Raw genomic sequence first — 56,874 nt, forward strand, 5'->3', positions numbered from 1 at the left:
TCGCGATCCCGCTGAACGGCTCCGCCGAACGGGTGCTCGTGGAGGGGCACCGGTTCTTCACCGCGCCGCAGCTGTCGCCGGACGGTGCGCACGCCGCGTGGCTCGCGTGGGACCACCCGGCGATGCCGTGGGACGGGACCGAGCTGTTCGTCGCGCCGGTGGCGGCGGACGGGTCGTTCGGGGAGGCGCGCGTGCTGGCGGGCGGGCCGGAGGTCGCGGTGTGCCAGGTGGCGTGGGAGTCCGCGGACCAGCTGCTCGTGCTCGCCGACCCGGACGGCTGGTGGAACCTGCACCGGGTCGGGCTCGACGGTTCGGTGGCGAACCTGGCGCCGGCGGAACGCGAACTGGGCGGGCCGATGTGGAAGCTCGGCACGAGCTGGTTCGCCCCGCTGGGCGGCGGGAAGCACGCGGTCCTCGATTCCGGCAAGCTCGCGATTCTGGACGAGAGCGACGGTTCGGTGACGCGCGTCGACACCGAGCTGACCGTGTGGTCGTCGAGCGGGCTGGCCGCGACGCCGGACGGGATCGCCGGGATCGCGGGCGGGCCTCGGCACGAGAGCGCGGTCGTGGTGCTGGACCCGGACACCGGGAAGTGGCGCGCCCTCACGCCGCAGCCGGCCTCGCTGCCGCCCGCGGAGTACCTGCCGGTGCCGCAGGAGCGCGTGTTCACCGGACCGGACGGCGCGGAGATCCCGGCGTACGTGTTCCCGCCGACGAACCCGGACTTCGCCGCGCCGGAAGGCGAACTGCCGCCGTACGTGGTGCATGTGCACGGCGGGCCGACCGGGCACAGCGACGAATCGCTCGACCTGGACTTCGCGTACTTCACCAGCCGCGGCATCGGCGTGGTCGCGGTGAACTACGGCGGCTCCACCGGATACGGGCGGGCGTTCCGCGAGCGGCTGCGGGAGCAGTGGGGCGTGGTGGACGTGCGCGACTGCGCGGCGGTCGCCGAAGCGCTTGTCGCGGAAGGGATCGCCGACCGGGCCCGGCTGGGCATCCGGGGCGGCAGCGCGGGCGGGTTCACCTCGGCCGCGTCGATCACGATGACCCGCACCTACGCGGCGGCGACGGTGAAGTTCCCGATCCTCGACTTCACCGGATGGACCGGCGAGGGCGGGGAAACGCACGACTTCGAATCGCAGTACCTGGTGAGCATGGTCGGCCCGTATCCGGAGGCCGCCGACCGGTACCGGGAGCGCTCGCCGATGACGCACGTGGGCGCGCTGGCCGGGCCGGTGCTGTTCCTGCAGGGGCTGGAGGACCAGATCTGCCCGCCGGAGCAGGCGGACCGGTTCGTCTCCGAGATCGACGGCAGCGGGATCCCGCACGCGTACCTGCGGTTCGAGGGCGAGCAGCACGGGTTCCGGAAGGCGGAGACGATCGTCGCCGCGCTGGAGGCCGAACTTTCCTTCTACGGCCAGGTGTTCGGCTTCGAAACGCCGGACGTGCCGCGGCTGGAGCTGTCCCGATGAGGCCCGCGAGACTTTCCGCCGGGGACACGGTCGCGCTCGTCGCGCCGTCCGGGCCGGTGCCGCAGGATCTGCTGGACGCCGCGTTGCCGGTGCTGGGCAGCTGGGGCGTGAAGGTGCGGGTCGGCGCCGGGGTGCGGGCTTCGGGCGGGTCGTATCTGTCCGCGCCGGACCAGGCGCGGGCGGCGGAGTTCGCCGAGGCGTGGCTGGACCCGGAGGTCCGGTGCGTGCTGGCGGCGCGCGGCGGGTACGGGACGCAGCGGATGATCGATCTGGTGGACTGGGCGGCGCTGCGGGCCGCCGGTCCGAAGGTGCTGGCCGGGTCGAGCGACGTGACCGCGCTGCACCGGGCCGTGCACACGCATCTGGGCCTCGCGTCGCTGCTTTCGCCGATGCCCGCGAGCGTGCTGTTCGACGAGCCCGCGGCGGAGCACCTGCGGCGGACGTTGTTCGAGCCGGACCACGCGCGGGTGCTGCGGGCGCGGGAGCCGGACGTCGTGGTGCCCGGCCGTGCGCTGGGCGTGCTGGTGGGCGGGAACCTGTCGCTGCTCGCGTCCGGGATCGGCACGGCCGAGCAGGGGTCCGCGCGCGGCGGGATCGTGCTGCTGGAGGACGTGACCGAGAGCCCGTACCGGATCGACCGGATGGTGACGCAGCTGCTGCGCTCGGGCTGGTTCGACGGCGTGCGCGGCATCGTGCTGGGCTCGTGGGCCGCGTGCGGCGACCCGGCGGAGGTCCGCGAACTGCTGGCGGAACGGTTGTCGCCGCTCGGGGTCCCGGTGCTGAGCGGGTTCGGCTTCGGGCACGTGGCGGGGTCGCCGACGGTGCCGCTCGGCGTTTCGGCCTCGCTCGACACCGAACTGGGCACGCTGACCCTCGACTCCCCCGCGCTGGACTGAGCATGCGACTGTCCACTGTGGAAACCCGGGCCCGGTTCGCGGCGGCACGGGTGGCCCGGCTGGCCACAGTGGACAGTCGCGGGGTCCCGCATCTGGTGCCGGTGACGTTCGCGGTGCGCGAGGACACGGTGGTGTTCGCGGTCGACCACAAGCCGAAGACCACGACGTCGTTGCGGCGGCTGGCGAATATCGCGGAGAACCCGGTGGTGTCGTTCCTGGTCGACGAGTACGACGAGGACTGGTCGCGCTTGTGGTGGGCGCGCGCGGACGGGGTGGCGCGGGTGGTCGCCGATGCTTCGCGGGACTCGTACGTCGAATGGCTGGCCGCGAAGTATCCGCAGTACGCGGAACGGCCGCCGGAGCATGCGGTGGTGGTGACCGAGGTGCGGGCCTGGCGGGGCTGGGCGGGGTCGTAACGCTGGACCGGAGTCCGGCGATCTTTCTCCCGAATGGGGAGGATCATGCGTATTTCCGTCGCGGTGACCGGTCTTGTCCTGCTGGTCGCGGGCTGTGCCGCGGAAACCCCGGCAGCGCCTTCGGCGCCGAGTGCGGGCCCGCCGTCCAGTTCGGCGACCAGTTCTGCGCCGGTGTCCGCTTCGGCTTCGGCTGCTCCGGTCGCGAAAGACCTCACGAAGTATCTGCCGAGCGATGAGCAATTGTCCGCGGCCCGGGTCCGCATCCAGCAGCACCGGACGCGCGTCTCCCCCGGCACTTCGCTGCGCATCGTGCGGGCGTGCGGCGCGGACCAGCCGTGGGATTCCGCCGCGCAGAACGGGGTGCGGGCGGTGTCCGTGACCGACCAGATGCAGATCGACGAACTGCTCGCGGAGTACCGGGGTTTCTCCGGCGAGCAGGTCGTTTCCGGTCTCCGTACCGCGCTGGACTGCGGGAGCGCGGTGGTCGAAGGACGGCGGCTGGCGGTGAAGTCGCGGTTCTCGGTCGCCGGGGTCGCCGACCCGCACCTCGGTTTCTGCGGTCAGTTGAACGCGCGGGTGGCCGGGTGCGTCCTGGTGTTCGCGCACGGCAACCGCGTGCTCGCGCTCACCGCCGCCGGCTGGCTCGCGAGCGCCGAGGAACAGCAAGCCGAACTGAAGCGGCTGGCTCCGACCTTCACCGCCGCGTTCGACCAGGATTGACATGCGAAGACTCATCACGCTGCTGGGGCTCGTCCTGCTCGCCGGAGGCTGCGCGAGCACCCCTCCCCCGGCGTCGTCTTCCGCGGACGAGCTCACCCGATACCTGCCGGACGAGAAGCAGTTGAGCGAGGCGGGGGCCAAGCAGAAGCAGGCTCCGTCTTCCTTTGCCGTCAAGTGGATCACGCCGCTGCACGTCGTGGCGGCGTGCGAGGGCAAGCAGCCGTGGGAGTCCGCCTTGCGCAGCAACGTGCAGGCGACTGCCAGCGCCGGGGAGCTGGAGGTCTGGCAGCTGGCGGCGCAGTACGAGGGGTATTCCGGCGAGCAGATGGTCACCGTCCTCGAGGAGTCGCTGAGCTGCAGCAAGTACCCCGACCTGGCCACGCGGTTCTCCGTTTCCGGTCTCGCCGACCGGCACCTGGCGTTCTGCCGCCGGTTCCGGGAGCCGAGGCTGACCAGTTGCGTGCTGGTGCTCGGCCGCGGAGACCGGCTGCTCGCCGTCCGGACCGGCAGCAGCAGCGTCGCAGCGCCGGTGCTGCAGGCCAAGCTGAAGCAACTGGCCCCGATGTTCGCCGCGGCGTTCGACCGGGACTGACGATGGCGAAACGGCGCTACGTGGCGCGGGGCGTGCCCGGCGGGTACCAGGTCTGGGACAACCGGGCCCGCCGCTGGTGGGGCGAGGCGTTCCAGCGGTGCCCGGACGATCTGGTGGCCGCGCTCAACCGCCATGCGGACCACGCGACCGTCGCCGCGCTGGTCAACCGGTACCGGGCGCTCAAGCGCTGACCGGTGCTCGCGGGGTCGTCACGCGGAGCCGGGAGCTGGCGATCTTTCTTGGGACGCGGCCGCGCGGGACGGCGCGCAGGCGTACTCCACAAAGGACACTCTGTGGATCCGGCAGCGGCTCGCCGAGTACGCGGGCGATACCGGCGAGCAGGTCGTCTCCGCGCTGGACAAGGCGCTCGGCTGCGGGAAAACGGTGTCCGGGGACCACGATCTCGCGGTCGTGACCCGGTTCTCCTCGCACGGCAAAGGCCTGCCCGACGACGCCGAGCTCACGGTGAAGGCCCGGTCCCCGGCGCCGCTGATCCGCAGCTCGGGTTCTGCGGCCAGTTCGCGGACGCCGTCAGCGGGTCTGCGCCAGGTCGCCGAAATAGCCGGTCCGCCACAGGATCCTGGTGCGGACTTCGGTGATGCGCCAGCCTTTCCCGGTTTCTCGCAGGTCCGCGGTGACGACGCCGCCCGCGGTGAACGCGCGGTCCCCCATCCGCACGGTGACCGGGCGGTCTTTCCACAGGTGGATCGCCACGAGATTCGCCCGCACCTCGGCGGTGGCGCCGTCGAGGTCGACGTCGTGGCCGGTGAGCAGGTGCTGGCTCGCCTCGAAGCGGGCGAAGCTGCGGGCGTGGCTGTCCGCGATGTCGGCCGGTCCGGCGATTTCGGCGCCGCCCGGGCGCACGATCTTGCCGTCCGGCGCGAAGATGCGCTGGAAGCGCGGGGCGTCGAACTGCCGCTCGTCGACCGCGCGGTAGTAGCTGTTGAAGGTGCGGATGATGCGGGACGTGGCGAGCAAGGCGTCGAGTTCGTGTTCCTGCACCGGCTTCTCCCCTCGGGGTTCCGCTGTCATCGTCCCGCGCCGGCCGGTCGTGGCATCATGCTGTGACGGCGGTCGCACTCCCGGTGCGGGCCGGGCGGGGGGGCGTTTTGGGGTGTGCGATCGCGGTCGTCATCGTCGTGGTGCTGATCGCCGCGGCGGTCAACAGCGACGTCGACCACGCGGTGACCGGCGGGTTCAACGTCGTCGTCTGGATCGCGTTGATCGGCGGCGGGCTGTGGCTGGCGTCGAAGGCGTATGAAAAGAACAAGACGACGGTCGCGGCGAACGCCAAGTCCGCCAAGGACAAGACCCGCAGCGAGCGGTATTCGCGGGCGACCGAATGGCAGCGCGCGACCCGGGCGGCCAAGCTGCCCGACGCCCGGCCTCCGGGTCCGCTGAAGCTGTCGCTGGACGGCACGGTGCGCGAAGCCGTGTCCGATGCCGACAGTGCCCGGCGGGCGATCCGCGACGTGCTCGCGGCGATCCCGGTCCGCATCGCCGAGGAAGCCCGCGCCCGCGCGAAGGCGCTGCGCCCGCCGGTCGAGCGGCTGTGCGAACCGGGGCGCTATTTCCAGGAAGAGGAAGACTGGGGCCGCTACAACGTCTGGTGGGGGCCGGAGCGCACCGGCACCCGTCCGACCCGCGAGGTGGTCGCCCAGGTCAAGGACCTGCTCGGGTGGGCGGCCGCCCGGCGGAATCTGGTGTCGGACATCCATCCCGGAGCCGAGCGTCTGCTGGCGACGCTCACCGGCGCGCTGGCCCAGCGGTTCCGGGACAGCCTGCAGACCCGCTACGGGCGGGCCGACGACGGCGCGGGGATCGCGGTTCTGCCGCCCGGCGAATGGGAATCCCTTCTCGGCGACCTGCACGCCGCGCTCGTCGCGGTCGCGGACGGGCTGGCCGCGCTTCCCCGGCCCAAGCTGCTTCCGCTCATGCACCGGCCCAAGGAAGCGCGGTTCAAGGACCACGTGTCGGGCGAGGCGATGGAGCAGGACCTCCGGGAGTTCCTCGCGGACACCGCCAAGCTGCGGGAGCGGGCGCTCACCGGGTCGTGGCCCGCGAAGTTCCGCTCCGGCTGGCAGCTGGACGGCGGGGTGCTGGACGGGTTCGTGACCGAGGAGATCCGCCGCCGGCTGGCCAGGGGCACCGAGGGGTTCCCGTGGGTCGCGCAGTGGAACACCGGCCAGCTCAGCCACGGCGGCTTCGCCCGCGTCTACCTGGCTTACGTCACCATCGCTCTCGCCTATCTGACGGAGGTGCTCGGCAACATGGCCGACTACAAACGGGATTCCGCGCCGCAGTCCGGCCACCGCATCGAAATCGGCGGCGACGTGACGCACAGCAACTTCATTCTCAACAGCACGGTGCGGGACATCACGACCGTGCTGGCTCCGGTCGCCGGACGGGACGACCGGCTGGCCGAGGCGATCGAGGCGCTTTCGGCCGCGGTGCGCGAGGATCCGGATCTGCCGGAGGACGAGCGCGAGGAACTCCTCTACCACGTCAAGGACATCGCCGAGGCGGCTGCTGAACCCGGGGAGAAGCAGAAGCGCGGCCGGGCGAAGCTGGCGTTGAGCGCGGTGGCCGAGGCCGCCAAGAGCGGGGCGCAGCTCGCGCAGACCGTCACCGCCTGGCACGACGTGCTGAGCAAGATGTTCTGACACCGCGGGGTATCCCGGTCAGGGGCAGGCGGCGGGCTCGGCGGCGCGCCAGGATGGCCTGGTGAGCAACGGAAGCAACGAACTCGGCGGTTTCCTGCGCAGCCGTCGCGAGCGGTTGACGCCGGAGGCCGCGGGCATCGCGCCGGGCGGCACGCGGCGCGCGGTTCCCGGGTTGCGCCGGGAGGAATTGGCCGAGCTGGCCGGGGTCAGCGTCAGCTACTACACGCGGCTCGAGCAAGGGGCCAGCAGTAGTGCCTCGGACGCGGTGATCGACGCGCTGGCCGCGGCCTTGCGGATGAATCCGGCCGAGCACGAGCATCTGCGGGCGCTCGCGGCGCCGCGGCGGGCGGTTCGGCCGCGGTCCCGACGGACGAAGCTCAGGCCCGCGGTGCGGGATTTGCTCGCGGCGATGCCCGCCATGCCGGCTGTGGTGGTCGATCACCGGGCCGATGTGCTGGCGTGGAACCGGCTCGGGCACGCCCTGCTGGCCGGGCACGTCGCGTTCGACGCGCCGGACGAGCGGATCCGCCCGAACATCGCGCGGATGCTGTTCCTCGACCCGCATCATCGCGCGCTGTACCGGGATTGGGCGGACAAGGCGTCGGTGACCGTCGCGGCGCTGCACCAGGCGGTCGCGCGGCATCGGGACGATCCGGTGCTGGAACAGCTGGTCGGGCGGCTGGCGGTGGAGAGCCCGGAGTTCGCGCGGATGTGGGCGAAGCGGCCGGTCCGGACCTGCTCGTACTACGTGCGCGAACTCGACCATCCAGTGGTCGGACGTCTGACGCTCGCGAACGAGACGGTCACGCTGCCGGACGACGATCAGCAGCTCGGCCTGTTCTACGCGCTGCCGGGCGCCGCGGACGCCGACGCGCTCGCGTTGCTGGCCCGCAGCTGTGCGGAACCCTTGGCGAAGGAGAAGGTGCGATGAGAATTCTTGTGGTCGGCGGGGCCGGGACGATCGGAAAACGGCTGGTGCCGGAGCTGCGGTCGCGCGGGCACGACGTCGTGGTGGCCGGGCGGACGTCGGGCGAGGTGCGGGTCGATCTGGCCGAGCCGGAGACGATCGCGGCGATGTACCGCGAGGTCGGTGCGGTGGACGCGGTCGTGAGCATCGCCGCGCACGGCGCGTTGGACGAGTTCGCGAAGCTGACGTCGGCGGAGCTGCGCGAGAACATGCGGGCGAAGTTCTACGGGCAGGCCGAGCTGGTCCTGCAGGGGCAGCATCGCGCGGCGGACGGCGCTTCGTTCACGCTGACGTCCGGGATTTTCGCCGATGAGGCGTGGCCGCACGTCACCGGCGGCGGGGTGATCAGCGGGGCGCTGCACAGTTTCGTGCTGTCGGCGGCGATCGAGCTGCCGCGCGGGATGCGGGTCAACGCGGTGAGCCCGACGATGGTCGGCGATTCGGCGGACGAGTTCGGCGGGCATTTCCCGGGGATGCGCCCGGTGCCGATGGACGAACTGGTGCGGCACTACCTGGACTGCGTCGAAGGAGACCGCACGGGGACGGTCGTGCGGGCTTACGCTTGACCGCCTTCGGCAGGACTCTTACCTTTGACTCACCAGACATCGGATGTACTGCGCCGCCGGCCGATGTGCCCCTTTCGTTCCTGTTCGGAAAGGACACTCCGCGATGCCGGATTCCCGTGGTTTCCCGCGCCGTGCGGCGCTGCGCACGATGGCAGGTGCGGCGCTCGCCGTCCCGGCCCTGGCTGGTCCGCTGGCCCGGTTCGCCGCTGCCGCGAGTCCGTTGTGGCATCCCGATCCGGTGAAGGACGGGCTGAAGGCGTTCGAGGGCGTCGAGGCGGATCGGGGCGGTCTGCATCCGGACCGGAAGTACGTGGTGGTGGAGGGGAATCACTACCGGTTCACCATCTGGCGCGACGACCGGGACACCACGGGCGGCGGGGATCGGCAGCGGACCGAGACGAAGGGCATGGTGCAGAACGGTTCCGCGTTGAAGATGCGCGACGGCGAGACGTGGACGCTGTCCTACGAGATGTTCATTCCGGCGAGCCTGCACGGCACGAGCCGGTTCACGCACATCTTCCAGACCAAGACCCCGGCGACGAACGAGGGGCCGTGGGTGACGCTCGATCTGGTCCGGGACGGCGGCGTGGAGATGATTTCCGCTCGCGCGTACGCGAATCCGGGTTCGCCGTCGATCGCGGCGGCGAAGCTGGCTCCGTTGCGGGAGAAGTGGATCACGGTCGAGTGGACGCTCACTCCGGGCGACGCGGGGGCGGCGGCGTGCGTGATCCGCAGCGGCGCCGGTGCGGGTGCGCCGATCGCCGCGCAGGGTCGCCGGACCGGGGTGAAGCTGCCGGACCAGGGCGACTACGTGCGGCCGAAGTGGGGCATCTACCGTCCGGTCGAGAGCGATCCGGCGGACATTCTCGACACGTACCTGCTGTTCCGGAACTACCGCGCGAATCGCGCGTAGCCCTGGAGTGCGGTGGTCCCGGTGCGGGACCGGGACCACCGGCTCAGGAGGATTTGGCGGGGGGTTCCGGGAGGAATTCCTCGTCCTTGGGCTTCTTCCGCCAGGCGGCGACGAGGCCGAGCGGGTCGGGGCGCAGTAGGGACGCGGCGGCGTAGAGGCTGACCACGACGACGATGGCGATGAACCACCAGTCGTAGAGCGCCTGCTCGCCGGTCGGGTAGTACACGAGCGTCACGAACACCGAGATCGCCACGATCGCCGACAGGTTCCGCCGTTCCCACGGGAACGCGGAGATCAGCACGAAGCCCCAGGTGAGGTACCAGGGCAGGGTCGGCGGCATGAGGATCGCGACGGCGAGCAGGGTGATCGCGGCGCGGTAGACGGCTTCCTTGCCGCCGCCGCGGGCGAGCCACCACTGGCGGACGCCGAACACGACGAGGCCGACCATCGCGATGGCGCGGGCGACGGTGACGAACGGCGAGGGCTGGACGTTGGCGATGATGTGGACGAGGTTGTAGACGGCCTCGCCGATGCCGCTGGGGAAGTTCAGCCAGTTGGTGATGAGCTGCGGGGCCTTGAGGCCGGACCACCAGCCGAGGTTGAGCGAGCCGAGCGAGAGCCAGGTGCCGACGACGAACACCGGCAGGAACAGCCCGACGGACGCGGCCCCGGCCTTGAAGAAGTTCTTCGTCTTCGACGGGCCCTTCATGTCCGCGGCCCACATCCAGACCATGAACGGGAGCGCGACGGCGGCGGTCGGCTTGATCAGCATGCCGATGGTGACGAGCACGACCGCGACGACGTGCTTGCGCTCGAGCGCGGCGAGCATGCCGATGGTGAGGAAGCCGAGCATCATCAGGTCGTTGTGCGGGCCGCCGAAGAGGTGGATGACCATCATCGGGCTGGCGACCGCGACCCAGAGCGCGACCGGGAGCTTCCCGCCGAGGTGCTTGACCAGGCGGGGCAGCGCCCACAGCGTCATGCCGAGCCCGACGAGCAGCACGACCCGGGTGAGGATGACGCCGGCGATCATGTGGTCCTGGGTGATCGCGACGATGCCCTTGGAGATCAGCAGGAACAGCGGCCCGTACGGGGCGGGCGTGGTCTGCCACAGCGGGTGCACGTTCTGCACGACGTTCGGCAGCACCGGCAGTTCGGCGGGGCCGTTGGCGTACGGGTCGAGCCCGTAGAGCAGCTGCGCTCCCTGGCCGAGGTAGGAGAAGACGTCGCGGGTGAACAGCGGCGGCGACACGATCAGCGGCGCCATCCAGCACAGCGCGGCGATCAGGATCGGCTTGCTGCCGATGCGCCCGGCGAGCGCGTAGCGGCCGAGCCGCACCCACGCCCACACGACGAGGCCGAAGCCGCTGTAGAGCAGCGCGTTGGCGAGCGCCCGGCCGTGGCCGTAGCGGACCCACGAGAGCGGGCCGTGGCCGAGGACGGGGTCGCGGATGAGGATGCCGCCTGCGCCGAGCGCGGCGAGCATGAGGAGGGCGCTTCCGACCGTGCCCATCGCGATGGTCCGGTAGGGGAAGCGCGCGGGCGTCAGGAACTGCCGGTCTAGAGTGCCGGCGTTCGGCTGCGCGTCGTCGGTAGTAGTGGCCATTTCGATCCAGAAGATTACCGGGTGCAGTCGGCTGGGCCCGCACGGGCTCCGGGCGCGGCCGGTTCGGCGCGCGCCCGGGGCGGGGCCGCGGTCAGCGTTCGGCCGCGGTCCGCTGCGCGGTGCCCCCGGGGAGCGCCGCGAGCAGCGACTTCGTGTACTCGTGCCGCGGTTCGAGCAGGACTTGTTCGACGGTACCCGTCTCGACGAGTTCGCCGCGGTACATCACCGCGACCCGGTCGGCGATGTTCCAGGCCAGGCCGAGGTCGTGGGTGATGACCAGCGCGGAGAGGCCGAGCCGGCGGCGCAGCCGGAGCAGCAGCGCGAGGATCTCGCCGCGCACGGACGCGTCGAGCGAGGCCACCGGTTCGTCGGCGAGCAGCAGGGACGGTTCGAGCGCGAGGGCCCCGGCGATGACGACGCGCTGGCGCTGGCCGCCGGACAGTTCGTGCGGGAGCCGGTCGAGGTATTTCCCCGGCGGGCGCAGTTCGGCGGATTCGAGCGCTTGGAGCACGACGTCGCGTTCGTTCGGCAGGCCGTGGATGCGGGGGCCTTCGGCGACCGCCTCGTAGACCGTGTGGGCCGGGTTCAGCGCGCTGGTCGGGTCCTGGAGCACGAGCTGGACTTCCCGCCGGTACGCGCGCAGCCCGGCCCCGGACGAGGGCACCGGCTTGCCCGCGTAGCGGACCGTGCCGGAGTCGGCTTTCTGCAGGCCGAGCAGGGTGCGGGCGAGGGTGGTCTTGCCGGAGCCGGACTGGCCGACCAGCGCGACGATCTCGTCCCGGCGGACCTCCAGGTCCACCCCGTTGACCGCGTGGATCCGCTTGCCCTTGCGGTCGCGGAACGACACGTGCAGGTTCTCGGCGGCGAGCAGCGGCGCGTCGTCGGAGCCGGCGCGTTCCTCCGGTTCCGGCGGCAGCGGGGTCGCGGTGGCCGGGGCGTAGCGCGAGACCGGGTCGCCGACCGTCGGGAATGCCGCGGCGAGCGCTTTGCTGTGGTCGTGCTGCGGCGAGGCCATCAGCTCGGCGCTGGGCCGTTCCTCGACGAGTTCGCCGTCGTACATCACCGCGATGCGTTCGCAGGTGGCGGCGAGCACGGACAGGTCGTGGCTGATCATGATCAGCCCGATTCCGCGTTCGGCGACCAGTTTCGACAGCACGGACAGCACCTGGGCCTGCACGATGACGTCGAGCGCGGTGGTCGGCTCGTCGGCGATCACCAGCCGCGGTTCGCAGGCCAGCGCCATCGCGATCATCACGCGCTGTTTCTGGCCGCCGGACAGTTCGTGCGGGTACGCGCCCGCCCGCGAGCGCGGCAGGTCGACCTGTCCGAGCAGTTCGGTGACGCGGGCCTGCACCTGTGCTTCGGAGGGGGTTTTGCCCTCGGGTGCGTGCAGCCGGATCGGTTCGGCGATCTGCTCGCCGACGCGGCGGACCGGGTTGAGCGCGTGCATCGCGCCCTGGAACACGACCGACGCCTCGGCCCAGCGGACCGTGCGCAGCCGTCCCCAGCGCATGTCGTTGACGTTCTCGCCGTCGAGCAGGATCTCGCCGGTGATCTTCGCGCTGCGCGGCAGGAGCCGGAGCACGCTCATCGCGACGGTGGATTTGCCGGAGCCGGACTCCCCCGCGACGCCGAGCGTGCCGCCCGCGTCGAGGGTCAGGTCGACGCCGCGGACCGCGGGGACGTCGCCGCCGCCGGTGCGGTAGGTGACGCCGAGGTTTTTCAGTTCGAGCAGCGCGGTCACGAGTGCCGTCCTTTGAGCCGCGGGTTCAGCACGGTTTCCAGCCCGCGGCCGACGAGGGTGAACATCAGCACGACGAGCACGATCGCGATGCCCGGCGGGAGCAGGTTCCACCAGGCGCCGCGGGTGACCGCGCCGTTGTTGAGGGCGGTTTCGAGCATCGCGCCCCAGGAGATCGAGGTAGGGTCGCCGACGCCGAGGAACGAGAGGGTGGCGTCGGCGATGACCGCGTTGCCGACCACGAGGGTGGTGTTGGCGAGCACGAGCGGGGCGACGCCGGGCAGCACGTGCTTGGCGATCACGTGCAGGTGGCCGCCGCCGAGCGCGCGGGCGCGTTCGATGTAGGGGCGGCTTTCGATGGTGAGCGTCTGGGCGCGGACCAGCCGCGCGGTGCTCGGCCATGCGGTGACGCCGATGGCGAGCACGATCGTCCAGATCCCGCGCGGGAGCACGGCCGACAGCGCGATCGCCAGCACCAGCGACGGCAGCACCAGGAAGAAGTCGGTGAACCGCAGCAGGACCGCCGACACCCAGCCGCCGAAGTGCGCGGCGGTGATGCCGATCAGGGTGCCGATGAACACGCTGAGCACGGTCGCGCAGAACCCGACGAGCAGCGAGATCCTGGTGCCCCACAACGTCATCAGCAGCACGGAGCGGCCGTCGATGTCGGTGCCGAGCCAGAATTCGCCGTCCGGCGGGCTGAGCGGTTTTCCGGTGACGCGGGTGACGTCGAGCCCGCTGGGGTCGCTGATCAGCGGCAGCGCGACGGCGAGCAGCACGGTGAGCGCGAGCAGGAAAAGCCCGGTGAGCGCGGCTTTCTGGGTGGCGAACTCGTGCCAGGTGCGGGCGATTCCGGCGCGGCGGCGGCGCCACGCGATCGCGCGGGCGCTTTCGGCGGCGGGCGAGGCGGTGGTCATGCGGCACGCACCCTCGGGTCGAGCACGCGGTAGAGCAGCTCCGCGAACAGGTTCATCAGGACGACGGCGCTGGCGAGGACGATGAAAACCCCTTGCAGCACCGGCAGGTCCGGGCCGTGCAGCGCGTCGTAGGTGAGCTGGCCGAGTCCGGGCCAGCTGAACACCGCTTCCACGGTGACCGCGCCGGCGACCACCATGCCGAACTGCATGAAGATCAGCGTCACGGTGGGCAGCAGCGCGTTCGGGACCGCGTGCCGCCGCCGGACGAGGTCGTCGCGGAGGCCTTTCGCGCGGGCGGTGGTGAGGTAGTCGGCGTTCATTTCGCCGAGCAGCGACGAGCGCATCACCAGCATGTACTGCGCGTAGAACACCGCGAGCAGCGTCAGGCACGGCAGGATCAGGTGGTGCAGCACGTCGAGGCTCTGGGCGAAGAAGCCGGGTCCGGCGTCGGGCGAATGCATGCCGCGGCTGGGGAACAGGCCGTTGGTGGCGACGAGCAGCAGCAGGCCGAGCCAGAACTGCGGGACCGACCAGAGCGTCAGCGCGATCCCGGTCTGCGCGCGGTCGAAGAAGCTGTCGCGCTTCCACGCCGCGCGGATACCGAGCCACAGCCCGAGCGCGACGGCCAGGATCGTCGCGCTGCCGACGAGCAGCACGGTCGGCCACAGCCGTTCGCCGATCATGTCCAGCACCGGGCGGCGTTCGATGTAGGACTCGCCGAAGTCGCCCTGGAAGAGGCCGGCGAAGTAGTTCCCGAACTGCGCGAGGATCGGCTTGTCGATGCCGAGCCGTTCGCGCAGTTCGGCGATCTGGCCGGGGTCGGTGGGCCGTTCGCGGGCCATGAACGCGACCGGGTCGCCGGGCAGCAGGCGGAAGAGGAAGAACCCGAGGACGATCACCAGGAAGACGCTGGCGACCGCCTCGGCGATCTTGGTCAGGACGAACCGGAGGGTCCCGGTCCCGCCGCGGTGCTCGTCGGGGTCGGCGAGCACCGCGGCCTGGTCGGGCGCGAGGGTTTGGCTCACGGTCTGCTACTCCCGGTCGTCGGCGGACTTGCCGCGGCGGGACAGCGCGATGCCGCCGCCCACGAGCACGACGAGCAGCACCGCGCCGACGACGATCCACACCGTCGTGCCGGAGCCGCTGTCTGACGAGGCGGCCGACGCGTCGGCCGGGACCGCGCCGTACACGCCCCAGTAGGCGGTCTGCTCGAGGATCGAGCCCTCGGGCTGCGGCTGCTTGCCGAAGGAGGAGAACTTGTCGGAGCGGTAGGCCTCGAGGGCGTCGTCGTAGTCGTAGACGACGTTCACAGCCTGGCTGTAGAGCCGCGCCTGGGCCTGCTTGACGTAGCCGGCGCGGACGGCCGGGTCGGTTTCGGCGAGCTGCTTGGCGTAGAGCGCGTCGTACTGCGGGTCGCAGAAGAACGTGTCGGTGGTGCCGCCCTTGCCTTCCGCGTTCGGCCGTGCGGCGCAGGTGTGCAGGGCCAGCGAGTAGTCCGGGTCCGGGTTGTTCGCGTAGCCGGAGATCGCGAGGTCGTAGTTGCCCGCGTTGGTGCGGTCGTTGAGCTCGTCGTCGGAGACGAGTTCCTGCTTCACCGAGATGCCGATGTCGTGCAGCCAGCCGGTGATGTACTGGGCGAGGCGCTGGTCCTGGGCGCGGTTCGCGTGTCCGGTGAGGCGCAGTTCGAGGCGCGCGCCGCCGGGCGCGGTGCGGATGCCGTCCTGGCCCTTCGGGTAGCCGGCCGCGTCGAGCGCGGCGTTGGCGGCGGCGAGGTCGAACTTGCGCGCCTCCCCCGGCGCCGGGTCCCAGTGGTAGGCCGAGTAGATCGGCGGGACCACGCCGCCGCCGGGCTGGGCGTAGCCGCCCGCGACCTTGTCCACGATGGTCTTGATGTCGATCGACTGCGCGATCGCCTGGCGCAGCCGGATGTCCTTGAGCACCGGGTTTCCGTTGCCGATCGGCTTGTTCTCGGAGTTCTCGGCGCCTGGGTTGAGGTTGATCTCGTTGTAGCGGCGGCCGGGCGCCTTGTTCAGCGCGATGTTCGGCTGGCCCTTGAGCGCGTCGAACTGGGTCGGGGTGAGCCGGTTGATCACGTCGACCTCGCCCTGTTTGAGGGCGTTCACCGCGGCCTCGACGTCCTTGAACACCAGCAGCTGCAGTTCGTCGACCTTCGGCGCGCCGCGCCAGTAGTTCTTGTTGGCCTTGAACTTGACGTATTCGTTCTGCTTGTACTCGGTGATCTGGTAGGGCCCGTCGTCGACGCCGACGACCGGGATCGTGTCGGTCTTCGGGTCGCTCAGGTCCTTGATCTGCGACCACACGTGCTCGGGCACGATCGGGACGTCGAGCAGCGTCATCGACGACTGGACGGTCTTGGTCTTGATCACCAGCGTGGTGTCGTCCGGCGCCTTCACCGACTCGAAGCTCGCGACGTAGTTGCCGTTCGCGGTGCGCGCGGTGGAGTCGGTGAGCATCCGGTTGAAGGTGAACGCGGCGTCCTTCGCGGTGACCGGCTGCCCGTCGGACCACTTGGCGCCCTTGCGGATCTTGAACGTCCAGGTCAGCTTGTCCGGCGAGGTCGTCCACGATTCGGCGAGCGCCGGGGAGGCCTCGGCCTTGTCCTGCGACGGGATCGTCAGGAACTCGTAGATGAACCGGCCGACCTGGGTCGACGCGGCGAGCCCGGCGGTGAACGGGTTCAAGTGGTCGATACCAGTGGTCAGCGCGACCCGCAGCACCTTCGGCTGGGCCTGCTGTGGTGCCGCCTGTGCTGCCGCCGTCCCTGCCAGCGGCAGAATCGCCAGCGTTCCCGCCATCACGACACCGAAAACGCGGCGCAACCCGTGCCGCCCGTGCTTATTTCGCACTTGAGAACCACCCCATCGTCAATCCCCGACCCCAGAGACGAAAAGTAACCACATACGGCGGGAAGTGCGCAATATGTGACGGCGCCGCTGCGTGTCCGATCGTTATGGTCGCGGGGCGGATCACTAGAGTGCCCGGCATGCGGATCCTGATCTCGGCCGACATGGAAGGCGCCACGGGGGTCACCTGGACCGACGACGTCGTGCCCGGGAGCCCGCAGTGGCAGCGGTTCCGGGGCATGTTCACCGGCGACGTCAACGCGGTGCTGGCCGGCCTGTACGCGGCGGGCGCGACCGACGTGCTCGTCAACGAGGCGCACTCGTCGCAGCGCAACCTGCTGCTGGAAGACCTCGACGAACGCGCGCGGATGCTGACCGGGCGGCACAAGCCGCTGTCGATGATGCAGGGCATCGATTCCGGTGTGGACGGTGTGGTGTTCCTCGGCTACCACGCCGGCGCCGGGTTCGACGGCGTCCTGTCGCACACGTACCTGGAGAACCAGATCACCGGCGTGTGGCTGGACGACGTCCCGGCGAGCGAGGGCAGGCTGAACGCCGCGATGGCCGGCGAGTACGGCGTGCCGGTGCTGCTGGTCAGCGGCGACGACCAGACCTGCGAGGACGCGCGCGACTACGCGCCGGACGCGGAACTGGTGCAGGTCAAGGAATGCGTGAGCCGGTACGCGGCGATCTGCCTGCCGCCGGCGCGCACCGCGCGGCTGCTGGAAACCGCCGCGCGCGAGGCGATGGGGCTGGCCGGGCGGACCGAGCGGACGCCGGGGCGGCACCGGATCGAGGTCGAGTTCGACGCGAGCCATCTGGCGCAGGCGACCGCGGTCATCCCGACCGTGGAGCAGACCGGGACGCGGCGGGTCGCGTTCGAGGCGCCGAGCATGACCGAGGCGATGAAGGCGTTCAAGGTGGTCACGGCCATCGCGGCAGGGGCGGTGCAGGGCATTTATGGCTGAGGTCGACGTGGTTTCGCTGTGCGCGGACCTGATCCGGTTCGACACCACCAACTACGGCGGCGGGGAGGCGGCGGGCGAACGGCTCGCCGCCGAGTACGTCGCGGAATTCCTTGACCGGCACGGGGTTCCGTCGCGGATTCTGGAGCCCGAGCCGCAGCGGTCGAACGTGATCGCGCGGATCCCGGGCACCGATCCGACGCTGCCCGCACTGCTCGTGCAGGGGCATCTGGACGTGGTGCCCGCGCGCGCCGCCGATTGGTCTGTACCGCCGTTTTCCGGCGAGGTGCGCGACGGGTTCCTGTGGGGCCGGGGCGCGGTCGACATGAAGGATTTCTGCGCGATGGTGCTGTCCGCCGTCGCGTCCGGGCTGGCGCCGCGGCGGGATCTCGTGCTGGCGTTCGTCGCCGACGAGGAGGACCGCGGCGACTACGGCGCGCACTGGCTGGTCAAGGAGCACGCGGACCTGTTCGAAGGCTGCGCGGCGGCGATCAGCGAGTCCGGCGGGTACAGCTATCACGTGCCCGCCGCGGACGGGCGGAAGGTGCGGCTGTACCCGGTCGGGACGGCCGAGCGCGGCACCGCGCACCTGCGGCTGACCGCGAGCGGGCGGGCCGGGCACGGGTCGCGGCCGAACGCGGAGAACGCGGTCGTGCGGCTGGTCGGGGCGTTGCAGCGGATCGCGGACCACCGCTGGCCGGTGCAGCTGACGCCGACGGTGCGGGCGTTCCTGGAGCGGACCGGCGCGGCGCTGGGCGTGCCGGTGGACCTGTCGTCGGGCGACGCGGTCGACGAAACCGTGGCGCGGCTGGGGGCGGCCGGGTCGCTGGTGGTGCCGACGGTGCGCAACAGCACCACGCCGACGATGATCGAGGCCGGGTACAAGGTGAACGTGATCCCGTCGACGGCGACCGCGCAGGTCGACGTCCGGGTGCTGCCGGGGACCGAGGACGACCTGTTCGCGGTGGTGGATTCACTGCTGGGCGAGGGTGTGACGCGGGAATTCGTGGCGCATCAGCCGCCGGTGCAGGCTCCGGTCGATTCGCCGTGGTTCGCCGCGATGGCCGAGGCGCTGCGGGCGGAGGACCCGGAGGCGGTCGTGGTGCCGTACTGCATGGGCGGCGGGACGGACGCGAAAGCGTTCAGCCAGCTGGGGATGGCGTGCTACGGCTTCGCTCCCCTGGCGCTGCCGGAAGGCTTCCCGTACCGGGCGATGGCGCACGGCGTGGACGAGCGGGTGCCGGTGGACGGGCTGCGGTTCGGGACGCGGGTGCTGACGCGGTTCCTGGAGTCGTGCTGAGCGGTCAGGCGTCGACGCGCCGGATCGTCGCCAGCCAGGCGGGAAGCCCGTCCGGGGCGAACCGGGCGACGATCCGGCTGTCGCGCAGGGTTTCCAGCTGCCAGCCGGTTTCGCGCTGGAACGGCGCTTCGAGTTCGGCGCGGGAGACCGGGTGCGGTCCGGCGTCCCCGTCGGTTTCGCGGAAGCACAGGATGTGCAGCCTCGCGCCCGGTTCGGTGACGGACGCGAGGCTCGCGACGTAGGTCTGGCGTTCTCGGGCGTCGAAGGTGTGGAACAGGCCGCAGTCGAGGACGGTGTCGAAGGTCTGGTCCACAGTGGACAGCCGGAAGGCGTCGCCGACCGCGAACTCGGCGGCGACCCCTCGACTGCGGGCTTTCTCTTTCGCTTGCGCGACAGCGGTTTCCGCGACGTCGATGCCCACAATGGACAGTCCGGTCGCGGCGAGGTGCAGCGCGTTCTCGCCGGTGCCGCAGCCGGCGTCGAGGACCGTGCCGCGGAATGCCCCTTCGGCGGCGAGCTCGACGATCGCCGGTTGCGGGCGGCCGAGATCCCACGGCGCCGGACCGTCCTGATAGGACTCGTCCCACGGACGCCCGGCCGCGCGTTCGTGGCTGGTCGCGGGACGGTCCTCGGGCATCAGCGGGTGAACTCCGCCCACCAGCGGCTGTCGCGGACCCGTTCCAGCGAGGCGAGGGTGACGCCGTCGCGGGCGAAGGATTCGACCTCGGCCTTGCTGAGCGGCCACGGCGGCCCGGACCAGGTGGCGAGGTCGATGCTTTCCTCGGCGACCGCGCCGACGACGAGCGTTCCGCCCGGGGCGACGAACCCGGACACCGAGGCGATGGCCGGGTCGTGGACGTCCTTGGGCATCGACTGGACGGTCATGATCTCCACGACCAGGTCGAAGGCGTAGTGGAATTCCGCGGGCGGGGTGAGCAGGTCCGCGGTGCGGTAGGAGACGACGGTGTCGGGGAAGCGGTTGAGCACGGCTTTGATCGCGCTGGGCGAGACGTCGAAGGCGGACGTCTCGTATCCGGCGGCGGCGAGGAGTTCGGCGTCGTCGGCCATGCCGCAGCCGACGACGAGTGCGCGACGCCCGTTGCCGGGCCGCCCGGCGATCCAGGCGGCGAGCTCCGGCGAGGGCTCGCCGCGGTACCACGGCAGGACGGCCTCGCCCGCTTCCGCCGCGGCGTAGAGGGGCTCGAACCACCCGGTGGGGTCGCCGTTGGCGAGGGCGAGTCCGGCCCGGCGGCGGGCTTCCTCGTCGGGATCGATGGCGTCGTCTGGCATGGACTCTGTTATACCCGCCGGGCCTGGGCGCCGGTGCGCTCGACTGGCCGAGTGCTGATGGCTTCTCCGCCTGGCCCGGATGTCCCGTGTGGTTTCCCGGTCCGGCCGCTCGGCTGGCTGTGAAGGGGTCCTTGAGGGAATCTGATTCCCTCAAGGAGCCCTTCACGGACCTCGGGCTCGCCGACGGCAGTCTCGCCGACGGCGCCGAGTCTCCGCCTCGCCGACCGCGCCAAGGCTTCGCCTCGTTAGCCGCCCCGCCCCGTTGGCCGCCTCGCCCCGCGCCTCCCCCTCGCGCCTGCGCCTCGCCTGCCGCACCAATGCGGCATTGGGTGCATGCGACGAGCCCGATGGGGTTTTGTTACTAGCGAGGGCTGCGTCAGCGAGCCCGCCCACCGACTGCACGCGAGCGGTGCGTGAGGGTTCCCCTCACGGAATCAGATTCCGTGAGGGGAACTCTCACGCACCTCCCCTGCGCCTGCCGGGGCAGCCGGATGGGGAGAGTTCCGCGCATCTGCACTCGCTACGCGCGAGATGCACGAATGCCGCATTGGGTGCATCTGACGCACCCAATGCGGCGTTCGGTGCATCTGACACACCCGATGCGGCGGTTCGGTGCGTGGCACGCACCCCATGCCGCATCGAGGCGGTTCAGGCAGGACGGACACCCCGATTGCCGCACCGTGGCCGGGACGGGCGAGGCGGTCACCCGAACGCCGCGTCCGGGCGGTCACCCCGTTTGCCGTAGCGGCGCGGCCCCGGCGGGGAGGGTGGGCGGGTGCCCGGTGGTCGCGTCGGGGCGGTTCGGGCCGGGCGAACATCCGGTTCCCATAGCAGTGCGGTTCGGGCCAGGCGAGCATCCGGTTGCCGGATCGGGGTGGCCCGGGCGGGTAGAGCGCCGGGCTGCCGGATGGGCGCGGTTCGCGCCAGGCAGGCACCGGGTTGCCGCATCGGGGTGCCCGATTGTCGTAGCCGGGCGGCCCGGGCTGGGCCGACACCCGGTTGCCGTAGCGGGGCGGTGAAGGGTTGTCCGTTTCCGGTCAGGTTTGCGGGGCGGCCTTGACATCGATGTCACCCGCGCGTTGAGCTTCCGGCACCCCGGGATTTCGCGAAGTCCCGGGCCCCCGATCCCCTGACGAACTGGGAGCAATGATGCCCCGAAGCGCCAGACCGTTGCATGCCGTGCTCGTCGCGGCGGTGGCGGCTGCGGGCTTGGTCGTCCTGCCCGCCGCGGCCGGTGCCGCGCCGGGCGAGGCCGCCCCGCCGGACTTCGTTTCTTCGTTCGAGCCGAACGACCCGCAACCGATCCAGGACGCTGTCGACACCGATGCCGCCGGGAAGCCGCGGGCTTCGGGCGTGGACGGCGCGAACGGGACCGCGATCCCCGGCGACATCCGGGGCAAGGTCACCGACATCAGCGCGACCAGCGAGAACACCGGCGGCGGCGAGGTCGCCGCGAATCTGATCGACGGCAGCACCGGCACGAAGTGGCTGTCGTGGGATCCGACCGCGTCGGTGACGTTCACGCTGTCGGAGCCGACGAAGATCACGCATTACGCGGTGTCCTCGGCGAACGACGCGCCCGGCCGCGATCCTCGGGACTGGACGCTGCGCGGTTCGAACGACGGCCAGCAGTGGACCGATCTGGACAAGCAGGCGGGCCAGTCGTTCGACAAGCGGTTCCAGCAGAACGACTACAAGCTGTCCGCGCCGAGCAACGCGTACCGCTATTACCAGCTGGACGTCACGCGCAACAACGGCGACGACATCATGCAGTTCTCGGAGCTGCTGCTGGCCAACGACGATCCGGCCCCGCCACCGTTGCCGAACATGCGCAGCGTCGTGGATTCGGGCCCGAGCCAGGGCTACACGAACAAGAACCGGGTTGGGTTCACCGGCAAGAAGGCGTTCCGGTACTCCGGCAGCCAGCCCAAGGCCGGGCACGGGTATTCCTACAACAAGGTCTACGACGTCGATCTCCCGGTGACGGAGACGAGCGAGCTGTCGTACAAGGTGCAGCCGCAGTTCGTCGAGGGCGATCTGAAGTACCCGAGCACGAACGTCGCGGTCGACCTGGACTTCACCGACGGCACGCATCTGCGCGATCTCGGCGCGACCGACCAGTACGGGTTCCCGCTGACGCCGGAGGGCCAGGGCGCGAGCAAGGTCCTCTACGCGAACCAGTGGAACCTGGTGCGGTCGGCGATCGGGCGGGTCGCGGCGGGCAAGACGATCGACCGGATCGCGATCGGCTACGACAACCCGAATGGCCCGGCGCAGTTCGCGGGCTGGCTGGACGATCTGAAGATCTCGGCGACGCCGACGCCCCCGGCCAGCACCCGGCCCAGCGACAACGTGCTCACCACGCGCGGCACCATGGCGAACGGCACGTTCTCGCGCGGCAACAACTTCCCGGCGACCGCGGTGCCGCACGGCTTCAACTTCTGGACGCCGGTGACCGACGCGGGTTCGGCGAGCTGGCTGTACAACTACCATTCGCAGAACAACGCGGACAATCTCCCGCAGCTGCAGGCGTTCAGCGTGAGCCACGAGCCGAGCCCGTGGATGGGCGACCGGCAGAGTTTCCAGGTGATGCCGTCGGCGGCGAGCGGGGTGCCGGACGCGAACCGCGACAAGCGGGCGCTGCCGTTCACGCACGACAACGAGGTGGCGCGGGCGCATTACTACGGCGTCACGTTCCAGAACGGGATCAAGACCGAGATCGCGCCGGCCGATCACGCGGCGATGATGCGGTTCTCGTTCCCGGGCGCTGATTCCAGCCTGATCTTCGACAACGTCAACAACTCCGGCGGGCTCACGCTCGACCCGGCGCACGGCACGCTCAGCGGGTATTCCGACGCGAAGAGCGGGCTGTCGGCGGGCGCCGGGCGGATGTTCGTCTACGCGACGTTCGACAAGCCCGTCACGACCGGCGGCAAGCTCACCGGGCAGAACCGCGACAACGTGACCGGCTATCTGCGGTTCGACGCGGGCGCGGACAAGACGGTGACGATGCGGATCGCGACGTCGCTGATCAGCGTGGACCAGGCGAAGAAGAACCTGGAGCAGGAGATCGCCCCGAACGCCGGGTTCGACTCGGTGCGGGACGCGGCTCAGCGGGCGTGGGACAAGCAGCTCGGCGTGATCGAGGTCGAGGGCGCGTCGCAGGACCAGCTGGAGACGTTGTATTCCAACCTGTACCGGCTGTTCCTGTACCCGAACGAGGGTTTCGAGAACGTCGGCACGAAGGAGGCGCCGAAGTACCGGTACGCGAGCCCGGTGTCGCCGAAGGCGGGTCCGGACACCGCGACGCAGACCGGGTCGAAGGTCGTCGACGGGCAGACGTATGTGAACAACGGGTTCTGGGACACCTACCGCACGACGTGGCCGGCGTATTCGCTGCTCACGCCGGACATGGCGGGCAAGATGGTGGACGGTTTCGTGCAGCAGTACCGCGACGGCGGCTGGATCGCGCGCTGGTCCTCCCCCGGTTACGCGGACCTGATGACCGGGACGAGCTCGGATGTCGCGTTCGCCGACGCCTACCAGAAGGGCGTGACGAACTTCGACGTCAAGGCGGCCTATGACGCGGCGCTGAAGAACGCGACGGTGACGCCGCCGAACTCGGCGGTCGGCCGCAAGGGTCTGGACCAGTCGATTTTCCTCGGGTACACGCCGAATTCGACCGGCGAGGGCTTCTCGTGGGCGATCGAGGGCTACGTCAACGACTTCGGCATCGCGAACCTGTCGAAGAAGCTGTACGACCAGGCCGCGGCGAACGATCCGCGCAAGGCGGAGTACCTGGAGAACTACCAGTACTTCACCAGCCGGGCGCAGCAGTACGTGAACCTGTTCGACCCGAGCACCGGGTTCTTCCAGGGCAAGGACGCGAGCGGGAAGTTCACGAAGGCCAAGGCCGATTACGACCCGCGCCAGTGGGGCGGGGACTACACCGAGACCGACGGCTGGAACATGGCCTTCACCGTGCCGCAGGACGGGCAGGGGCTGGCGAATCTCTACGGCGGCAAGGACAAGCTGGGCGCCAAGCTCGACCAGTTCTTCGCCGACCAGGAGACGGCGAATTTCCCGGGCAGCTACGGCGGCGTGATCCACGAGATGCGGGAGGCGCGGGACGTGCGGATGGGCCAGTACGGCCACTCCAACCAGCCTTCGCACCACATCCTCTACATGTACGACTACGCGGGCCAGCCGGCGAAGACGCAGGCGAAGGTGCGCGAGGCCGTGTCGCGGCTCTACACCGGCAGCGAATTGGGCCAGGGCTACGCGGGCGACGAGGACAACGGCGAGATGTCCGCGTGGTACGTGTTCAGCTCGCTGGGCTTCTACCCGCTGCAGATGGGCAGCCCGGATTACGCGATCGGGTCGCCGCTGTTCACCAAGGCGACCGTGCACCTGCCCGGCGGGGACCTGGTGATCAACGCGCCGAAGAACTCGGCGAAGAACGTCTATGTCCAGGGTCTGAAGGTCAACGGGAAGAACTGGACGTCGACGTCGCTGCCGCACGACGTGCTCGCGCACGGCGCCACGCTCGACTTCGACATGGGCCCGAACCCGTCGACGTGGGGCACCGGCGCGGGCGACGCGCCGAAGTCGATCACCACGGGCGACGCGGTGCCGACGCCGCTGCACGACGAGACCGGACCGGGGCTGGGCACGCTGTCCACTTCGGACGGTTCGGACGCGTCGGCGTTGCTGGACAACACCTCGCGCACGCAGGCGAAGGTGACCGGTGCGGTGCAGTACCAGCTGAAGTCGACCGACGAGGCGGTCACGCACTACACGCTCACCTCCGGCACCGGGGCGGGCGACGCGAAGAGCTGGACGCTGAAGGGTTCGTACGACGGGAAGAACTGGACGGTCGCCGATCAGCAGACCGACCAGTCGTTCCAGTGGCGGCAGCAGACCCGGGCGTTCGCGGTGAAGAACCCGGCGCATTACGCCTACTACCGGCTGGAGGTCACCGCGACCACCGGCGGTCCGGCGACGTTGGCGGAGTTCGAGCTGCTGGGCCGTCCGGACGCGTCGTGCACCAAGACGCTGACGGGTGTGCAGAACGGCCCGTTGACCGTGTCGGGCGGCGTGGTGTGCCTGAACGGCGCGACGGTGTCGGGTCCGGTGAACGTGGCGCGCGGCGCTTCGCTGATCGTGCGCGGCGGCCAGATCACCGGCCCGCTCGCGGCGGTCGGCGCGGCGCAGGTGGTGCTGAACCGGACGAAGGTGGCCGGTCCGGTGTCGATCACCGGCAGCACGGGTCCGGTGTCGATCGAGCTGACCGACATCTCGGGCCCGGTGAACCTGACCGGGAACCAGGGGCCGCTGATCGCGAGCAGCACCGTGGGCGGGCCGCTGGCCTGCACGGGCAACTCCCCCGCCCCGACCGACCACGACCTCGCCAACACCGTCCGCGGCCCGTCCGCCGGGCAGTGCGCGCAGTTGTGATCGGCTGATTTCCCTACCCGCCGCAGGCCAGGTCGCCCGGATCCGTTCCGGGTACCTGGCCTGCGGCGCGTCCGGCTAATTGTCCGGGCAGTCGGCTTCGGTCCAGGACGCGGTCAAGTCGCGGCTGACGACGGTGAGCGATCCGGCGAGGAAGCCGATCTCGTGACTGCAGCCGTGGTCGTGGGGCAGGATTTCGTCCAGGGTGACGGAGCCGAAGCCGGTCCAGTCGGCCGGGTCGTGGGTGAGAGTGCGGAGGCCCGGGTAGCGGATGTTCAGGTCTTCGTCGTGTTTCCAGCAGTTGTGGCGGAAGCCGAGTTGCAGCCAGTCCTCGCCGTCCGTGGTTCCGCGCAGGAGGGTGTCGAGCACGAGGTCTTTGACGCACCGCTTGCCGGGGAAGTCGTAGTGATCCGGGTCGGCGGCGAACGCCCGGGCGCCGGGCGGGAGCTCGGCCGAGAGCGCGGGCAGCAGCCGGAGATATGCCTGGGGATCGAGGTAGTTGCCCGTCTCGGTCGCTTCCACTCTGACGTGTTTCATCGCCGCACCAGCTTATTCGGTGGCTCGCCCCCCGAAGCCGTGGGAGCGTCGCGTCATGGAGATCAACTACGCCTGGCGGACCGACCTCACCGACGCGCAGCTCGTCGCTCTCACCGAAGCGCACGGCGGAGACGCGGAACCCGGCTGGTGGAACCGAGCGAGGCAGCACAGTCTCGGCTGGGTCAGCGCCCACGACGGCGATCAGCTGGTCGGCTTCGCGAACCTGGCCTGGGACGGCGCCGACCACGCGTTCCTCCTCGACCCGAAGGTGCACGCGGACTGGCAGCACCGCGGCATCGGCACCGAACTCGTCCGCCGGGCGCGGGATGCCGCGAGGGACGCGGACTGCGAGTGGCTGCACGTCGACTTCGAACCGCGCCTGCGCCCGTTCTACTTCGGCGCCTGCGGGTTCACCTCCACTGACGCGGGGTTGATCCGGCTCACCGCGAGCTGATCCGGCGCGCGCCGGTGCGGGAGCGATTACCGTGGGGGCGTGACCACGGCTGCGTTCTTCTCCTCGTTCGAAGCGGGCGATCCGCAGCCGGTCGCGGGGGCGCGGGTGGACAGCGGGCCGCGGCGGTCGCCGACCGCGAAGACCGGCGTCGGGTTCACCGGGGCGAAAGCCTTGCGCTACCAGGCTGGGCCGCCGGTCGTGTTGTTCGAGGTGGACATTCCGGTCACTGACCACAGTGCACTGTCGTATGTGGTCTTCCCGGCTTCCGACGGTCCGGTGCCGAGTTACCGCAGCACGCGGGTCGCGCTCGATGTCGAGTTCGACGACGGCAGCCGCGCCGGGTTCGCCCCCGAAGAGAAAGCGCTCTACGTCGACCAGTGGAACCTGGTGCGCCGTCCGCTGAACACGTTCGCCGGACGGCGGGTGCGGCGGATCCTGCTGACGACCGCGTTCGACGGCGACGGAACGGGCTGGCTGGACGACGTCCGGATCGCCGAGCATCCGCCGGAGCGCAAAGATCCAGTCGACTGGGTCCGCACGACGCGCGGCACGCATTCCAGCGACGAGTTCTCGCGCGGCAACACCTTCCCGGCCACCGCGGTCCCGCACGGGTTCAACTTCTGGACCCCGGTCACCGACGCGCGGGCGCTGAGCTGGTTCTACTCCTACCACCGGCACAACGACGAGCGGAACGAACCGCGGCTGCAGGCGTTCGGGCTCAGCCACCAGCCGAGTCCGTGGATGGGCGACCGGCACACCTTCCACCTCATGCCCGGCACCGGCACGGTCGAGCCGGACCGCGGGCGGCGTTCGCTGGCGTTCAGCCACGACGACGAGACCGACCGGCCGCACCATTACCGCGTGCGGTTCCGCGGCGGCATCACCGCCGAGGTCGCGCCGGCCGAGCACGCGGCGATGTTCCGGTTCGCGTTCCCGGCCGAACGCGGCTGGGTGCTGTTCGACAACGCCCGCAACCGCGGCGGCATCCGGATCGACGCCGAGCGCGGGATCGTCACCGGGCACACGTGGGTGCGGAGCGGGCTGTCGACCGGCGCGCGGCGGATGTTCGTCTACGCCGAAGCTGACCAGCGGCCCTCCGGTGGCGGGCGGATCCGGCGGCCGTTCTGGCGGACGGTGACCGGCAGCCTGGAGTTCGCCGAGCCCGAGGTGACGCTGCGGATCGCGACGTCGCTGATCAGCCTGGCGCAGGCGAAACGCAATCTGGCGCTGGAAATCCCGGCGGGCACGACGTTCGACCAGGTCCGGGACCGGGCGCGGGAACGCTGGCAGGAGGTGCTCGGCCGGGTCGAACTGGAAGGCGCGTCCGAGGACGAGCTGACCACGTTCTACTCGTGTCTCTACCGCCTGTTCTTGTATCCGAACGTCGCGCACGAGAACACGCCGCGCGGCATCCGGCACGCGAGCCCGATGGTGCGGAGTTTCCGGCCGAGCACGCGGCGGCGCACCGGCGCGAAGGTCGTGGACGGCGAGTTGTACGTCAACAACGGCTTCTGGGATACCTACCGCACCGCCTGGCCCGCGTACACGCTGCTCGCGCCGCGCCAGTGCGGCCGGATGATCGACGGTTTCGTGCAGCAGTACCGCGAAGGCGGCTGGATCGCACGCTGGTCCTCCCCCGGCTACGCCGACCTGATGACCGGCACCAGTTCCGACGTCGCGTTCGCCGACGCGTACCTGAAGGGCGTCACGAACTTCGACGTCGAGGCCGCCTACGACGCCGCGCTCAAGAACGCCACCGTCGCCCCTCCGCGCAAAGGCGTGGGCCGCAAGGGTCTCGACCGCTCCGCATTCCTCGGCTACACGCCGACCTCGACGCGCGGCGGCCTGTCCTGGGCGCTCGAAGGCTGTCTCAACGACTTCGGCCTCGCCAACCTGTCCGACGCGCTCGCCCGGGAAAGCAGCGGCGCGCGGGCCCGCCGGTTCGCCGACAACGCCGTCTACTTCCGCCAGCGCGCCCAGCACTACGCCAACCACTTCGACGCGCGGACCGGGTTCTTCCAGGGCCGCACCCTCGACGGCGGCTGGCGGCACGCGGCCGAAGGATTCGACCCGACGGCGTGGGGTCCGGACTATGTGGAGACCAACGCCTGGAACACCGCGTTCTCCGTGCCGCACGACGGTCCCGGTCTCGCCGCGCTCCATGGCGGCCCGGCGGGTCTCGAGGCGAAACTCGACGAGTTCTTCCGGCTCCCGGAAACCGGCCAGGGCGGCCGGATCCACGAGATGACCGAGGCCCGCGACGTGCGGATGGGCCAATACGGGCATTCCAACCAGCCCTCGCACCACATCCCGTTCGTCTACGCCTTCGCCGGGGCGCAGGCGAAACTGCAGCGGACCGTCCGCGAGGTGCTGCGCCGGCTGTACGTCGGCAGCGAACTCGGCCAGGGCTATCCCGGGGACGAGGACAACGGCGAAATGTCGGCCTGGTATGTCTTCACCGCCCTCGGTCTCTACCCGCTGGCCGTCGGCAGCCCGCGGTACGCGGCGTGCGCTCCGCTGTTCCGCTCCGCCACTGTGCACCTCGACAACGGAAAGGACCTGGTGATCCGAGCACCCCGCGCCGCGACCGCCGACAGCGCGGCCGACACGCCGTACGTGCACGGCCTGACTGTCGACGGCGAACCGCACCCTTCGGCCACCCTCGCGCACGCGGTCCTCGCGCGCGGCGCGGTGCTGGAGTTCGACGTCCGCGCCGAGCCCGGCGACTGGGGCACGGAACCGGTCGCCCCGGCCGCCCCCGCGCCGCTGCGCGACCTCGCCGTCCGCACTGTCCACGGCGTTCTGGCGGACAACACCAGCCGCACCCAAGCCGTCTTCCGCACGCCCAGGCCGACCATCACGTTCGCCACCGAAGGCGAGCCGCGCGAGGTCGTCCTCTACACGCTCACCTCCGGCAGCCGCGCGGGCGATCCGAAGGACTGGGTGCTCGAAGGCTCCGACGACGGGCGCCGGTGGCGGACCCTGGACGAACGCTCCGGCGAGGTGTTCCGGTGGCGGCGCCAGACCCGGCCGTTCGTGCTCGCCGAACCCGCCGCGTGCCGACACTACCGGCTGCGGGTCCGCGCCTCGACCCGGCGGCGCGTCGCCCTCGCCCAGTGGGAGCTGCTGGCCCGATGATCACCGACGTGCGCAACGCCTTCCTCGACCGGCTGGCGGCGGCCGACCCCGGGCTCGTCCGGCTGCGGCTCGCCGCGTCGGCGGTGCTCGGCATCGTCATCGCGGTCCTCGCGATGCTGCCGCTGCATTTCCCGCTCACCACGACGCTCGTCGCGGCCATCGCGGCGATGATGAGCGCGTTCACCGTCAACGACGCCACCAGCGGCGGCCAGGCCGTCACGCTGCTGCTCGCGCTCGTGGTCGGCGCCGCGTCGATCACCGCCGCGTGCTTCGGCTCCGCGTATGCGCCCGCGGACAGCATCGTGTTCGTGCTGCTGATCTTCGTCGCGGTGTACGTGCAGCGGTTCGGCGCGCGGGGCATCGCGCTCGGGTCGATGGCGTTCTTCCTGTTCTTCTTCCCGATGTTCCTGCAGGCGCACCTCGCGCAGGTGCCGCACCTGCTGCTCGCGCTGGCGATCGGGGTCGCGGCGAACGCCGTCGTGCGGTTCCTTCTCTTGCGCCGCAACGCCGAAAGCGAGCTGATCCGCTACCGGCAGGCGTTCCGGGCCCGGCTCGGCGCGGCGGTGCGGGCGACCGAGGCGTACATCTCGTCCGGCGGTTCGGACCGCAGCGACCGGCAGATCCGCACGTCGGTGGAGCGGCTGCACGAGGTGGTCCTGCTGATCGAGGACCACGCTCCCGACGTCGTCGACGACCGCCGCGCCGACCAGCTGCGCCGCCGGGTGATCGAGGTCGAGCTGGCTGTGCAGTGGCTGGTGATCACCGTGCGCCGGACCTGCTCGCAGCCGCTGCCCGAGGGTGTCGCCGACGATCTCGTGGCCCGGCTGTCCCGGTTCCGGTCGCTCATGGAACGCGACCCGCGCGACCTGCCGCTGATCAGCGAGACCGGCGAGTACAGCCGGATGCTCGTGGAAGGCAGCCGGATCGACGAACGCGCGCACCCCGGCGACGGCGTCCGCCGCGCGATCGCCGAACTGGCCGTCGCGGACGACCGGGCGCAGCGGATCGCCAGCCTGCAGTCCGAAGTGGACTTCTCCGTCGGGGAGGACGAGGACGACGAACCGACCAAGGCGTTCGCCTACGACAACCAGACCCGCGGCGCGATCCAGGCCGTGCTCGGCGGCGGGCTCGCCGTGCTGGCCGGGCAGCTGATCTCGCCGCAGCGCTGGTACTGGGCGGTGCTGACGGTGTTCGTCGTGTTCATCGGCACCTCCAGCGCGGGCGCGCGGTTCGTGAAAGGCATGCGCCGCACCGGAGGGACCTTGCTGGGCATCGTCGGCGGCGTCGCGCTGGCGCTGCTGGTCAGCGGGAACACCCCGGCGATCCTCGCGCTGCTGCTGGTCTGCGTGTTCGGCATGGTCTACACCGCGCGGGTTTCGCAGTTCCTGATGGCGTTCTTCGTGACCAGCATGCTCGGCTTGCTCTACAGCCTGCTCGGCACGTTCAGCATCGAGGTGCTGTGGATCCGGGTCGCCGAAACCGCCGTCGGCGCGGCGTGCGGGCTGCTCGCCGCCGTGGTGGTGCTGCCGGTCCGCACGCGCGCGGTGATGCTGGACGACATCGCGATCGCGCTCGACGAACTGCACGAGTTCATCGAGTCAGCCGCGACCCTGCTGTCCGGCCGGGAGAACGTGAACATCATCGAGATGTCCCGCGACCTCGACCGCGCGGTCGAGCAGGTGCGGCTGACCATCGAACCGCTCACCCACCCGATCAACCTGCGCAGCGCCCGCCGCGACTACGGCTGGCACGTGCTGACCACGTTGGAGGGCATCGCCTTCCGCGCCCGGCACGTGGCCGCCCGCGCGCAGCCCGGCCAGCTCGCCGGCCCGGTCTCGGAGCGGCTGGACCAGTTCGCCGGCCGGATCATCGCGAACGTCGACCTCGTGCACGAGGCGGTCAGCAACCCCGGCGGCACGCGGCCGCGCAAGCTCGTCCGCGACGACGGCACCCCGGTCGCCGACCGGATCGACGAGGCCGAGACCCGCGCGGTGCTGTCCAGCCTGAGCCACCTCGACGAGGGCTTGATCGCGCTGGGCCGCGTGCTCGGTGTCGGCGCGCAGGACCCGCCGCGGCACAGTTGACCCTACGCGGAGGCGGCGTCGAGGATCCGCAGCTCGTCGTCGCTCAGCTCCACGTCGTGCATCGCGACCAGCGCGGGCACCTGCTCGACCGTGCGCGCGGACGCGATCGGCGCGGCCACCGTCGGCTGCTGCGCGAGCCAGGCCAGCGCGACCGTCGCCATCTCCGCGCCGCGCGCCTTCGCGACCTCCTCCAGCGCCGCGAGCACCTTCACGCCGTGCTCGGTGTCCGCGTAACCGCCGGCGAGCCCCGGCAGGTTGCGGATGTTGTCCACCTGCTGGCCGGGCCGGTACTTGCCGGTCAGGAACCCCGACGCCAGACCGAAATACGGCACGCAGGCCACCCCGTGCCGCTGCACGATCCCCCGCCGCTCGCTCTCGTACTCGTCCCGCGCGACGAGGTTGTACTTCGGCTGCAACGCCACGTACTTCGCCAGCCCCTCGCGGTCGGAGAACTCCAGCGACTCGGCCAGCCGCTCCGGGCTGATGTTCGACGCCGCGATCGCGCGGACCTTGCCTTCCTTCACCAGCTCGTCCAGCGCAGTGACGATGTCCGCGACCGGAACCGATTCGTCGTCGAAATGCGTGTAGTACAGGTCGATCCGCTCGATCCCCAGCCGCCGCAACGACTCCTCGGCCGCGGCCTTGACGTTCGCCGGCGCGAGTCCCTTGAACTGCGGATGGTCGCCGACCTTCGTCGCCACGACCACGTCGTCCCGGTTCCCGCGCGAGGCGAGCCACGTGCCGAGGATGGTCTCGGACTGTCCCGGCTCGTTGCCCGGGAACTGGTACATGTACGAATCGGCCGTGTCGACGAAGTTCCCGCCCGCCTCGGCGTAGGCGTCCAGCACCGCGAACGACGCCGGTTCGTCGGCGGTCCAGCCGAACACGTTCCCGCCGAGACACAACGGGGAGACGGCGAGGTCGGATGAGCCCAGTGTGCGAAGTGCGACCATGATCGCATTCAAGCACTCCCCGCCCGGCGATGCCCGTGCCGGCGAGCGATTCTGCCCGCTCGTACCTCGCCCGCCCGCGAACCTGGCAGGATCGATCTTCTCGCACAGCTTTCTGGGGGAGGCAGCTGATGAGAAGACCGGCGGTCGACGACCCGCTCTGGCTGGGTCAGTACCGAGTGCTCGCGGAACTGGCCCGGGACGAGACCACCCGGGTCCTGCTCGGCAGCGGACCGGACGACCGTCTGGTCGCGCTCACGCTGGCGCCCCGGCAGTCCGCCGAAGCCGCGGCGTTGAGCGCGGTGCTCGAGGCCGACCCGGACGCGTCCACACCTTGGTGGGCACAAGAATTCGTGCCCGGCCCCTCACTGCGGGACGTACCCGACGCACTGCCCGAACCCGCGGTGCTCCGGCTGGCCGCCGGAATCGCGGCCGACCTGACCCAGCTCCACAGCGCCGGACTCGCGCACGGGAAGCTGACGCCGTCCCACATCCGGCTCACCAGCAGCGGAGCGAGGCTCATCGCCCGCGCGACCGGCGACGACCCAGCCGACGACGTCTTCGCGCTCGGCACCCTTCTCGCCGCGAAGTCCGCGCTTCCCGAGGCGCTCCGCCCGTGCCTAGCGGAAAACCCCGCAGACCGGCCCACCGCCGCCGAATTGCTCGAAGCGCTCAGGCCGTCCGCAGACCCGTGGCCGCCCGCCGTCGAGAAACTCGTCGCCGAACGAACCGCCGAACTCGCCCAGTTCCTCGACGGCCGGCAGGCGCCGCTGGACGACCCGGTGATCTACCAAGTCGCGGACACCCCGCCGCCCCCGCGACGTGCCGCCCCGCGTCGGCGGATCCTGATCAGCGCGCTCGCCCTGGTGATCGCCGGACTCGCCGCTTGGATCGCGTGGCCGGACCCGCCCGCACCCCCGCCCGCGCCCCCGTCGCCGCTCACCGAATCCGGCTTCCTCGTCGCGCGCGGACATCCGCAGTACGTCACGTTCAACCACGACGGCCGGCTCCTCGCGACGGCGAACGCCGACTTCACCATCGACGTCCTGGACGTCGTGACCCGCAAACCGGTCGGCCCGCGCATCGGCCCCTTCCCCGAAACCGGCTTGCCCGGCATGACCTTCCGCTCCGACGGCATCACCCTCGCCACCGCGCAGGTCAAAGACAACCAGTTCACGGCGCGCACCTGGGACTCGCGAACCGGCCGGGAAATCGGCGAACCCCTCGTGCTCGAGAACATCGACCGCGGCGGCGCCTGGCCCGAGCTCAGCCCCGACGGCAGCGTCGCGGCGGTGCCGATGGCCTCCCCGCGCAGGACCGACCTGTGGCGCGTCGCCGACCGCACCCGCATCGGCAGCATCGACACGCCAGCCGCCTTCCGGGTCTCGGCATTCAGCCCCGACGGACGCACCCTCGCCGTCTACCAGTGGGACGGCCACTCCGCCCACACCAGTCAGCTCGACCTGTGGGACACAGCTTCGCTCAAGACAGCGGGAAAACCGATCGTCTTCTCCGAGACCAAGCCGATCTGCTGCCTCGCCTTCCGGCCGGACGGCCGGACGTTGATCACCACCAGCGCCGGAGCCGGCGCACCGCCGCAGGTGCGGCAGTGGGACACCGCCACGCACGAGCAGCTGCGCCCGGCGTTTTCCCTGGCCCCGGCTCCCGCCTACGGGGAAATGAGGGAAGCCTACGTCTTCATGGCTTCAGCCGGGCTGGACGACCAGCACCTCCTCGCGCTCGCGGCGGGAACCGTCACGGTCCGGGACCTCGACGGCCAACAGGACGGAGCCGGTCTCCCCGGAATCCTCAGCTTCGCGGTCAGCCCGGACAGGAAAACCATCGCCACCACTACCGGCTCGACCGCGGACACGACCGTGCACCTGTGGCGCAAACCCTGACCCCGCACCACATGTCGCGACGGATCCCTCGGGACATGGACCCGACGCCGTTGGGCTAAGCGGCACTCCGAGCCACACGGTCCGTCGCCCCGGGTCAGCGGGCGAAAGCGGGCGGCGCGCCCATCGGGCTGAGGTGCATCCCCGCGATCCGCCAGCCGTCCTCGCCGCGCACCAGCACGTGGGTCGCCCGGAAGGTGCCGTCCACGCGGTTGCCCTGATGGGTCGCTTCCTGGTCGTGTACGCCGATCGCGATCGCCGTGTCGCCGTGGACGCGCACCTCGACGTCGCGCCAGTCGAGGCGCTGCGTCGCCAGCGCGCCCGACTGGTAGCGGTCCAGCCACTGCTGCCGGTCGAGCACGAATCCGAGCGGTCCGACGAGCCGGAATCCGTCGGCGACCAGGCCGCTCAAGGTTTCCGTGTCGCCCGCGACCTCGGCGGCCGCCCAGCGTTTGCCCAGGTCGGAGATCTCCGCAGCATCCATGGTGTCCTCCAGTGCCGATCGATGAGACACCACAAACGTTAGATATCGAATCGTTCGTCGTCAAACGGTTAGAGTTCGACGAACCTGCGGTACCGTCCTCTCCGTGCCCCGACCCGCCACCCCGCCGCTCGGCGTTCTCCTCGCCCGCACCGCCAAGACCGCGGGCCAGGCGTTCGACCGCGCGCTCGCCGAGGTCGGCGGATCGCAGCCGGTCTGGCAGATCCTCATCGCGCTCAAAACCCGCCAGCACGCGAGCCAGCGCGAACTCGCCGACGCCGTCGGCATCCAGGGCGCGACGCTCACCCACCACCTCAACGGCATGGAAACCGCCGGCCTGCTCACCCGCACCCGCGACCCGGAAAACCGGCGCGTGCACCAGGTCGAGCTGACCGGCTACGGCGAACGCACCTTCCACCGCCTCGCCGACGCCGCGATCGCGCACGACAAACGGATGCGCCGCGGGTTCACCGACGACGAAATCGCGACCCTGGCCGCATTGCTGGGCAGGCTCGCGGAAAACGTCGCGCAGCCGGACCCGTGAGCGCCCGAGGAAGCGCTCACGGGTCCGCGTCCCGCAGTTACCGGGTTTCCGGGCAGGTCTTCCAGGCGAAGTGGTAAACCGTCTGGACGCTGCCGTCCGTCGAGTCCATCGTCAGGAAGCTCGTCGTCTTCGCCGGATCCGAAGTGCCGGCATACGCCCGCAATTCCGTATTGATGTTCAGGTTCCGCTCCTGCCCGCACGGTTCGTAGATAATCGCGTCGATGTCGGTCGAATCCGAGAATTGCCAGTCATTGTCGTAGAACCCGTCGAGCCGATGCGTCGCGTACGCGGTCGGCGAGTTCCCCTGGAAATAGTAGTTCGCGCGCTCCACGCCGTACGCGCCGTTTTCCAAGTGCCCGAACCCGCGGTAGTCCGCCGAGGCGATCCCGTAGGTGAACCCCTGCGGCACGTGCACGCGAAGGCCGATCTGGCAGTTCTTCCGGAAGTCCGTCGGCTGCGCGCCGACGCCGACCTGCGCGGTGTATTGGCTGTAGGTGACGGTGAACGCGGTGTTGTCCGCGGAAACCGAAACCGCGGCCGTGTCCGGCGGGCAGCCGGTCCCGTTCACGGTCGCCACGTCGATGATAATTTTGTCCGGCGGCGGATTCTGCGGCCAAGACTGCGGGGCAATTGTCGAAGAAAGCGCCAAAAGAGCAGCGGCCATCGTGGCAAGCATGGGTTCCTTCCCATTACTTCCGGGTGGGTGGGGGTTTCGACAGGGTAGCGCAACAACTGTGCGGCTAGTCCCACTGAATGGAGCAACGCCGTTGCTTAGCTGTGCACAGCAACGTGTTCACAAGCCGTTGACAAAAGCTATTATGGACAATTGACGAATCAACAAAAATGATTCAAAAATAAACGACACAGCACCTGCTGGCCCAGCAGGTCCGGACAATCCGGCGAAAAAGACCGCGGAAACCGGGGCAATCAGGACAGTTCACGCGCCGCGCCCGCTACCTCGCCGACCCGCTCTTCCCGGGGCGATTCGGCGGACCGCCCCGCCCGTCGCCGTCCGACCCGAACCTCCGCGCCCGCACGCCCGTCGCGACCGCGCACGCCCGCAACTCGATCGTGATCTCGAGTTACGCCCTTCGCCCCACGACTTAAGGCGGATCGCCCGGGACGCGAACGTGATCCTGGCTACCGTGACTGGACGCACCCGGACGACGCCCGCCGGTAGGGCTAGCATCCTCGGTACTAGCCAAAGTCGTCTCAAGCTGGAGAAGCGCAATGACCCAAGCCCCTGTCAACGTCACCGTCACCGGTGCGGCCGGCCAGATCGGCTACGCGCTGCTGTTCCGCATCGCGTCCGGTCAGCTGCTCGGCGCCGACACCCCGGTGAAGCTGCGGCTCCTGGAGATCCCCCAGGCGGTCAAGGCGGCTGAGGGCACCGCGATGGAACTGGACGACGGCGCGTTCCCGCTGCTCGCCGGCATCGACATCTTCGACGACCCGAAGCAGGCCTTCTCCGGCGCGAACATCGGCCTCCTGGTCGGCGCCCGCCCGCGCAGCAAGGGCATGGAGCGCGGCGACCTGCTCGAGGCCAACGGCGGCATCTTCAAGCCCCAGGGCGAGGCGATCAACGCGGGCGCGGCCGACGACATCAAGGTGCTCGTGGTCGGCAACCCGGCCAACACCAACGCGCTCATCGCCCAGTCGCACGCCCCCGACGTGCCCGCCGAGCGCTTCACCGCGATGACCCGCCTCGACCACAACCGCGCGCTGGCCCAGCTGGCCAAGAAGCTCAACGTGGCCGTGACCGACCTGAAGAAGGTCGCGATCTGGGGCAACCACTCGGCCACCCAGTACCCGTCGGTGCAGCACGCCGAGGTCAACGGCAAGAACGTCGCCGAGACCATCAACGACGAGGCGTGGCTCGCCGACACCTTCATCCCGACCGTCGCCAAGCGCGGCGCCGCGATCATCGAGGCCCGCGGCCTCTCCTCGGCCGCCTCCGCCGCGTCGGCCGCGATCGACCACGTCTACACCTGGGTCAACGGCACCCCCGAGGGCGACTGGACCTCGGCCGGCGTCGTCTCCGACGGCTCCTACGGCGTCCCGGAGGGCCTCATCTCCTCCTTCCCGGTCACCGCGAAGGACGGCAAGTACGAGATCGTGCAGGGCCTGGAGATCGACGAGTTCTCCCGCCCGCGCATCGACGCCTCCGTGGCCGAACTGGCCGAGGAGCGCGACGCGGTCCGCAAGCTGGGCCTGATCTGAGGTTCGTTTTCCGCGATGGCCGCCCCGGTTTTCAGGGCGGCCATCGTTCGTTTTCGCGTCCTGTGCGGTGGTTTTGGACGTGCGAGATGCACTTGCGTCTCGCGCTGTGGCTGTTTTTTCGATCGCCCGCCGTATAGGTCGTTATACAGTTGAAAGGAGTTCGTGGAGTCGGCGGGCGGTGGCGACGTCGGGCACCGTGTGCGTCCCGTCGCGGAGGTCCTCGGCCAGGTGGTCGTAGACCCGGCCTACGTTCGCCGCCTGGACTGGCAACTCGCTGGGATCGCGCACCGGAACCACCGTCCATTCCGGACTGCCGGGGCGGGACAATCGCAGTTCCAGCCCACCGATCTGCAGCTGCGCGGCCCACGGGTCGGTCTCCGGCGCGGATGTCAGCGCGAGATTTCCTTCGGTGCCCGCGATCTCGATCCGCGTCCGGGGCATCGCCGCTTCCCCGTCGTGCAGGTGGACGGACACCACTGCCCCGCCGTCGAGTTCGGCGTGCGCGAGGAAGTGATCCGGTGCCGTGACGTCGATCGGCTCCCCCGTTTCGGCGACGCGATGGGAGCCGTTCCGGATCGCGGTCCGGGCGGTCAACTCGCGGATCGGCCCGAGCAGGTACTGCACCAGATCGAGCGTGTGCCCGCCGAGGACTTCGACCAGCCCGGCACCGCTGCGGCGGTCGTAGGTGTAAGCCGTCCAACCGGGAACGTCGTGAGTGTTTCCCTTGCCGCGCGAACTGTAGACGGTCGCGGACATCACCTCGCCGATCTCCCCGAGCATCTCGCGAGCCCGGCGGACAGTCGGCGAGAACCGCGCTTGCAGGCCCACCGCCGTGTGCACTCCGGCCCGCTCCCCCGCCGCAGCCAGCGCGGCGGCTTCGTCCGCGGTCGTCGACAACGGCCACTCGCAGTAGACGTGCTTGCCTGCCTCAAGCGCAGCCGTCACCAACTCAACGTGCGCGGGCACCTTCACCGTGACGACCACCAGGTCGACGTCAGGGTGCTCGGCGAGACTCCGCGCGTCAGTAAAGGCATGCCGCGCACCGAACCGGGCGCGCGCCTCTTCCGCGCTGCTGGTGCGCGTGGTGGCGACGGCAGCAAGCGAGAAGCTGGGGGACGCGGCGATGGCGGGAATGTGCGCCCGCGCGGCCCAGCCCCGATCCGGGTTCGCGCCGAGGATTCCGACGCCGATCGGCTTGGTCAAGTCCCCACCTCCACTAAGCGGGTCACATTGTTCCGGTTCTGCCAAGCTACCAGAAACGGAACAACGTGACCCGCTTGGTTTAGACTGCGGGAATGCCGGACTCCGCCGTCGCAGCGCTGCTCGCCCAAGGCCGACCGCGCGCCGACGCACAGCGCAACGTCGAGCGGCTGGTGGCAGCGACCCGCGAAGCGCTCGACGAGCTAGGGCTCGCGGTCACGACCCGCGACATCGCACAGCGCGCGGGCGTCGGCCTCGGCACGCTGTACCGGCGCGTGCCGTCGTTGGACGCGCTCCTGGCCGCCATCCTCACCGACACCATCGACGAGATGACCGACCGCGCCGCGCGCGTGCTCGACTCCCCCGATCCGTGGCAGGGATTCGCCGAATTCGCCGAAACCTACGTCCAGCTCCGCGCGGCCAGCTGCGGACTGCACGACGCCCTGTCCGGCCGAGGCGAACGGCTCGACCTGGAGGAACGGATCACCCGGCTCCAGCGGGCGGTGCGGCAGCTGGTCGAGCGGGCGCAACAGGCCGGCACGCTCCGCGCCGACGTCGACTGGCGGGACGTCCCGTTCGCGCTCGCCACCGCGATCCCGCCGGACCACACGATCGGCCTCGTCCCGGGCGACGACCAGTGGCGGCGCAACCTCCGCATCATCCTCGACGGCCTGCGCCCGGCACGATCGCCTGCTCCAGCAGGCCCTGCAGCACCCGCTGCTCCTGCGGACTGAGCCCGGCCAGCGGCGAATCCCGGGTCAGCAGTTCGAGCAGCCGCTCGCGCAGCGCCGTGCCGTCCTCGGTGAGGACGAGATGCCTGGCGCGCCGGTCGGTCGGATGCGCGCGCCGCTCGATCAGCCCCTGTTTTTCCAGCTTGTCCACGACGAACGTGGCGTTCGACGGTTCGCAGCTCATCCGCTCGGCCAGCTCGCGCATCGTCATCGGGCCGGTCAGCTCGCGCAGCGCGGTGGCCTGCGGGGCGGTCAGCCCCAGCGTCACCGCGCGCTCGCGGACGTGGTCGGCGATCTGCTGCGCCAGCCCGTTCACCAGACCGCACAGCTCGCGTTCGGCGACCGCCCGGGATTCCGTCATGAGCCCATCCTAGCAACTCCATCAAGCCAGAATAATTAGAGCTTGAATGTTTCTAGCTTGATGCTTATGGTCGAGGAAGACCGAGGGAAGGGAACAAGACCGTGCTCGACGACCGACTGCGCAGGCCCGCGCAGAGCCGCACAATCCACCTGGGCGAGACGAAGGTGTCCTACGTGCCGGACGGGGCCGTGCAAGGGAATCCGCGGCTATGGCTGCCCGACAGCACCGCCGAGACCTGGTCCGCGCATCCGGAGTACCTGGACGACGACGGCTACCTCGTCGCGAGCATCGGCGGACTGCTGGTGGAACGCGACGGCCGCGCGCTGCTGATCGACGCCGGGTTCGGTCCGCAGACGGTTCCTGCTGAGCCAGGCGCGCCGAACGGCGTGCTGTACGGCGGCGCCCTGCTCGACAACCTGGCCGCGCTCGGGCGCAAACCGGAAGACATCGAGGCAGTGGCGCTCACGCACTTGCACTCCGACCACATCGGCTGGGCACTGCAGCCCGCGTTCGCGCACGCCGAATATCTGGTTACGGAACCAGAGTGGGCACAGCGTGAGAGCGACGCGATGGCACCGCAGGTCCGGACGATCTCGGACGGCCAGGAAGTGTTCCCCGGCGTCCAGGTTCGCTTCGCCGCCGGGCACACGCCGGGCCACGCCGAGTACGTCATCACCGCCGGCGGCCAACGGCTGATCGCTTTCGGCGACGCCGTCCATTCGCCGATCCAGATCGAAAACCCGGACTGGTCCTGCGTCTACGACCACGATCCGGTCGAGGCCGCGAGCCACCGCCGGAAGCTCGTCGCGGAACTGGCCGAACCGGGCACGATCGGCTTCGGGAACCACTTCGCCGACGTCGTCTTCGGGCACGTCCGCGACGGCCGCTGGCAGCCGCTCGACCGCTAAGGTCGGGTGAATGGCCCGGCTGATCCACCTCAACGGCCCGTCCGGCATCGGGAAATCCACCGTCGCGCGGCGCTACGCGGACCTCCACCCCGGAGTGCTCGATCTCGACGCCGACCAAGTGGTCATGATGATCGGCGGCTGGCGGACCGCGTTGCGGGACACGCTTCCCGCCGCGCGCCGGCTCGCGCTCGCCATGGCGGAAACGCATCTGCGGGCCGGGCACGACGTCGTCATGCCGCAGCTGGTGGCCCGCGTCGAGCAGGCCGAGCGGTTCGAGGAGGCGGCCCGCGCGGCCGGTGGCGAGTACGTCGAGGTCATGCTCACCGCGCCCCGGCCGCAGGCGAAGGCCCGGTTCGCCGCGCGCGGCGAGCACGCGGCCACCGACGCGATGGCCGAGCTGGGCGGTCCGGGCGCGCTCGACCGGATCCACGACCACGTCGCGGAGTATCTTCCGCTCCGTCCACAGTGCACAGTGCTGGACACCGAACACCTCGACCCGGACGAAACGTGCGCGAGGGTCGCGGAAATCGTTGCCCGCCGAGCAGCGGCGGAGGTACCGAGTGCACGGAACGGGGACCAAACGGGAAGCCTGCCGCCCGGCCCGGCCTGAGCGCGGTATATGTCGAGGAGTGCCAGGACACAGAGCCGACGCGGTCCGGCCGCCGTTTTCCGGGCGGACCGCGCGCACCGGACCCGGTGTCGCCGCCGCGGAAATCGCAGCCGATTCCGGCGCATTCCTGATTCTCGACGACGAGCGACAGACCAGTCCGCAGCGAGCGCCCGTCAACGGCCCGGTTTCCGCACTCCCCGATCCGCGCAGGTCCTTCCGGAAGAGACTCCCATGCCCGAACCCGTTGCCCGCACGGACTTCCCGACGCCGCCCTGGCTGCTCAGCGCGAGCGACGGCGTTGCCCTGCGCGCCCTCGCCGCGGGCCTCCTCGACAGCACGGCGTCCGACCTCGACCTCGCCTACTCCCTCGCGACCCGGACCCCGCGCGCGCTCCGCGTCCACATCCCAGCCGGCGACCGCACCGCTCTCGAAGCGGTCGCGAGCGGCCAGACGCCCGGCGAGCCCGTGCTGGAGCGTCCCCGGCTGACGTTCGTCTCCCACGGCAGCAAACTCGCCCCGGGCCGAGAAACCGAGTTCTCGCAACGATTTCCGCTCTTCGCCGACACCTTCGACACGATGTTGGGCGACTACCAGGACTGGCTCTTCGCTTTCCAGGCCGCACTGTGCTGTCTGCTGGACTCCTGGGGTCTCCGCCCGGAAGCCGTCGCCCGCATAACCCGAAGGCCCTGGGACGACACCAGCCTTGTCCTGGACCTCACGCCACCCTCCGTCCGCGAGTTGTTCGCCGAACTCGCCCGGCTGCACACCGCGGGCATCCCCGTCGCCTGGACCGAGGTCTTCGCCGGGAGCGGCGCGCGACGAGTAGACCTGCCCGCCGAAACCCTGCTGTATCGCCCCCGCTGGGTCCCCGTCCCAGCGCGGCCCGGCGAAGCGGAAATCCTCGAAATCCCCGCGAGCAACGACATCCACTCCCTCACGCTGGACGCCCTGCGCCCCCGCGAGGATCGGCTCGTCGTCACGACCAACGCCACCGGACCGGATCCCGATCTCGTGAGCGCCGCCGCCTGGGGCCTCCTCAACGCCGTCAAGGTCACCGCCGTCGACGTCGACCGGCCGACCCCCGCCGCCCAGATCCTCGACCTCGTCGGCGGCAGCACCGAACCCCGGCTCGCCATCCGCGACGGCGTCCCGCACGTCTTCCGGGTCACACCCGCCACGCCTTCCGCCGCCCGGCCGATCGACCCGTCCGGCACCGTCCTCGTCACCGGCGGCACCGGCCGGATCGGCACCTTGCTGGCCGAGCACCTCGTCGCCGAGCACGGCGTCCGGCGCCTCGTCCTGGCGAGCCGCAGCGGCCCCGCCGCCGAACGCCGCCCGACCGATCTCGACGCGGACGTCCGCATCGCCGCCATCGACGCCGCCGACCCGGGTCAGGTCGAAAGCCTCATCGCGTCCTGCAATCCGCCGCTGACCGCCGTCATCCACTGCGCCGCGGTCTTCGACGACCCCTTCGCGGCCGTGCGAACCCCCGAATGCCCCGACCCGGTCCTGCGCGCCAAAGCCGATTCCGCCTGGGTCCTCCACGAAGCGACCAAACACCTGCCGCTGTCGGCGTTCGTGCTCTTCTCGTCCCTAGCCGGAACCTTCGGCGAATCCGGCGCGAGCTACGCCGCCGCTAACCGGTTCCTCGACGCCCTCGCCACCCACCGGCGCGCGCACAGGCTGCCCGCGGTGTCGATCGCGTGGGGCAGATGGGATCCCGCTGTCTTCGACGCCGCACTCGGCAGCGACGAACCGGTCCTGCTCGGCCCCGGCGCGTCACCCGCCGAACAAATCCGCCCGCCCCTGGACCCTTTCCCCACACTGCTGACGAGTGTCCCGGCCGGAAGATGACATCCGTCATCGGGTTCGCGCGCGGAGAACCCCAATACTCAGCGCCATGAAGAAACTCCGGCTCGCAGCCGCCGCTCTCACCGCCGGACTCGCCATGCTCGTCCCGGCCGTCGCCGACGCCGCGCCGATGCCGCTGACCTTCGGCATCTACCCGGGCGGTTACGCGGGCGGCGGGTCCACCACCGGCAAACCCGACAATCCGGCCGAGGTGCGGAAAGCGTTGGCACAGCTGCAATCCGGGCACCGGCCGTTCCTGCTCCGCGATTACCTCGGCTGCGGCAGCGCCTTCCCCGACGACGAAATGCAGTACCTCGCCCCGGGCCGCCGCCTCGACGTCGTGCTCAGCTACTCCGGCGAGAGCATGCCGGAATGGCAGTCCTGTGTGGACAAGACGGTGCACCGCTACGGTCCGATCGCCGACACCATCTCGGTCACCCTCGAGCAGAACGTGGTGCCCCAGCCGAACGGCGACACCGCGCTCGTCCAAGGCGTCATCACCGGCAAGAAGGCAGCCGACCGGGATGGGTTCGCCCGGCTGCAGATCGGGTTCGACGAGGTCGCCTTCACTCAGCCGTTCACGCAGTTCTGGCAGCACCTCGCCCAGCTGGGCGGAGCGGAGTTCAGCCGCTCGGTCGGCTTCGTCGGCGTCGACCTCTACCCGGACGCCGGGCTGCCGGGCATCCCGCCGATGCCCGACCTGGCCGGGTTCGTCCACCAGACCCTGCACACCGTCCGCACCCAGGAGATGCCCATCGCCGGCCTCGGCCGCGACGTGCCGATCCGCGTGTCGGAGAACGGCTGGGCGACCCACACCGCCCAGCGCACGCCAGTCGGCCAGGCCCGCGCGCTGACCACGGAAATCCTGGCGGTCAACCAGGATCGGGTCACGGAAAACGTCGCCAGCTACGAGATGTTCGCCCTGCGCGACGACGTCACCGGCTCCCCCAGCCCGTTCGACAACTTCGGCGTCCTCACCGACGACTACGCCCCGAAGCCGATGTACTGGCTGTACCGCGGATTGATCTCGGCCCTCTCCTGAGCGGTTTTTTCCTGAAACGCAAGCCGGGCGCTGAGCGGATTTTTCGCTCAGCGCCCGGCTGTATAGATCGTTATACACTAATCAGGCGACGGAGATGTCGTCCGCGTAGATCGCGCTCTGGCCGTACCAGCCGTGGACGTACAAGGTCACCGCGCCGGACGCGCCGGTCGTGAACGGGATGGTCAGCTTGGTCCAGCTGGAGTTGGCGGTCCACGAGCTGGCCGTCGCTCCCCCGCGGACGCCGGCGTAGGCGTAGCCGCCCTGGACCCACGCGGTCAGGGTGTACGCGTGGTTCGGCGCGAGCGTCAGGTTCTGCGTCGCTTCCCCGGTGGTCGACGCCGTCGGCGACACCTGCAGCGCGTGGCTGCCGGAGTGCACCGGCGAGGACACGATCGTCCCGCCGCTCCACGGGCTGAGCGCTCCCGTTTCGAAGTTGCCGTTGACGACGCTGCCGGTCGGGCTGGTTCCGTTGACCGTCAACGTGTACGTCGCGGTGTGGCTGCCGCCGCCCGCGACCGAGCCGGTTATCGTCAGAGGGTAGACGCCCGGCTGAGTCGCCGCGGTCGTGGTGATCGACAGGTTCGCGCTCTCCCCCGCCTTGACCGTCGTCGGGCTGACCGACGCGGTCACCCCGCCGGGCGCGCCGCTCACCGAAAGCGAAACCTGTTGCGCCGTACCGGAAGTCACCGCGGTGGTCACCTTGCCGGCGGCCGAACCGCCCGGGTCGACCGAAGCCGAGGCCGGGCTCGCGGTCACCGAGAAGTCGTTGCCCGGCACCGGAGTTCCGCCGGTGAACGGGGCGAACGTGTGGCTGAAGTACCACTTGTCCTGCGGGATGCCGGAGCAGGTGTCCTGTGCGCCGGTGCCGGGGCAGGTGCCGTTGTCGCGCTGCAGCGCCCAGAACGACAGCATGTTGATGCCCTTGGACACCGCCCAGTTGTAGACGGTGACCGCGTCGGCCGTGGTGAACGTTTCCGCGGCGCCGAAGTCGTCGATGCCCGGCATCTCGGTGATGCCGACCATCCCCCACAGCTGTTCCTGCGTCTTGCCCGGATACAGCGACGCCAGCTGCGAGACCAGCCCGGCCGCCGCCGCCTGGGTGTCCTGGGCCATGTTGTGGGTGGCGTTGTCGTAGTAGTCGAAGGTCATCAGGTTGACCACGTCGACCTTGGCCCCGTTGGACACCGCGTTCCGCAGCACGTCCAGCGCACTGGTGAGACCGCTCGTGGTGGTCGGCAGCGTGTAGGAGATCTGGAGCTGGCGCCCGTTGGCCGCGGCCCAGTCCTGGACCTTCTTGATCGCCTTGTTCCGGCGGTCGATGCCCGCGGAGTTGGTCAGCGAGTTGTCCTCGATGTCCATGTCCAGGCGCGGCACGTCGTAGGTGGTGATCAGCGATTCGTACGCGGCCGCGATCTGGTCGACGTTCGTGCAGCTGTCGGCGATCTCGGTGGCGTTGTGGTCCGCGGTGTAGCCGCCGAACGACGGGATCACGTCCCCGCCGCGCGAGCGGATGGTGCGGAAGTCCGCGCCGAACGTCGAGTCCGACACCGGCATGCTGGCGTCGCCGTTCCAGAGGACGGTGCACGAACCCGAGGACGCGGTCTGCAGGAACGCCATCGTCAGGTGCTTGACGCCCGCTTCCTGGGCCATCGCGGCCGGGCTCTGGCCGTTCCAGGACTCGAAGTAGGGCGCGAACACGTGGTTCGGCAGCGGGGTCGCGGCGTGCGCGGGCGCCGCGGTGGCGACCAGCACTCCGAGCGGAGCCGCCGCGGCGGCCAGGACAGCGGACAATCGTGACAAGTGACTTCTTCGTCGCATGCGGGCTCCAGTGCCGAAAAAGGGGCCGTGCGGCGGCGGCGCACGGCCGGAACCTTCTCAGAATTGGACTGGACCAGTCACCCGTCAAGGTCTAGACCACTAATGCGGCCGAACGGCCGGGTCGGATCGTCGGGCGCCACCCGAGGTCAGTGGTCCGGTGTGCCCGCAGCCCCGGCGCTCGTGAGTGCTCATGCCGGTTGTCACCGGCATGAGCACTCGCGAGACCCGCCTCAGCCCACCTGCTCCTTCGCCGGGACCGGCGCGCCGAGCGAGAGCTTGGTCGAGCGGGTGGTCAGCGAAATCGCCGCCGCGGCCAGCGTCGACACCGCCAGGAAGCCGAACGCGGCGGCGAAGCCGAACCGGTCCGCGAGCCAGCCCATCACCAGCGGCGCGAGCACGCCGGCGAGCTGGCCGCCCGTGTTGACCAGGCCCATCCCCGCGCCGACCAGGTCCCGCGGCAGCACCCGCAGCGGCAGCCCGACGATGCCGATCGAGGCGAGACCGCTGATGAACATCGCGACGGTCTGCAGCACGGTGAACCCGGTCGCCGAATCCGACAGCAGCATCGCGACGAGCACCCCGGCCGCGGCGACGAGCGCGGGCACCACGAGCCAGCGCGGCCGGCGGTCGAAGTACCGGCTCATCAGCCAGCCGCCGATCAGCACCGCCGCCGCGCTCACCAGCTGCGGGATCGCCGCCGAGATCCCCGCGGCGACCAGCGAAAGCCCCTTGGTCTCGACCAGGTACGACGGAACCCAGGTGATCATGCCGTAGGCGAGCATGTTGAAGCAGGCGAACATCGCCGCGCACCGGATCACCAGCCGGTTCCGCAGCACCTGCGACACCGGCACCTTCACCGGGGCGACCCGTGCCTCGGGTTCGGTCAGCTCGCGCGGCAGCGGCGGAGGCAGCAACCGCCACAGCGCCAGGCCGACGATCAGCCCGGCCACCGCGACGATCCAGAACGTGTGCCGCCAGCCCGCGGCGACCACGAGCGGCGCGACCAGCAGCGGCCCGAGCCCGGCCCCGACCGAGTTGGACGCCAGCAGCAGTCCCGCGCCGCGGCTGCGGCCTTCCTGCGTCGTGCGTTCGGCCAGCGCCTTGAACGCCGCCCCGGGGAACAACGCCTGCGCGAACCCGAACGCCGCGCGCAGCACCAGCAGCACGACCAGCCCGGGCGCGAACCCGGTGGCGGCGGTGAACACCGACCAGGCCACCAGCGAGATCACCAGCAACGGCCGCGCACCCACACGGTCCGCGAGCAGCCCGCCCGGCATCTGCCCGACCAGGTAGGCGATCGCGAACGCGGACACGACCAGCCCCTGCGTGGTCTTGGACAGCCCGAACTCCGCGCCGATCAGCGGCAGCGCGACCGCGATCATGACGCGGTCGATGTAGTCGATGATGAAGACGCCGACCAGCAGCGCCAACGTGGTCCGTTCGGTCCGCCGCACGACCGGCGCGGAACTCGGAATGCTCACCGTCGGATCCTCCTTGATTCGGCGACGCCGCATTGTGTGGTCATGCACCCCCTCCGCGGCTTCGTCGGATCCACTGACAGTCGGCTCTCGGATTGCGCCGATCCGACGAAGAGCTGGTTGCGCGAGGAGCAGGGTTCCGCTTTGGCGCAGGTCAGCGCGCTCGGCCGCGAAGAAACGGCCGTTCGCCCCCGGAACGCGCCTGCCTTCTCTACGCTGGCGTGGCCGCGAACGGCGCGAGGAGAAGGACGGTGGGCATGGCCGAGGGACGACCGGACGCGGTGATCGGCGGCCGTTACCGCCTGATCAGCGAACTCGGGTCCGGCGGTTTCGGCCGGGTGTGGCGGGCCAGGGACGAAACCCTCGGCGTGGCCGTCGCGGTGAAGGAGCTGCGGCTGCCGCCGTCGTCGAGCGAGGCGGAGCGGGCCGGCCGCCTCAAGCGGGCCGAGCGCGAGGCCCGGCACGCCGCCCGGCTCCGCGACCACCCGCACATCGTGGCCGTCCACGACGTCGTGGCCGAGGACGGGGTGCCGTGGATCGTGATGCGCCTGGTCGAGGGCCAGTCGCTGGCCGACCGTATCGCCGCCGGGTCGCTCTCCCCCGCACAAGCGGCCCCCGTCGCGGCGGCGCTGATCGAGGCGCTCGCCGCCGCCCACGACGCGGACATCGCGCACCGCGACGTCAAGCCCGCCAACGTGCTGCTGACCGAACGCGGCGAGGTGCTGCTCACCGATTTCGGGATCGCCGCCCACGACGCCGACACCCAGCTGACCTCCACCGGGATGTTCGTCGGCTCGGTCGAATACACCGCCCCGGAACGGCTCGAAGACCGCGGCAACGGTGCCGTCAGCGACCTGTTCTCCCTGGGTGCGACGCTGTACCACGCCGTCGAGGGCGTCTCCCCGTTCGCCCGGGACACCGCCAAGGCGACGATGGCCGCGATCCTGTTCCACCAGCCCCCGCCGCCCCGGCGCGCGGGTCCGCTGGCCGAGCTGATCACCCGCCTGCTGGAGAAAGACCCCGCCCGCCGCCCGTCCTTCGCCGAAGCCCGGGAACTGGCGGCGGAAGCGGTCTCGCCGCGGCGCGAAACCCGGGCGGAGACCGTTCAGCAGCCGGTCGATCCGGCACCTGGGCCGCCGGGGCAGCCGACGAACCGGCCGCGAATCATCGCCGGGACCGTCGCGTCCGCTTTTGGCGTGGCGATGGCCGTCCTGGTCACGATGATCACCCTGAGCGGCGCGACGCACGCCGACACCCGGGCAGATGCCGTCTTTCCCCCGGCACTGATCGCCGGGGGAATCGCGTTCCTCGTGGGAGTCGGCCCGCGCACCTGGCCGATCCGGCACTCCTGGCCGATCGCCATCGGCGCGGGTGCCGTCACGTTCGCCGTGCTGCTCGCGCTGTGGTTGCCGAACATCGCCGTCGGCTGAACCTCTCCCCTAAAACGCCAACGGCGGGGCCGGTCTCCCCAGCCCCGCCGTATAGGTCGTTATACACCCAGCTTACGCGCCCGCGAGTCCCCGGCGCTTCAGCAGCGGCTCGATTTCCGGTGCGCGGCCGCGGAAGGTCGCGAACGCCTCCATCGGGTCGACGCTGCCGCCGAGGCCCAGCAGGGTCGACCGGAAGTGGTCGCCGTTCTCGCGCTTGAGGCCGCCGTTCTCGGTGAACCACTCGACGGTGTCCGCGTCGAGCACCTCGCTCCAGATGTAGGAGTAGTACCCGGCGCTGTAGCCCCCCGAGAAGACGTGGTTGAAGTACGTCGTCCGGTAGCGCGGCGGCACGCTTTCCAGTGCCACGCCTGCCTTTTCCAGCGCCGCGGCCTCGAATCGCTGCACGTCCTCCACCCGGTCGTCCGGGCCGAGCTTGTGCCACGCGAGGTCGAGCAGCGCCGCGGCGAGGTACTCGGTCGTGCGGAAGCCTTCGCCGTACTGCTGCGCGGCCTCCAGCAGCTCGACCTGCCCGGCGGGCAGCGGCTCCCCCGTCTCGTGGTGCTTGGCGTAGTTGGCCAGGATTTCCGGCCACAGCATCCACATCTCGTTGACCTGCGAGGGGTACTCGACGAAGTCGCGCGGCACGTTGGTGCCGGTGAACGTCGGGAACTCGACGCCGGACAGCAGCGAGTGCAGCGCGTGCCCGAACTCGTGGAACGCGGTGCGCACCTCGTCGAGCGAAAGCAGGGTCGGCTCCCCCTCGCGCGGCTTGGTCACGTTCAGCACGTTGACCACGACCGTGCGCCGCCCGAGCAGCCGCGACTGGTCCACGAAGTTGTTCATCCACGCGCCGCCGCGCTTGGAGTCGCGGGTGTAGTAGTCCATCAGGAACAGGCCGAGCCCGCTGCCGTCGGCGTCGAAGACCTCGAAGATCCGCACCTGCGGGTGGTACTTCGGCAGGTCGTTCCGCTCGGTGAAAGTCAAGCCGTACAACCGGTTCGCGGCCACGAACACGCCGTCGTGCAGCACCCGGTCCAGCTCGAAGTACGGCCGCAGCGCCGCGGTGTCCAGCTGGAACCGCTCGCGTTCCACCTTCGACGCGTAGAACGCCCAGTCCCACGGCTGCAGCGTCGCGCCCGGCACGTCCGCTTCCAGCAGCTTCTGCAGTTCCGCGGCTTCGGTGCGCGCGTTCGCGACCGCCACCGGCGCGAGCCGCTCCAGCAGCCCGCCTGCCGCCTCGACAGTCTTGGCCGTCTCGTCCGCGATCACGTACGCCGCGTGGTTCGGGTAGCCCAGCAGCGCGGCCCGCTCGGCCCGCAGCCGGGTGATCTCCTCGACGATGGCGTTGTTGTCGTACTCGTTGCCGCGGTTGCCCCGCGACACCGAAGCGGTGAAGACGCGCTCGCGCACCGCGCGGTTTTCCAGCGACGCCACGGCCGCCTGCGCGGTGGGCAGCGTCAGGGTCAGGACGTACTTGCCCTCGAGACCGCGTTCGGCTGCCGTCTGCGCCGCCGCCGCGATCGCGCTTTCGCCGAGCCCGGCCAGCTCCGCGGCGTCGTCGAGCACGACCGCGAGATCGTTGGTGTCCCGCAGCAGGTTCTGCGAAAAACGGGTCTGCAGCGTCGAAAGCTGCTCGTTCAGCGCGCGCAGCTTCGCCTGGTCCTCCTCGGGCAGCCCGGCGCCCGCGCGGCTGAAGTCGGTGTACCGGCGCTCCAGCAGCCGCAGCTCCTCCGCGTTCAAGCCCAGCTCCGCACGCTTCTGGTACAGCGCGTCGATGCGGGCGAACAGCCGCGGGTTCAGGTGGATCGCGTCCTCGTGCGCGGCCAGCTTCGGAGCCAGCTCGGCCTGGATCTCCTGGACCTCTTCGGTCGCGTTCGAGCTCGAGATGTTGAAGAACGTGCCGGACACCCGGGTCAGCAGCGCACCCGCTCGCTCCAGCGCCGCGATCGTGTTCTCGAAGGTCGGCTCGGCCGGGTCGTCGGCGATCCGCTCCACGTCGGCGGCGTGCTCGGCGAGCCCGGCTTCGAAGGCGGGCCGGTAGTGCTCGTCGGCGATCCGGTCGAACGGCGGCAGCTCGTAGGGCAGGTCGCTGGGGACGGCGAACGGGTTGTCCGGGGAAATCATTCGGGTTTGCGCTCCTGGTTCTCCACAGGGTTCTCCACGTGGTGCCGCCCACCCTACGGGGTCCGGCATCCGACGGAAGGACTGTCGATCGTCAGCGGCCCGTGCTTCCGCCCACGACGGCGTCGCTGGAGGCCTTCTTGCCGCGGCCGCGCTTCTTCTTCGGCGGCGGCGGCACGATCCCGGCCAGGTCGCCGCCGTGCTCGTTCACCCGGAGCACGAACGGCCGCGTTTCGGTGTAGCGCACGACCGACACCGCGGCCGGGTCCACGACGATCCGCTGGAACGCGTCGAGGTGCTGGCCCAGCGCGTCGGCCAGGATCGACTTGATCACGTCGCCGTGGCTGCACACCACCCACACCGCGTGGTCGCCGTGCTCGGCGGTGATCCGGGCGTCGTGCGCGCGGATCGCGGCCACCGCGCGCGCCTGCATCTCGGCGAGCCCCTCCCCGCCCGGGAAGACCGCCGCCGACGGGTGCGCCTGCACCACGCGCCACAACGGTTCCTTGACGAGGTTCTTGAGTTCCCGGCCGGTCCACTCGCCGTAGTCCACTTCGGACAGCCGCGGCTCGACGACCTTCGTCAGCCCCTGCGCGGCGGCCAGCGGCGCGACGGTCTGCTTGCAGCGCAGCATCGGCGACACGACCAGTTCGGCGACCGGCACCCCGGCGAAACGCTCGACGAGGGCGTCGGCCTGTGCCCGGCCGGTGTCGTCCAGCCCGACCTTCGGCGTGCGCCCGGCGAGGACGCCCGAGCCGTTGGCCGTGGACTTCCCGTGCCGCAGCAAGATGACCGTACTCACGACGCCACCCTAACCGGTGATCCGCCGGTTCAGCCGCCCGCGGGTCCCGCGTTCGGGTCCAGCACGCCGCCGAAGACCAGCCCGAACAGCACCACGCCGAGCACGACGCGGTAGATCACGAAGGGCACGAAGCTGCGCTTCTTGATGTAGGCCATCAGCCACGCGATCACCAGGTAGCCGACGCCGAAGGCGACCAGCGTGGCCAGGATCGTCGGCCCCCACTGCGCGTTCTCGCCGTTCTTGCCGATGTCGGTCAGCTTGTACAGCCCCGAGCCGAACACCGCGGGCACCGCGAGCAGGAACGAGTACTCCGCGGCTTCCGAGCGGGTGTAGCCCATCAGCAGGCCGGCGCTCGTCGTGCCGCCCGAGCGCGAGACGCCCGGGATCAGCGCGAGCGCCTGCGCGAAGCCGTACGCCAGGCCGTGCGGCACGTTCAGGTGGTCCAGCGTCCGCTGCTGTTTCGCGGTCCGGTCGGCGAACAGCAGGATCAGGCCGAACACGATGAGCGTCGTCGCGGTGATCCGCAGGTCGCGGAACGCCCGGTCGATCTCGTCCTGCAGGAGCAGGCCGAGCACGACGATCGGCAGCGAGCCGACGATGATCAGCCAGCCCAGCCGCGCGTCCGGGTCGCGCCGCCAGTCCGGGCGGTAGAGGGAGAAGAACCAGGCGCGCAGGATCCGGCCGATCTTCGGCCCGAAGTAGAGGATCACCGCGAGCTCGGTGCCGATCTGGGTGACCGCGGTGAACGCCGCGCCCGGATCGCCCCAGCCCGCCAGCGCGGCGACGATCCGCACGTGCGCGCTCGAGGAGATCGGCAGGAACTCGGTGAGCCCCTGCACCAGCCCCAGGACCAGGGCCTCGAACCATCCCATCAGGCCGCTCCCGCCGGTTCGCCCGCCCGCACGGGGCGCAGTCCGATTCGCACGGTCGGGAACCTATCGGGTGGTTCCTGAGGACCACCCCGAGGGCGCCGGTCCGACACGGGGTCACCTTGCCCGGGTCGCGGCGGGCGCGCCCACTAGGCTCGGCGGTCGTGGAAAAGCGACAGCTCGGCCGGTCGGGACTGCGGATATCGCGGATGGCCCTCGGCACCATGACGTGGGGCGGCGACACCGATCCGGACGAGGCGGCCAGCCAGCTGGTCGCGTTCGTGGACGCGGGCGGCACGCTCGTGGACACCGCCGACCTCTACGCCGGCGGCGAGGCCGAGCGGATGCTCGGCGAACTGCTGTCGGACCTGGTGCCGCGCGAGGACGTCGTGCTGGCCACCAAGACTGTCGCCCGCCGCACCGACGGCCCGTTCGGCGGCGGCGCTTCGCGCGGTGCGCTGCTGTCCGCGCTCGAAGGGTCGCTGCAACGGCTGCGCACCGACCACATCGACCTGTGGCAGCTGCACGCGTGGGATTCCTGCGTTCCGATCGAGGAAACGCTCTCCGCGCTCGATTACGCGGTGACGAGCGGCAAGGTCCGCTACGTCGGCGTCTCCAACTACGCGGGCTGGCAGCTCGCCACCGCCGCCTCGCTCGCCGCAGTGCCGCTCGTGTCCGGGCAGTTCGAGTACTCGCTGCTGGAACGCGGCATCGAACGCGAAGTCGTCCCGGCCGCGACGCACCACGGGATCGGCGTCCTGCCGTGGGCCCCGCTCGGCCGCGGCGTCCTCACCGGGAAGTACCGCACCGGCACGCCCGCCGACTCGCGCGGCGCGTCCGCCGAGTACGCCGGATACGTCGAACACCACCGCACCGAGCGCGCCGCGCGGATCGTGCAGGCGGTCGTGACCGCCGCCGAAGGGCTCGGCACGTCGCCGCTCGCGGTGGCGCTGGCCTGGGTCCGGGACCGGCCAGGGGTAGCCGCACCGGTCGTCGGCGCGCGCGACACCGGCCAGCTCACCGGGTCGCTGGCCGCCGAGGAGCTCACGCTCCCGCCTGCGATCCGCAGTGCGCTGGACGACGTCAGCGACATCGAATTCGGCTATCCGGAACGGGGCACCCGGTGAGCCGCAGGTGTCGGGTCGGTGACACGGGCGTGACGCGTCGGCGTTCCTGGAGGATGCTGGAGGGACCCGTTCGCCGGAGCTTTGGTGGAGGTTTCAAGGTGCGTCGGCTCACCGCCGCGTCGCGGATCGCGATCCCGCTGGCCGGTGCGCTCGCGCTGTCCGCCTGCTCGTCCTCGGAGCAGCCGAAGGACAATCTGCAGGTCGTGGCCAATCCGACGGCCGCGAAACCCGCCGTCTCCCCCGCCCGCGCGGTGCCGCCCGCCGGGCAGGTGCTGCCGATGCCGGTGGTGTCGGCGATCGCCGCCGACCAGCAGAGCCACACCCTCGTCGTCGCCCTCAAGCAGCCCGTTGAGCTGCGGCTTTACGATCTCGCCTCGCTCGGTGCGCCGAAGAAGACCGTCGCCCTGCCCGGTCCGGCGGAATCGCTCAGCGTGTCCGGGGGCCAGGCGCTCGCCGGGATCCCGGGCAAGGGCGTGCTCGCCCGCGTCGCGCTGCCGAGCGGGCAGGTGACCGCCGAGAAGGTCGCCGGACAGCCGGCCGCCGGGGTCGCCGACGGGCCGGACACGCTCGTCGCGGTCCGCGACCGCAAGGCCGTCGAGGTGCTGGCGAACGGCTCGGTCGCGAAGACCATCACCGGTCAGCTCTACAGCGCCGACGACGTGGTCAACACCGGCAACGGCGTCGTCGTCCTCGACCGGCTGCGCACCGCCGTGTTCAGCGTCGACGTGCAGGCCGGGACCATGGACGAAGGCCTGCGCGCGGGCGACGGCGCGGCCAACGCGGTCGCCGACTCCTACGGCCGCGTCCTGGTCACCGACGCCCGCGCGGGCGCGCTGCTCGCGTTCTCGACCAACCCGCTGATCCTCCGCCAGCGCTACCCGGTGCCCGGTGGCGCGTACGGCCTCGCCTACGACGCGAAGCGCAGCCTGGCGTGGGTCACCCTGACCGCCCGCAACGAGGTCGTCGGCTACGACGTCCGCGGCGGAGAGCCCGTCGAGAAGTACCGATTCCCGACCGTGCGCCAGCCGGACACGGTGGGCGTCGACGACCAAAGCGGCCGTGTGTTCGTCGGCTCGGCCGCCGGAGAAGGGACCCAGGTGATCCAGCCATGACGACAGTCGACGAGGCGGTGGTCGAAGGGGATTGGGAGTATCGCCGCCTGCGCCTCCCCCCGGCGGTGTCCCGGCGCGCGGCGATGATCCAGCTCTCCATCCACGCGGAGTTCGCGGGCTGGGAACTGCGCACGGTCCGGCTGTACGCCGACGGGACGCGCCGCATCTGGTTGCGGCGCAAGCGCACGGCGGCCGACCACTCGACGGGGCTCGCGACCTGACCTGCTTGACTGTCCGTTATGCGCAAGTTGGTCTACCTGGTCGCGTCCACGCTCGACGGCTTCATCGCGGCTCCGACCCGGGAGGACCCGACCGGCTCGGTCTTCCAGTTCGAGGGCGACCACGCCGAGCCGCTGCTGCGCGAGTATCCGGAAATGGTGCCGACGCACCTCCGGTCCGTGCTCGGCGTCGAGGACGTCCCGCACCGGCATTTCGACACGGTGGTCGAAGGCCGGGTTTCCTACCAGATGGGCGTCGACCTCGGCGTTCCGGACGCGTACACGCATCTGCGGCACTACGTCTTCTCCCGCACGATGACCGAGGCGCCCGGACCGGCCGTGCAGGTGGTCAACACCGACCCGGCGGAGAAGATCCGCGAGCTGAAGAAGGAAGACGGCAAGGACATCTGGCTCGTCGGCGGAGGCGCGCTGGCCGGAGCGCTGCGCGACGAAGTGGACGAGTTGCACCTGAAGCTGTACCCGGTGGTCATCGGCTCCGGCGCGCCCCTGTTCGACGCCGGGTTCTCCGTCGACAGCTACCGGATGGCGGACAGCCGGACCTTCGAGAGCGGCGTCGCCCTGCTGCGGTATGTCCGCGCCTGAACCCTCGTGAACGATGTCGCCGAGCTGACCGAGCGCCTCTGGCGCACCGACGCCGCCAGCATGCTGGGTGCGCTCAGCCGTCGGCTCGGCGACTTCGATCGCGCTGAGGAAGCACTGTCGGAAGCGATCGCCGAGGCGCTCAAACGCTGGCCCGCCGAAGGAGTGCCGTCCAGTCCCACCGGATGGCTCGTCACTACCGGGTGGCACAAGGCGATCGACCGGCTCCGCCGGGACGCGGTCGGCCAGGAGAAGGCCGTCCGGGCAGCGGCGGAACCGCCTCCGGAGCCGCGCGTCGACGACCGGCTGGCGATGATTTTCGCTTGCTGCCACCCGGATTTGCCGGAACCGGCCCAGGTCGCGCTGACGCTGTACGCCGCGGGCGGGCTGACCACCGCCGAGATCGCCGCCGCGTTTCTGGTGCCGGTGCCGACGATGGCGCAACGGCTTTCGCGGGCCAAGCGGCTGTTGCGGGAACGCGGCATCGGATTCGAACCGCCGCGGCCGCACGAGTACGCCGCCCGGCTGCCCGCTGTCCTCGCGGTGGTCTATTTGGTGTTCAACGAGGGTTATCTCTCCAGCGGAGATTCGGCGCAGCGGCAGGAATTGGCGCGCGAGGGCGTCGAACTGGCCCGGCAGCTCGCCGACTCGCTGCCTCGCGAACCGGAAGTCGCCGGGCTGGCCGCGTTGCTGGAGCTGCAGCACGCGCGCGTCGCGGCGCGGTTCGACGCACAGGGGCGGATTGTGGTGCTGGAGCAGCAGGATCGACGGCTGTGGGACGGTCCGGCGATTCAGCGCGCGGTGCTGCGGTTGCGCGAGGCGGTGCGACTTGGCCAGCCCGGGCCTTATCAAACCCGGGCTGGCATCGCCGCGATGCACGCTGTCGCAAGGAGTTTCGCGGAGACCGACTGGGCGGGCATACGCGCGATGTACGACCGGCTTTAC

The 56,874-nt window shown here is 70.6% G+C and carries 49 protein-coding genes (2 of these 49 cut by a window edge); 30 read left to right on the forward strand and 19 right to left on the reverse strand.

The window, feature by feature from the left end:
- The 6 genes in view from EIZ44_RS28070 to EIZ44_RS28095 are tightly spaced (at most 45 nt apart) and all read left to right on the forward strand, a layout consistent with a single transcriptional unit that may run on beyond the window.
- Positions 1–1,475, forward strand: partial view of a S9 family peptidase gene (locus EIZ44_RS28070; RefSeq protein ID WP_134732240.1) — the 3' portion only. The gene continues 457 nt to the left of window position 1, outside the view; the window shows 1,475 of its 1,932 coding nt (coding positions 458–1,932); the start codon falls outside the window, past its left edge; its stop codon occupies positions 1,473–1,475.
- Positions 1,472–2,371, forward strand: coding sequence for a S66 peptidase family protein (locus EIZ44_RS28075; protein ID WP_134661478.1), 900 nt, complete (start codon positions 1,472–1,474; stop codon positions 2,369–2,371). The genes EIZ44_RS28070 and EIZ44_RS28075 overlap by 4 nt, the downstream gene beginning before the upstream one ends.
- Before the next feature lie 2 nt (positions 2,372–2,373).
- Positions 2,374–2,787 (forward strand): TIGR03668 family PPOX class F420-dependent oxidoreductase, encoded by a 414-nt coding sequence (locus EIZ44_RS28080; protein WP_037805980.1) that lies wholly within the window; start codon positions 2,374–2,376, stop codon positions 2,785–2,787.
- A 45-nt stretch (positions 2,788–2,832) separates the two neighbouring features.
- Positions 2,833–3,507 carry a hypothetical protein gene (locus EIZ44_RS28085; protein ID WP_134732242.1) on the forward strand — a complete coding sequence of 225 codons (675 nt, stop codon included), beginning with the start codon at positions 2,833–2,835 and terminating at the stop codon, positions 3,505–3,507.
- 1 nt (position 3,508) lies between these two features.
- A complete protein-coding gene (locus EIZ44_RS28090) occupies positions 3,509–4,099 on the forward strand; it encodes a hypothetical protein (RefSeq protein WP_134661481.1) in 591 nt (196 codons plus the stop codon).
- A gap of 2 nt (positions 4,100–4,101) precedes the next feature.
- Positions 4,102–4,290: a hypothetical protein gene (locus tag EIZ44_RS28095; protein WP_134732244.1), complete on the forward strand. Its 189-nt coding sequence runs from the start codon at positions 4,102–4,104 to the stop codon at positions 4,288–4,290.
- A 340-nt stretch (positions 4,291–4,630) separates the two neighbouring features.
- Here EIZ44_RS28095 and EIZ44_RS28100 read toward each other — a convergent pair whose 3' ends face one another.
- Entirely contained in the window at positions 4,631–5,101 is a 471-nt protein-coding gene (locus EIZ44_RS28100) for a nuclear transport factor 2 family protein (protein WP_167754298.1), read from the reverse strand.
- A 107-nt stretch (positions 5,102–5,208) separates the two neighbouring features.
- Between EIZ44_RS28100 and EIZ44_RS28105 the strand changes: the two genes are divergently transcribed.
- The 4 genes from EIZ44_RS28105 (at position 5,209) to EIZ44_RS28120 (ending at position 9,208) form a co-directional block, all read left to right on the forward strand.
- Positions 5,209–6,762 carry a serine/threonine-protein kinase gene (locus EIZ44_RS28105; protein WP_134732248.1) on the forward strand — a complete coding sequence of 518 codons (1,554 nt, stop codon included), beginning with the start codon at positions 5,209–5,211 and terminating at the stop codon, positions 6,760–6,762.
- A gap of 61 nt (positions 6,763–6,823) precedes the next feature.
- Positions 6,824–7,693: a helix-turn-helix domain-containing protein gene (locus EIZ44_RS28110; RefSeq protein ID WP_134732250.1), complete on the forward strand. Its 870-nt coding sequence runs from the start codon at positions 6,824–6,826 to the stop codon at positions 7,691–7,693.
- Positions 7,690–8,295, forward strand: coding sequence for a short chain dehydrogenase (locus tag EIZ44_RS28115; protein ID WP_134732252.1), 606 nt, complete (start codon positions 7,690–7,692; stop codon positions 8,293–8,295). Before EIZ44_RS28110 ends, EIZ44_RS28115 begins: the two co-directional genes overlap by 4 nt.
- A gap of 103 nt (positions 8,296–8,398) precedes the next feature.
- The gene (locus EIZ44_RS28120; RefSeq protein ID WP_134732254.1) at positions 8,399–9,208 is read left to right on the forward strand and encodes a hypothetical protein; all 810 of its coding nucleotides are present in this window, start codon (positions 8,399–8,401) and stop codon (positions 9,206–9,208) included.
- A 43-nt stretch (positions 9,209–9,251) separates the two neighbouring features.
- Here EIZ44_RS28120 and mptB read toward each other — a convergent pair whose 3' ends face one another.
- From mptB to EIZ44_RS28145, 5 genes are all read right to left on the reverse strand, one after another.
- The gene (gene mptB / locus EIZ44_RS28125) at positions 9,252–10,814 is read right to left on the reverse strand and encodes a polyprenol phosphomannose-dependent alpha 1,6 mannosyltransferase MptB (RefSeq protein WP_134732256.1); all 1,563 of its coding nucleotides are present in this window, start codon (positions 10,812–10,814) and stop codon (positions 9,252–9,254) included.
- A gap of 91 nt (positions 10,815–10,905) precedes the next feature.
- Positions 10,906–12,558: a nickel ABC transporter ATP-binding protein NikE gene (gene nikE / locus EIZ44_RS28130; protein WP_134732258.1), complete on the reverse strand. Its 1,653-nt coding sequence runs from the start codon at positions 12,556–12,558 to the stop codon at positions 10,906–10,908.
- A complete protein-coding gene (locus tag EIZ44_RS28135; protein WP_134732260.1) occupies positions 12,555–13,472 on the reverse strand; it encodes an ABC transporter permease in 918 nt (305 codons plus the stop codon). The genes nikE and EIZ44_RS28135 overlap by 4 nt, the downstream gene beginning before the upstream one ends.
- Positions 13,469–14,497 carry an ABC transporter permease gene (locus tag EIZ44_RS28140; protein WP_037805958.1) on the reverse strand — a complete coding sequence of 343 codons (1,029 nt, stop codon included), beginning with the start codon at positions 14,495–14,497 and terminating at the stop codon, positions 13,469–13,471. The genes EIZ44_RS28135 and EIZ44_RS28140 overlap by 4 nt, the downstream gene beginning before the upstream one ends.
- Positions 14,498–14,503: 6 nt before the next feature.
- A complete protein-coding gene (locus EIZ44_RS28145; protein ID WP_240691434.1) occupies positions 14,504–16,288 on the reverse strand; it encodes an ABC transporter substrate-binding protein in 1,785 nt (594 codons plus the stop codon).
- 188 nt (positions 16,289–16,476) lie between these two features.
- On the opposite strand from EIZ44_RS28145, the gene EIZ44_RS28150 reads away from it, so the two are divergent.
- Positions 16,477–17,304, forward strand: a complete 828-nt coding sequence (locus EIZ44_RS28150) for a M55 family metallopeptidase (protein WP_134732262.1) — start codon at positions 16,477–16,479, stop codon at positions 17,302–17,304.
- The gene (locus tag EIZ44_RS28155) at positions 17,297–18,601 is read left to right on the forward strand and encodes a M20/M25/M40 family metallo-hydrolase (protein ID WP_134732264.1); all 1,305 of its coding nucleotides are present in this window, start codon (positions 17,297–17,299) and stop codon (positions 18,599–18,601) included. Before EIZ44_RS28150 ends, EIZ44_RS28155 begins: the two co-directional genes overlap by 8 nt.
- Before the next feature lie 4 nt (positions 18,602–18,605).
- Here the strand turns inward: EIZ44_RS28155 and EIZ44_RS28160 are convergent, their stop codons facing one another.
- Both EIZ44_RS28160 and EIZ44_RS28165 read right to left on the reverse strand, forming a co-directional pair.
- Positions 18,606–19,238 carry a class I SAM-dependent methyltransferase gene (locus EIZ44_RS28160; protein ID WP_134732266.1) on the reverse strand — a complete coding sequence of 211 codons (633 nt, stop codon included), beginning with the start codon at positions 19,236–19,238 and terminating at the stop codon, positions 18,606–18,608.
- On the reverse strand, positions 19,238–19,891 hold the full coding sequence (locus tag EIZ44_RS28165; protein ID WP_134732268.1) for a class I SAM-dependent methyltransferase: 654 nt from the start codon (positions 19,889–19,891) through the stop codon (positions 19,238–19,240). The genes EIZ44_RS28160 and EIZ44_RS28165 overlap by 1 nt, the downstream gene beginning before the upstream one ends.
- A gap of 1,149 nt (positions 19,892–21,040) precedes the next feature.
- On the opposite strand from EIZ44_RS28165, the gene EIZ44_RS28170 reads away from it, so the two are divergent.
- Complete coding sequence (locus EIZ44_RS28170; RefSeq protein ID WP_134732270.1) at positions 21,041–25,348, forward strand: GH92 family glycosyl hydrolase; 4,308 nt, start codon at positions 21,041–21,043, stop codon at positions 25,346–25,348.
- A 75-nt stretch (positions 25,349–25,423) separates the two neighbouring features.
- Here EIZ44_RS28170 and EIZ44_RS28175 read toward each other — a convergent pair whose 3' ends face one another.
- Complete coding sequence (locus EIZ44_RS28175) at positions 25,424–25,882, reverse strand: hypothetical protein (RefSeq protein ID WP_134732272.1); 459 nt, start codon at positions 25,880–25,882, stop codon at positions 25,424–25,426.
- Between the two features lie 55 nt (positions 25,883–25,937).
- Between EIZ44_RS28175 and EIZ44_RS28180 the strand changes: the two genes are divergently transcribed.
- From EIZ44_RS28180 to EIZ44_RS28190, 3 genes are read left to right on the forward strand one after another with little or no spacing between them, the layout of a single operon-like run.
- Positions 25,938–26,336, forward strand: coding sequence for a GNAT family N-acetyltransferase (locus EIZ44_RS28180; RefSeq protein WP_134732274.1), 399 nt, complete (start codon positions 25,938–25,940; stop codon positions 26,334–26,336).
- A gap of 39 nt (positions 26,337–26,375) precedes the next feature.
- Complete coding sequence (locus EIZ44_RS28185; protein ID WP_134732276.1) at positions 26,376–29,474, forward strand: GH92 family glycosyl hydrolase; 3,099 nt, start codon at positions 26,376–26,378, stop codon at positions 29,472–29,474.
- Complete coding sequence (locus tag EIZ44_RS28190) at positions 29,471–31,558, forward strand: FUSC family protein (RefSeq protein ID WP_037805941.1); 2,088 nt, start codon at positions 29,471–29,473, stop codon at positions 31,556–31,558. Before EIZ44_RS28185 ends, EIZ44_RS28190 begins: the two co-directional genes overlap by 4 nt.
- A 2-nt stretch (positions 31,559–31,560) precedes the next feature.
- Here the strand turns inward: EIZ44_RS28190 and EIZ44_RS28195 are convergent, their stop codons facing one another.
- Positions 31,561–32,511, reverse strand: a complete 951-nt coding sequence (locus EIZ44_RS28195) for an aldo/keto reductase (RefSeq protein WP_134732278.1) — start codon at positions 32,509–32,511, stop codon at positions 31,561–31,563.
- A 128-nt stretch (positions 32,512–32,639) separates the two neighbouring features.
- Between EIZ44_RS28195 and EIZ44_RS28200 the strand changes: the two genes are divergently transcribed.
- Positions 32,640–34,409, forward strand: coding sequence for a protein kinase family protein (locus tag EIZ44_RS28200; RefSeq protein ID WP_167754299.1), 1,770 nt, complete (start codon positions 32,640–32,642; stop codon positions 34,407–34,409).
- Between the two features lie 94 nt (positions 34,410–34,503).
- On the opposite strand, the gene EIZ44_RS28205 is transcribed toward EIZ44_RS28200, so the two are convergent.
- The gene (locus EIZ44_RS28205) at positions 34,504–34,890 is read right to left on the reverse strand and encodes a nuclear transport factor 2 family protein (RefSeq protein ID WP_134661502.1); all 387 of its coding nucleotides are present in this window, start codon (positions 34,888–34,890) and stop codon (positions 34,504–34,506) included.
- A gap of 103 nt (positions 34,891–34,993) precedes the next feature.
- On the opposite strand from EIZ44_RS28205, the gene EIZ44_RS28210 reads away from it, so the two are divergent.
- On the forward strand, positions 34,994–35,431 hold the full coding sequence (locus tag EIZ44_RS28210) for a MarR family winged helix-turn-helix transcriptional regulator (protein WP_134661503.1): 438 nt from the start codon (positions 34,994–34,996) through the stop codon (positions 35,429–35,431).
- 37 nt (positions 35,432–35,468) lie between these two features.
- On the opposite strand, the gene EIZ44_RS28215 is transcribed toward EIZ44_RS28210, so the two are convergent.
- On the reverse strand, positions 35,469–36,107 hold the full coding sequence (locus tag EIZ44_RS28215; RefSeq protein ID WP_134661504.1) for a DUF4360 domain-containing protein: 639 nt from the start codon (positions 36,105–36,107) through the stop codon (positions 35,469–35,471).
- A gap of 554 nt (positions 36,108–36,661) precedes the next feature.
- Between EIZ44_RS28215 and EIZ44_RS28220 the strand changes: the two genes are divergently transcribed.
- Positions 36,662–37,651, forward strand: coding sequence for a malate dehydrogenase (locus tag EIZ44_RS28220; RefSeq protein WP_037805932.1), 990 nt, complete (start codon positions 36,662–36,664; stop codon positions 37,649–37,651).
- Positions 37,652–37,792: 141 nt separating this feature from the next.
- On the opposite strand, the gene EIZ44_RS28225 is transcribed toward EIZ44_RS28220, so the two are convergent.
- Positions 37,793–38,854, reverse strand: coding sequence for a Gfo/Idh/MocA family protein (locus tag EIZ44_RS28225; protein WP_134732282.1), 1,062 nt, complete (start codon positions 38,852–38,854; stop codon positions 37,793–37,795).
- A 92-nt stretch (positions 38,855–38,946) separates the two neighbouring features.
- Between EIZ44_RS28225 and EIZ44_RS28230 the strand changes: the two genes are divergently transcribed.
- Positions 38,947–39,585 carry a TetR/AcrR family transcriptional regulator gene (locus tag EIZ44_RS28230; RefSeq protein WP_134732284.1) on the forward strand — a complete coding sequence of 213 codons (639 nt, stop codon included), beginning with the start codon at positions 38,947–38,949 and terminating at the stop codon, positions 39,583–39,585.
- On the opposite strand, the gene EIZ44_RS28235 is transcribed toward EIZ44_RS28230, so the two are convergent.
- Positions 39,509–39,943, reverse strand: a complete 435-nt coding sequence (locus EIZ44_RS28235; RefSeq protein WP_037805929.1) for a MarR family winged helix-turn-helix transcriptional regulator — start codon at positions 39,941–39,943, stop codon at positions 39,509–39,511. The two genes, EIZ44_RS28230 and EIZ44_RS28235, sit on opposite strands and share 77 nt — an antisense overlap.
- A 101-nt stretch (positions 39,944–40,044) precedes the next feature.
- On the opposite strand from EIZ44_RS28235, the gene EIZ44_RS28240 reads away from it, so the two are divergent.
- The 4 genes from EIZ44_RS28240 to EIZ44_RS28255 all read left to right on the forward strand — a co-directional run bounded on the left by EIZ44_RS28240 (position 40,045) and on the right by EIZ44_RS28255 (position 44,354).
- Positions 40,045–40,851: an MBL fold metallo-hydrolase gene (locus EIZ44_RS28240; protein WP_205673335.1), complete on the forward strand. Its 807-nt coding sequence runs from the start codon at positions 40,045–40,047 to the stop codon at positions 40,849–40,851.
- Positions 40,852–40,861: 10 nt separating this feature from the next.
- Positions 40,862–41,461 (forward strand): P-loop nucleotide/nucleoside kinase family protein, encoded by a 600-nt coding sequence (locus tag EIZ44_RS28245; RefSeq protein WP_134732286.1) that lies wholly within the window; start codon positions 40,862–40,864, stop codon positions 41,459–41,461.
- Between the two features lie 231 nt (positions 41,462–41,692).
- Entirely contained in the window at positions 41,693–43,315 is a 1,623-nt protein-coding gene (locus tag EIZ44_RS44880) for a beta-ketoacyl reductase (protein ID WP_167754300.1), read from the forward strand.
- 46 nt (positions 43,316–43,361) lie between these two features.
- Positions 43,362–44,354 (forward strand): hypothetical protein, encoded by a 993-nt coding sequence (locus EIZ44_RS28255; RefSeq protein WP_134732288.1) that lies wholly within the window; start codon positions 43,362–43,364, stop codon positions 44,352–44,354.
- A gap of 81 nt (positions 44,355–44,435) precedes the next feature.
- On the opposite strand, the gene EIZ44_RS28260 is transcribed toward EIZ44_RS28255, so the two are convergent.
- Positions 44,436–46,154 carry a glycosyl hydrolase family 18 protein gene (locus EIZ44_RS28260; protein WP_240691435.1) on the reverse strand — a complete coding sequence of 573 codons (1,719 nt, stop codon included), beginning with the start codon at positions 46,152–46,154 and terminating at the stop codon, positions 44,436–44,438.
- Between the two features lie 248 nt (positions 46,155–46,402).
- The gene (locus EIZ44_RS28265) at positions 46,403–47,653 is read right to left on the reverse strand and encodes an MFS transporter (protein WP_205673336.1); all 1,251 of its coding nucleotides are present in this window, start codon (positions 47,651–47,653) and stop codon (positions 46,403–46,405) included.
- A 254-nt stretch (positions 47,654–47,907) separates the two neighbouring features.
- Between EIZ44_RS28265 and EIZ44_RS28270 the strand changes: the two genes are divergently transcribed.
- Positions 47,908–49,080, forward strand: coding sequence for a serine/threonine-protein kinase (locus EIZ44_RS28270; RefSeq protein WP_051728493.1), 1,173 nt, complete (start codon positions 47,908–47,910; stop codon positions 49,078–49,080).
- 72 nt (positions 49,081–49,152) lie between these two features.
- On the opposite strand, the gene EIZ44_RS28275 is transcribed toward EIZ44_RS28270, so the two are convergent.
- From EIZ44_RS28275 to EIZ44_RS28285, 3 genes are all read right to left on the reverse strand, one after another.
- Positions 49,153–51,204, reverse strand: a complete 2,052-nt coding sequence (locus EIZ44_RS28275; RefSeq protein ID WP_043833210.1) for a M3 family metallopeptidase — start codon at positions 51,202–51,204, stop codon at positions 49,153–49,155.
- A 91-nt stretch (positions 51,205–51,295) separates the two neighbouring features.
- Positions 51,296–52,003: a histidine phosphatase family protein gene (locus tag EIZ44_RS28280; RefSeq protein ID WP_037805922.1), complete on the reverse strand. Its 708-nt coding sequence runs from the start codon at positions 52,001–52,003 to the stop codon at positions 51,296–51,298.
- Between the two features lie 29 nt (positions 52,004–52,032).
- Positions 52,033–52,875 carry an undecaprenyl-diphosphate phosphatase gene (locus EIZ44_RS28285; protein WP_009078682.1) on the reverse strand — a complete coding sequence of 281 codons (843 nt, stop codon included), beginning with the start codon at positions 52,873–52,875 and terminating at the stop codon, positions 52,033–52,035.
- A 161-nt stretch (positions 52,876–53,036) separates the two neighbouring features.
- On the opposite strand from EIZ44_RS28285, the gene EIZ44_RS28290 reads away from it, so the two are divergent.
- The 5 genes from EIZ44_RS28290 to EIZ44_RS28310 form a co-directional block, all read left to right on the forward strand.
- Positions 53,037–53,999 (forward strand): aldo/keto reductase, encoded by a 963-nt coding sequence (locus EIZ44_RS28290; protein WP_037805921.1) that lies wholly within the window; start codon positions 53,037–53,039, stop codon positions 53,997–53,999.
- 98 nt (positions 54,000–54,097) lie between these two features.
- On the forward strand, positions 54,098–55,111 hold the full coding sequence (locus tag EIZ44_RS28295) for a YncE family protein (protein ID WP_134732292.1): 1,014 nt from the start codon (positions 54,098–54,100) through the stop codon (positions 55,109–55,111).
- A complete protein-coding gene (locus EIZ44_RS28300; protein ID WP_009078687.1) occupies positions 55,108–55,332 on the forward strand; it encodes a DUF5703 family protein in 225 nt (74 codons plus the stop codon). The genes EIZ44_RS28295 and EIZ44_RS28300 overlap by 4 nt, the downstream gene beginning before the upstream one ends.
- Positions 55,333–55,350: 18 nt before the next feature.
- Complete coding sequence (locus tag EIZ44_RS28305) at positions 55,351–55,932, forward strand: dihydrofolate reductase family protein (RefSeq protein WP_134732294.1); 582 nt, start codon at positions 55,351–55,353, stop codon at positions 55,930–55,932.
- A gap of 6 nt (positions 55,933–55,938) precedes the next feature.
- Positions 55,939–56,874 carry the 5' portion of an RNA polymerase sigma factor gene (locus tag EIZ44_RS28310; protein WP_205673337.1) on the forward strand. 267 nt of this gene lie beyond the right edge of the window, so only the first 936 of its 1,203 coding nucleotides appear in the window; its start codon is at positions 55,939–55,941; its stop codon lies off the right edge, out of view.

The sequence above is a fragment of the Amycolatopsis nivea genome (genome assembly GCF_004522235.1).
Classification (GTDB): domain Bacteria; phylum Actinomycetota; class Actinomycetes; order Mycobacteriales; family Pseudonocardiaceae; genus Amycolatopsis; species Amycolatopsis nivea.

Coding starts and splice junctions, on each gene's coding strand:
- EIZ44_RS28080 (WP_037805980.1), top strand. CDS start 2,374: ATGCGACTGTCCACTGTGGAAACCCGGGCCCGGTTCGCGGCGGCACGG.
- EIZ44_RS28195 (WP_134732278.1), bottom strand. CDS start 32,511: ATGGTCGCACTTCGCACACTGGGCTCATCCGACCTCGCCGTCTCCCCG.
- EIZ44_RS28180 (WP_134732274.1), top strand. CDS start 25,938: ATGGAGATCAACTACGCCTGGCGGACCGACCTCACCGACGCGCAGCTC.
- EIZ44_RS28220 (WP_037805932.1), top strand. CDS start 36,662: ATGACCCAAGCCCCTGTCAACGTCACCGTCACCGGTGCGGCCGGCCAG.
- mptB (WP_134732256.1), bottom strand. CDS start 10,814: ATGGCCACTACTACCGACGACGCGCAGCCGAACGCCGGCACTCTAGAC.
- EIZ44_RS28120 (WP_134732254.1), top strand. CDS start 8,399: ATGCCGGATTCCCGTGGTTTCCCGCGCCGTGCGGCGCTGCGCACGATG.
- EIZ44_RS28255 (WP_134732288.1), top strand. CDS start 43,362: ATGAAGAAACTCCGGCTCGCAGCCGCCGCTCTCACCGCCGGACTCGCC.
- EIZ44_RS28275 (WP_043833210.1), bottom strand. CDS start 51,204: ATGATTTCCCCGGACAACCCGTTCGCCGTCCCCAGCGACCTGCCCTAC.
- EIZ44_RS28215 (WP_134661504.1), bottom strand. CDS start 36,107: ATGCTTGCCACGATGGCCGCTGCTCTTTTGGCGCTTTCTTCGACAATT.
- EIZ44_RS28285 (WP_009078682.1), bottom strand. CDS start 52,875: ATGGGATGGTTCGAGGCCCTGGTCCTGGGGCTGGTGCAGGGGCTCACC.
- EIZ44_RS28135 (WP_134732260.1), bottom strand. CDS start 13,472: ATGACCACCGCCTCGCCCGCCGCCGAAAGCGCCCGCGCGATCGCGTGG.
- EIZ44_RS28200 (WP_167754299.1), top strand. CDS start 32,640: ATGAGAAGACCGGCGGTCGACGACCCGCTCTGGCTGGGTCAGTACCGA.
- EIZ44_RS28165 (WP_134732268.1), bottom strand. CDS start 19,891: ATGCCAGACGACGCCATCGATCCCGACGAGGAAGCCCGCCGCCGGGCC.
- EIZ44_RS28205 (WP_134661502.1), bottom strand. CDS start 34,890: ATGGATGCTGCGGAGATCTCCGACCTGGGCAAACGCTGGGCGGCCGCC.
- EIZ44_RS28235 (WP_037805929.1), bottom strand. CDS start 39,943: ATGACGGAATCCCGGGCGGTCGCCGAACGCGAGCTGTGCGGTCTGGTG.
- EIZ44_RS28160 (WP_134732266.1), bottom strand. CDS start 19,238: ATGCCCGAGGACCGTCCCGCGACCAGCCACGAACGCGCGGCCGGGCGT.
- EIZ44_RS28145 (WP_240691434.1), bottom strand. CDS start 16,288: ATGGCGGGAACGCTGGCGATTCTGCCGCTGGCAGGGACGGCGGCAGCA.
- EIZ44_RS28155 (WP_134732264.1), top strand. CDS start 17,297: ATGGCTGAGGTCGACGTGGTTTCGCTGTGCGCGGACCTGATCCGGTTC.
- EIZ44_RS28245 (WP_134732286.1), top strand. CDS start 40,862: ATGGCCCGGCTGATCCACCTCAACGGCCCGTCCGGCATCGGGAAATCC.
- EIZ44_RS28075 (WP_134661478.1), top strand. CDS start 1,472: ATGAGGCCCGCGAGACTTTCCGCCGGGGACACGGTCGCGCTCGTCGCG.
- EIZ44_RS28170 (WP_134732270.1), top strand. CDS start 21,041: ATGCCCCGAAGCGCCAGACCGTTGCATGCCGTGCTCGTCGCGGCGGTG.
- EIZ44_RS28085 (WP_134732242.1), top strand. CDS start 2,833: ATGCGTATTTCCGTCGCGGTGACCGGTCTTGTCCTGCTGGTCGCGGGC.
- EIZ44_RS28305 (WP_134732294.1), top strand. CDS start 55,351: ATGCGCAAGTTGGTCTACCTGGTCGCGTCCACGCTCGACGGCTTCATC.
- EIZ44_RS28300 (WP_009078687.1), top strand. CDS start 55,108: ATGACGACAGTCGACGAGGCGGTGGTCGAAGGGGATTGGGAGTATCGC.
- EIZ44_RS28095 (WP_134732244.1), top strand. CDS start 4,102: ATGGCGAAACGGCGCTACGTGGCGCGGGGCGTGCCCGGCGGGTACCAG.
- EIZ44_RS28230 (WP_134732284.1), top strand. CDS start 38,947: ATGCCGGACTCCGCCGTCGCAGCGCTGCTCGCCCAAGGCCGACCGCGC.
- EIZ44_RS44880 (WP_167754300.1), top strand. CDS start 41,693: ATGCCCGAACCCGTTGCCCGCACGGACTTCCCGACGCCGCCCTGGCTG.
- EIZ44_RS28175 (WP_134732272.1), bottom strand. CDS start 25,882: ATGAAACACGTCAGAGTGGAAGCGACCGAGACGGGCAACTACCTCGAT.
- EIZ44_RS28090 (WP_134661481.1), top strand. CDS start 3,509: ATGCGAAGACTCATCACGCTGCTGGGGCTCGTCCTGCTCGCCGGAGGC.
- EIZ44_RS28190 (WP_037805941.1), top strand. CDS start 29,471: ATGATCACCGACGTGCGCAACGCCTTCCTCGACCGGCTGGCGGCGGCC.
- EIZ44_RS28150 (WP_134732262.1), top strand. CDS start 16,477: ATGCGGATCCTGATCTCGGCCGACATGGAAGGCGCCACGGGGGTCACC.
- EIZ44_RS28270 (WP_051728493.1), top strand. CDS start 47,908: ATGGCCGAGGGACGACCGGACGCGGTGATCGGCGGCCGTTACCGCCTG.
- EIZ44_RS28115 (WP_134732252.1), top strand. CDS start 7,690: ATGAGAATTCTTGTGGTCGGCGGGGCCGGGACGATCGGAAAACGGCTG.